Annotated in this window: 55 protein-coding genes and 1 tRNA gene (2 of these 56 running past the window's edge); 34 read left to right on the top strand and 22 right to left on the bottom strand. The window is 33.7% G+C overall.

Translation table 11 applies throughout. From position 1 onward, the window contains the following. Window positions 1-217: the final stretch of a bifunctional riboflavin kinase/FAD synthetase gene (locus N4A45_03615; protein ID MCT4664307.1), read on the top strand. The gene continues 710 nt to the left of window position 1, outside the view; 217 of the gene's 927 nt are visible here — the last part of the coding sequence; its start codon lies beyond the left edge, outside the window; its stop codon occupies window positions 215-217. A 30-nt stretch (window positions 218-247) separates the two neighbouring features. On the opposite strand, the gene N4A45_03610 is transcribed toward N4A45_03615, so the two are convergent. Together N4A45_03610 and N4A45_03605 are read right to left on the bottom strand one after the other, a co-directional pair. Then, a complete protein-coding gene (locus N4A45_03610) occupies window positions 248-2,128 on the bottom strand; it encodes a hypothetical protein (GenBank protein ID MCT4664306.1) in 1,881 nt (626 codons plus the stop codon). 14 nt (window positions 2,129-2,142) lie between these two features. Then, the gene (locus tag N4A45_03605; protein ID MCT4664305.1) at window positions 2,143-2,847 is read right to left on the bottom strand and encodes a DNA-binding response regulator; all 705 of its coding nucleotides are present in this window, start codon (window positions 2,845-2,847) and stop codon (window positions 2,143-2,145) included. A 983-nt stretch (window positions 2,848-3,830) separates the two neighbouring features. Between N4A45_03605 and N4A45_03600 the strand changes: the two genes are divergently transcribed. Continuing rightward, window positions 3,831-5,672, top strand: a complete 1,842-nt coding sequence (locus tag N4A45_03600; GenBank protein ID MCT4664304.1) for a hypothetical protein — start codon at window positions 3,831-3,833, stop codon at window positions 5,670-5,672. A gap of 265 nt (window positions 5,673-5,937) precedes the next feature. Here the strand turns inward: N4A45_03600 and N4A45_03595 are convergent, their stop codons facing one another. The 3 genes from N4A45_03595 to N4A45_03585 form a co-directional block, all read right to left on the bottom strand. Continuing rightward, entirely contained in the window at window positions 5,938-7,302 is a 1,365-nt protein-coding gene (locus tag N4A45_03595; protein ID MCT4664303.1) for a hypothetical protein, read from the bottom strand. A gap of 508 nt (window positions 7,303-7,810) precedes the next feature. Continuing rightward, the gene (locus N4A45_03590; GenBank protein MCT4664302.1) at window positions 7,811-8,491 is read right to left on the bottom strand and encodes a hypothetical protein; all 681 of its coding nucleotides are present in this window, start codon (window positions 8,489-8,491) and stop codon (window positions 7,811-7,813) included. Between the two features lie 6 nt (window positions 8,492-8,497). Further along, window positions 8,498-8,908: a hypothetical protein gene (locus tag N4A45_03585; protein ID MCT4664301.1), complete on the bottom strand. Its 411-nt coding sequence runs from the start codon at window positions 8,906-8,908 to the stop codon at window positions 8,498-8,500. Window positions 8,909-9,056: 148 nt separating this feature from the next. On the opposite strand from N4A45_03585, the gene N4A45_03580 reads away from it, so the two are divergent. From N4A45_03580 to paaJ, 11 genes are all read left to right on the top strand, one after another. Beyond that, window positions 9,057-9,950, top strand: a complete 894-nt coding sequence (locus N4A45_03580) for an MlaD family protein (protein ID MCT4664300.1) — start codon at window positions 9,057-9,059, stop codon at window positions 9,948-9,950. A gap of 41 nt (window positions 9,951-9,991) precedes the next feature. Beyond that, window positions 9,992-11,353 (top strand): (Fe-S)-binding protein, encoded by a 1,362-nt coding sequence (locus tag N4A45_03575; protein MCT4664299.1) that lies wholly within the window; start codon window positions 9,992-9,994, stop codon window positions 11,351-11,353. Next, window positions 11,350-12,144 (top strand): (Fe-S)-binding protein, encoded by a 795-nt coding sequence (locus tag N4A45_03570; GenBank protein MCT4664298.1) that lies wholly within the window; start codon window positions 11,350-11,352, stop codon window positions 12,142-12,144. Before N4A45_03575 ends, N4A45_03570 begins: the two co-directional genes overlap by 4 nt. A 9-nt stretch (window positions 12,145-12,153) precedes the next feature. Further along, window positions 12,154-12,639 (top strand): hypothetical protein, encoded by a 486-nt coding sequence (locus N4A45_03565; protein ID MCT4664297.1) that lies wholly within the window; start codon window positions 12,154-12,156, stop codon window positions 12,637-12,639. A 9-nt stretch (window positions 12,640-12,648) separates the two neighbouring features. After that, on the top strand, window positions 12,649-13,653 hold the full coding sequence (gene holA / locus N4A45_03560; protein MCT4664296.1) for a DNA polymerase III subunit delta: 1,005 nt from the start codon (window positions 12,649-12,651) through the stop codon (window positions 13,651-13,653). 11 nt (window positions 13,654-13,664) lie between these two features. Further along, the gene (locus tag N4A45_03555; GenBank protein MCT4664295.1) at window positions 13,665-14,525 is read left to right on the top strand and encodes an RluA family pseudouridine synthase; all 861 of its coding nucleotides are present in this window, start codon (window positions 13,665-13,667) and stop codon (window positions 14,523-14,525) included. A gap of 115 nt (window positions 14,526-14,640) precedes the next feature. Next, window positions 14,641-15,210 carry a hypothetical protein gene (locus N4A45_03550; protein ID MCT4664294.1) on the top strand — a complete coding sequence of 190 codons (570 nt, stop codon included), beginning with the start codon at window positions 14,641-14,643 and terminating at the stop codon, window positions 15,208-15,210. A 294-nt stretch (window positions 15,211-15,504) separates the two neighbouring features. After that, window positions 15,505-16,455, top strand: coding sequence for a 1,2-phenylacetyl-CoA epoxidase subunit A (gene paaA / locus N4A45_03545; protein ID MCT4664293.1), 951 nt, complete (start codon window positions 15,505-15,507; stop codon window positions 16,453-16,455). 41 nt (window positions 16,456-16,496) lie between these two features. Next, entirely contained in the window at window positions 16,497-16,787 is a 291-nt protein-coding gene (gene paaB / locus N4A45_03540) for a 1,2-phenylacetyl-CoA epoxidase subunit B (GenBank protein MCT4664292.1), read from the top strand. A 9-nt stretch (window positions 16,788-16,796) separates the two neighbouring features. Further along, a complete protein-coding gene (gene paaC, locus N4A45_03535) occupies window positions 16,797-17,558 on the top strand; it encodes a phenylacetate-CoA oxygenase subunit PaaC (protein MCT4664291.1) in 762 nt (253 codons plus the stop codon). Window positions 17,559-17,570: 12 nt separating this feature from the next. Further along, window positions 17,571-18,068 carry a phenylacetate-CoA oxygenase subunit PaaJ gene (gene paaJ / locus N4A45_03530; protein MCT4664290.1) on the top strand — a complete coding sequence of 166 codons (498 nt, stop codon included), beginning with the start codon at window positions 17,571-17,573 and terminating at the stop codon, window positions 18,066-18,068. Between the two features lie 120 nt (window positions 18,069-18,188). On the opposite strand, the gene N4A45_03525 is transcribed toward paaJ, so the two are convergent. Further along, window positions 18,189-18,893, bottom strand: coding sequence for a hypothetical protein (locus tag N4A45_03525; GenBank protein ID MCT4664289.1), 705 nt, complete (start codon window positions 18,891-18,893; stop codon window positions 18,189-18,191). A 155-nt stretch (window positions 18,894-19,048) separates the two neighbouring features. After that, window positions 19,049-20,494 carry an oligosaccharide flippase family protein gene (locus N4A45_03520; protein ID MCT4664288.1) on the bottom strand — a complete coding sequence of 482 codons (1,446 nt, stop codon included), beginning with the start codon at window positions 20,492-20,494 and terminating at the stop codon, window positions 19,049-19,051. Between the two features lie 273 nt (window positions 20,495-20,767). Between N4A45_03520 and N4A45_03515 the strand changes: the two genes are divergently transcribed. From N4A45_03515 to N4A45_03495, 5 genes are all read left to right on the top strand, one after another. Next, window positions 20,768-21,889 (top strand): glycosyltransferase family 4 protein, encoded by a 1,122-nt coding sequence (locus N4A45_03515; protein MCT4664287.1) that lies wholly within the window; start codon window positions 20,768-20,770, stop codon window positions 21,887-21,889. Continuing rightward, the gene (locus N4A45_03510; protein MCT4664286.1) at window positions 21,876-22,475 is read left to right on the top strand and encodes a ribonuclease HII; all 600 of its coding nucleotides are present in this window, start codon (window positions 21,876-21,878) and stop codon (window positions 22,473-22,475) included. The genes N4A45_03515 and N4A45_03510 overlap by 14 nt, the downstream gene beginning before the upstream one ends. Before the next feature lie 18 nt (window positions 22,476-22,493). Then, window positions 22,494-25,061, top strand: a complete 2,568-nt coding sequence (locus N4A45_03505) for a hypothetical protein (protein MCT4664285.1) — start codon at window positions 22,494-22,496, stop codon at window positions 25,059-25,061. 124 nt (window positions 25,062-25,185) lie between these two features. Next, the gene (locus N4A45_03500; GenBank protein ID MCT4664284.1) at window positions 25,186-25,881 is read left to right on the top strand and encodes a response regulator transcription factor; all 696 of its coding nucleotides are present in this window, start codon (window positions 25,186-25,188) and stop codon (window positions 25,879-25,881) included. 271 nt (window positions 25,882-26,152) lie between these two features. Next, entirely contained in the window at window positions 26,153-27,679 is a 1,527-nt protein-coding gene (locus tag N4A45_03495) for a sensor histidine kinase (protein MCT4664283.1), read from the top strand. A 37-nt stretch (window positions 27,680-27,716) separates the two neighbouring features. Here the strand turns inward: N4A45_03495 and N4A45_03490 are convergent, their stop codons facing one another. Beyond that, a complete protein-coding gene (locus tag N4A45_03490) occupies window positions 27,717-29,261 on the bottom strand; it encodes a fibronectin type III domain-containing protein (GenBank protein MCT4664282.1) in 1,545 nt (514 codons plus the stop codon). Between the two features lie 271 nt (window positions 29,262-29,532). Between N4A45_03490 and N4A45_03485 the strand changes: the two genes are divergently transcribed. Together N4A45_03485 and N4A45_03480 are read left to right on the top strand one after the other, a co-directional pair. Next, complete coding sequence (locus tag N4A45_03485) at window positions 29,533-30,330, top strand: mechanosensitive ion channel (GenBank protein MCT4664281.1); 798 nt, start codon at window positions 29,533-29,535, stop codon at window positions 30,328-30,330. A 249-nt stretch (window positions 30,331-30,579) separates the two neighbouring features. Further along, window positions 30,580-31,692, top strand: a complete 1,113-nt coding sequence (locus N4A45_03480) for an OmpA family protein (GenBank protein ID MCT4664280.1) — start codon at window positions 30,580-30,582, stop codon at window positions 31,690-31,692. A 90-nt stretch (window positions 31,693-31,782) separates the two neighbouring features. Here the strand turns inward: N4A45_03480 and purE are convergent, their stop codons facing one another. Together purE and N4A45_03470 are read right to left on the bottom strand one after the other, a co-directional pair. After that, window positions 31,783-32,283 (bottom strand): 5-(carboxyamino)imidazole ribonucleotide mutase, encoded by a 501-nt coding sequence (gene purE / locus N4A45_03475; protein MCT4664279.1) that lies wholly within the window; start codon window positions 32,281-32,283, stop codon window positions 31,783-31,785. A gap of 1 nt (window position 32,284) precedes the next feature. Next, window positions 32,285-33,433, bottom strand: a complete 1,149-nt coding sequence (locus N4A45_03470) for a 5-(carboxyamino)imidazole ribonucleotide synthase (protein MCT4664278.1) — start codon at window positions 33,431-33,433, stop codon at window positions 32,285-32,287. Between the two features lie 135 nt (window positions 33,434-33,568). On the opposite strand from N4A45_03470, the gene N4A45_03465 reads away from it, so the two are divergent. Then, on the top strand, window positions 33,569-35,146 hold the full coding sequence (locus N4A45_03465; GenBank protein MCT4664277.1) for a hypothetical protein: 1,578 nt from the start codon (window positions 33,569-33,571) through the stop codon (window positions 35,144-35,146). Window positions 35,147-35,149: 3 nt separating this feature from the next. Here N4A45_03465 and N4A45_03460 read toward each other — a convergent pair whose 3' ends face one another. Beyond that, on the bottom strand, window positions 35,150-35,854 hold the full coding sequence (locus N4A45_03460; protein MCT4664276.1) for a geranylgeranylglyceryl phosphate synthase family protein: 705 nt from the start codon (window positions 35,852-35,854) through the stop codon (window positions 35,150-35,152). Further along, window positions 35,851-36,492 carry a 4'-phosphopantetheinyl transferase superfamily protein gene (locus N4A45_03455; protein ID MCT4664275.1) on the bottom strand — a complete coding sequence of 214 codons (642 nt, stop codon included), beginning with the start codon at window positions 36,490-36,492 and terminating at the stop codon, window positions 35,851-35,853. The genes N4A45_03460 and N4A45_03455 overlap by 4 nt, the downstream gene beginning before the upstream one ends. A gap of 32 nt (window positions 36,493-36,524) precedes the next feature. Between N4A45_03455 and ahcY the strand changes: the two genes are divergently transcribed. Continuing rightward, the gene (ahcY, locus tag N4A45_03450; GenBank protein ID MCT4664274.1) at window positions 36,525-37,832 is read left to right on the top strand and encodes an adenosylhomocysteinase; all 1,308 of its coding nucleotides are present in this window, start codon (window positions 36,525-36,527) and stop codon (window positions 37,830-37,832) included. 71 nt (window positions 37,833-37,903) lie between these two features. Here the strand turns inward: ahcY and N4A45_03445 are convergent, their stop codons facing one another. The 3 genes from N4A45_03445 to N4A45_03435 all read right to left on the bottom strand — a co-directional run bounded on the left by N4A45_03445 (window position 37,904) and on the right by N4A45_03435 (window position 42,590). Beyond that, window positions 37,904-39,286 carry a hypothetical protein gene (locus tag N4A45_03445; protein MCT4664273.1) on the bottom strand — a complete coding sequence of 461 codons (1,383 nt, stop codon included), beginning with the start codon at window positions 39,284-39,286 and terminating at the stop codon, window positions 37,904-37,906. A 268-nt stretch (window positions 39,287-39,554) separates the two neighbouring features. After that, window positions 39,555-40,913 (bottom strand): DUF1501 domain-containing protein, encoded by a 1,359-nt coding sequence (locus tag N4A45_03440; GenBank protein MCT4664272.1) that lies wholly within the window; start codon window positions 40,911-40,913, stop codon window positions 39,555-39,557. 6 nt (window positions 40,914-40,919) lie between these two features. Beyond that, entirely contained in the window at window positions 40,920-42,590 is a 1,671-nt protein-coding gene (locus N4A45_03435; protein ID MCT4664271.1) for a DUF1800 domain-containing protein, read from the bottom strand. A gap of 247 nt (window positions 42,591-42,837) precedes the next feature. Between N4A45_03435 and N4A45_03430 the strand changes: the two genes are divergently transcribed. Further along, window positions 42,838-43,713 carry a hypothetical protein gene (locus N4A45_03430; protein MCT4664270.1) on the top strand — a complete coding sequence of 292 codons (876 nt, stop codon included), beginning with the start codon at window positions 42,838-42,840 and terminating at the stop codon, window positions 43,711-43,713. On the opposite strand, the gene N4A45_03425 is transcribed toward N4A45_03430, so the two are convergent. The 4 genes from N4A45_03425 to N4A45_03410 form a co-directional block, all read right to left on the bottom strand. After that, window positions 43,692-44,270, bottom strand: a complete 579-nt coding sequence (locus N4A45_03425; GenBank protein ID MCT4664269.1) for a DUF3109 family protein — start codon at window positions 44,268-44,270, stop codon at window positions 43,692-43,694. The two genes, N4A45_03430 and N4A45_03425, sit on opposite strands and share 22 nt — an antisense overlap. Further along, complete coding sequence (hemJ, locus tag N4A45_03420) at window positions 44,267-44,806, bottom strand: protoporphyrinogen oxidase HemJ (GenBank protein ID MCT4664268.1); 540 nt, start codon at window positions 44,804-44,806, stop codon at window positions 44,267-44,269. The genes N4A45_03425 and hemJ overlap by 4 nt, the downstream gene beginning before the upstream one ends. Window positions 44,807-44,923: 117 nt before the next feature. Then, entirely contained in the window at window positions 44,924-46,339 is a 1,416-nt protein-coding gene (pyk, locus tag N4A45_03415; GenBank protein MCT4664267.1) for a pyruvate kinase, read from the bottom strand. Between the two features lie 6 nt (window positions 46,340-46,345). Beyond that, entirely contained in the window at window positions 46,346-46,846 is a 501-nt protein-coding gene (locus N4A45_03410) for an IPExxxVDY family protein (GenBank protein MCT4664266.1), read from the bottom strand. A gap of 321 nt (window positions 46,847-47,167) precedes the next feature. On the opposite strand from N4A45_03410, the gene panC reads away from it, so the two are divergent. Together panC and N4A45_03400 are read left to right on the top strand one after the other, a co-directional pair. After that, window positions 47,168-48,019 (top strand): pantoate--beta-alanine ligase, encoded by an 852-nt coding sequence (gene panC / locus N4A45_03405; GenBank protein ID MCT4664265.1) that lies wholly within the window; start codon window positions 47,168-47,170, stop codon window positions 48,017-48,019. Window positions 48,020-48,023: 4 nt separating this feature from the next. Beyond that, the gene (locus tag N4A45_03400; GenBank protein MCT4664264.1) at window positions 48,024-48,374 is read left to right on the top strand and encodes an aspartate 1-decarboxylase; all 351 of its coding nucleotides are present in this window, start codon (window positions 48,024-48,026) and stop codon (window positions 48,372-48,374) included. Between the two features lie 83 nt (window positions 48,375-48,457). Here N4A45_03400 and N4A45_03395 read toward each other — a convergent pair whose 3' ends face one another. Together N4A45_03395 and N4A45_03390 are read right to left on the bottom strand one after the other, a co-directional pair. Beyond that, window positions 48,458-48,757, bottom strand: coding sequence for a rhodanese-like domain-containing protein (locus N4A45_03395; protein MCT4664263.1), 300 nt, complete (start codon window positions 48,755-48,757; stop codon window positions 48,458-48,460). A gap of 98 nt (window positions 48,758-48,855) precedes the next feature. Continuing rightward, window positions 48,856-49,653: a sulfite exporter TauE/SafE family protein gene (locus tag N4A45_03390; GenBank protein MCT4664262.1), complete on the bottom strand. Its 798-nt coding sequence runs from the start codon at window positions 49,651-49,653 to the stop codon at window positions 48,856-48,858. 187 nt (window positions 49,654-49,840) lie between these two features. Between N4A45_03390 and N4A45_03385 the strand changes: the two genes are divergently transcribed. The 9 genes from N4A45_03385 to N4A45_03345 all read left to right on the top strand — a co-directional run bounded on the left by N4A45_03385 (window position 49,841) and on the right by N4A45_03345 (window position 56,600). Next, window positions 49,841-50,935, top strand: a complete 1,095-nt coding sequence (locus tag N4A45_03385; GenBank protein ID MCT4664261.1) for a Nif3-like dinuclear metal center hexameric protein — start codon at window positions 49,841-49,843, stop codon at window positions 50,933-50,935. 6 nt (window positions 50,936-50,941) lie between these two features. After that, entirely contained in the window at window positions 50,942-51,697 is a 756-nt protein-coding gene (locus tag N4A45_03380) for a C4-type zinc ribbon domain-containing protein (GenBank protein ID MCT4664260.1), read from the top strand. Beyond that, window positions 51,684-53,111, top strand: a complete 1,428-nt coding sequence (locus N4A45_03375; protein ID MCT4664259.1) for a CDC27 family protein — start codon at window positions 51,684-51,686, stop codon at window positions 53,109-53,111. Before N4A45_03380 ends, N4A45_03375 begins: the two co-directional genes overlap by 14 nt. Before the next feature lie 204 nt (window positions 53,112-53,315). Beyond that, a complete protein-coding gene (locus N4A45_03370) occupies window positions 53,316-53,909 on the top strand; it encodes an LEA type 2 family protein (protein MCT4664258.1) in 594 nt (197 codons plus the stop codon). Between the two features lie 7 nt (window positions 53,910-53,916). Continuing rightward, entirely contained in the window at window positions 53,917-54,780 is an 864-nt protein-coding gene (locus N4A45_03365; GenBank protein ID MCT4664257.1) for a flavin reductase family protein, read from the top strand. A gap of 16 nt (window positions 54,781-54,796) precedes the next feature. Next, the gene (locus tag N4A45_03360; protein MCT4664256.1) at window positions 54,797-55,162 is read left to right on the top strand and encodes a DUF3127 domain-containing protein; all 366 of its coding nucleotides are present in this window, start codon (window positions 54,797-54,799) and stop codon (window positions 55,160-55,162) included. A 151-nt stretch (window positions 55,163-55,313) separates the two neighbouring features. Beyond that, a complete protein-coding gene (gene trmB / locus N4A45_03355; protein MCT4664255.1) occupies window positions 55,314-55,988 on the top strand; it encodes a tRNA (guanosine(46)-N7)-methyltransferase TrmB in 675 nt (224 codons plus the stop codon). Between the two features lie 5 nt (window positions 55,989-55,993). Further along, window positions 55,994-56,320: an MGMT family protein gene (locus tag N4A45_03350; protein MCT4664254.1), complete on the top strand. Its 327-nt coding sequence runs from the start codon at window positions 55,994-55,996 to the stop codon at window positions 56,318-56,320. Between the two features lie 198 nt (window positions 56,321-56,518). After that, window positions 56,519-56,600: transfer RNA gene (locus tag N4A45_03345), tRNA-Leu, on the top strand. Window positions 56,601-57,372: 772 nt separating this feature from the next. Here the strand turns inward: N4A45_03345 and N4A45_03340 are convergent. Further along, window positions 57,373-57,671, bottom strand: the 3' portion of a protein-coding gene (locus tag N4A45_03340) for a replication initiation protein (GenBank protein ID MCT4664253.1). The gene runs 238 nt beyond the window's last position; 299 of the gene's 537 nt are visible here — the last part of the coding sequence; its start codon lies off the right edge, out of view — the gene reads right to left on this strand; it ends in the stop codon at window positions 57,373-57,375.

The following is a 57,671-nucleotide window of genomic DNA, read 5'->3' as shown; positions in this document are numbered from 1 at the left end:
TGGGATGCTTAATATTGGTTTTAAGCCCACTTTAGATCAATCTCAAAAACAAAGTATAGAAGTTCATATTTTTGATTTTCAAGGAGATTTGTATGATCAATCTATAGAAGTTCTATTTTTAGAAAGAATAAGAGACGAGAAAAAATTCCCAACACTTGAGGCACTTAAAAAACAATTATCTTTAGATAAAGCATGGTGTCTTGAGCGAATTGATTAATGTTTATGGTAAATGAACACGAAAATAGGATTATTTCTGAATACAGATATTAAAGTTTTTGTTATTTTTAATCTGGTAATGAGCTCCTAAAGTATAAATAATTTGTGTTGCCAAAGCATCTTGATACTCCGCTAAGGTTTGCTCATAATTAAACAAACCGTTATCATGATAATTCAGTATCCAGGATTGGTTAGATTTTATTGAAAAGAATATAGAGATAAGGGCGTTATTGGTGCTTTGCTGAAAACTGTGCTTTATGGAGTTGATAATTAGTTCAATAATCAAAAGTCCTAAGTATTTCAAATCATCTTCTTGAATAGTTTGTTTATCAGTTATTTCTAAATGAATTTCGCCTTCATATGAAAGCCCATTTTTTAATAAAGAAATTACTTCCTCAATATAATCTTGAGTGGAATAGAGTTCGTTTTTAGAATAGATGAGTTTATGGATTTCTCCAATGGAAAGCATTTTGAGCTGAAAAGTTTGGGTGTCAAATTTCCCATCTTTTCCTAGTTTTTCCAATGAAGCTAAATTCGCAGCGAGTTGAATACTATTCATAATACGATGATTCGCTTCTTTGATCAATAAATCGGATTCTGCTTTTATTTCTTCACTTCTTTTTTGATGAAATTTTGCTTTCTGCTCTTCAATCCTTTTTTTCTTTCGAATACGTAAGCTATAAATAAAGATGGTCAAAATGAGTCCAAGAGAAATTAAACTGATCAGCCACTTAATGGTGGTGTTGGATTTGCTTATCTGTTTTTTTTCTTTCTCAAAAGAAGCAGATTGAAATTTATGTAAAGCAACGTATTTTCTAGAGGATTCATCGGTATTGGTGTCAAGTTCTAAACTAGATAAAGCATCCTCTATTTTTCCCATTTTTAAGTTGTTAAATACCCTTAATCTTTTTACTTTTGATTGAAGTTGTGAATGGTTTTCGATTCTGAAAAAATTTGATTCAAGCGTATCTAGATATTGATTTGATTGCTCAAAATCTTTTAATCTAGAATAGAGAAAAGCAATTTTGTATAGATGATTATGACTATATACAGAGTTTTTTTTTAGGTATATTCTTGAATGATTTAAGTGTGTTTTTAATTTTTCTGTAAGTGAATTTTTTTCATCTTTTGAAGCTTTTAAATTTTCGGTAATTAAATTTTTAAAGTCTTGTAAATTTTCGTGTTGATAGTTTATGTTTGAGTTTCTCGATTGGAGAAGTGCACTATCTTGAATAATTTCTTCAATACCCACCAAGGCCTTTTTAAAGCACCTTTGCGCTTCTTCCTTTTCATCAATTAGATCTTTTGCTAAACCTATGTTATTTAGCATGCTAACCCTTCTAAGGGGTTCTTGAGTTCGATCATAAATATTTTTATAAATTTGTATGGCTTTCTTAAACTGAAAAGTCTCATAATAGAGACTACTCAAGCTATCATTATAATCATCAGGAAGAATGAGGTGTTTATAGTTGTTGAAATCTATAATCACATCGATTACTTTCTCCGATGCACCGATACTTCTATAATATCTCGCTTTAAAGTTGAAATATAAATGAACCATAGCAGATTTTTCTGTTCTTCTACTGAACGCTTCTTCTATGGAGGAAAAAAGATCTTCTATCTCTTGATTTTTTCCAGTGGTATATTTAAACAAGAATAACACCTTAGCAAAATCTGCGTAGGCGTTATCAAAGCTTGAAACGTCCTTAATGGTGAGCTTTAAAGAGTCTATTTTTTTTAAATGATGTAAAGATTCCTTGTTTCTAAAGTCAAGAAACATGTCTTTAACAACTTGTCTATAAGTGCTTTTAAAATATTGATCCTGGTCTGGATAGTTCTGCCCAAAAGCATATTGATTATAGGATGCACTAATCAAAACAACAAAAATATACGTGCGAATATATTTTATCATCTGTTCTATATTTTTTATTTGAATCTTAATCTCATTTCAGGTCGATATTTTTCTGAAATGGGTATCTGGTGATTTTCTATTTCAAAATAACGATAATTATAATGAAAAATATGATCAGGATTTATCAAGAAACGAACATGTGTGCGAATAAAGCTTTTAAAATCATGTGATTCGCAGTAGTCATTTAATTTTCCTCTTACCATAATTTCCTTTCCATTTGTCAAAAAGAAATTTACATAGTTTCCATCACTTTGTAGAAATAAAATATCCTTGATGCTTAAATGATAGTACTTTTTACCATCGTTAATTTTTACTTTTGAATATTCTATTTCTGTTGCTTCATTTATTTTAGTAGTGGCAATATTGATATTTACTAAAAGTGTAGTATCATCATAAGGTTTCTTGATATAGCATATTGGATCCAGAGCAAGGACTTCTTTGATAGTTTGGTTGTCACAAAGCCCTGTGAGAAAAATAAAAGGGATATTAGGATAATCATCTTTTAACCTCTTACCAATATCAATTCCGGTGAGTGTTCCCTTGAGCATGATATCGATAATGACAAGATCTATTTGCTCAAAGTCACCTTGAGAAAAAAATTGTTCGCCTGAAGGGAATGTTTGGTGTACGTTGTAGCCATTATTGCTTAATATTTTTTTTAGTCCAGTAGCTAAGAAGAAATCATCTTCTATGATGGCTAAAGAGATTTGTGTATCCATTTTGATCGGGTGCGTTTATTGCAAAAATACATTATATTTTTTACACTGTTGCAACAAGTGTTTTTAATGATAAATTAACTTTTATGATTATTTGATTATCAAACAAATTGTGTAAAAGCATAAAGAACACTCTCGTTCTCGAGAGTGTTCTTTAAATAAACCCACAATTAAAATTTATGAACAAACGAAAGAATTAAATACGACCATTTATAGTGGTAATTTACTAATCACAATAATTAGTGAATCCAAAAGTTATTTAAAGCATTTGATTGTTCAGGTGCGGCAAATTTATCTTTGTAGGTTTTTTTACACTTGTTAAGAACATGATGTCACAGGTTCTGTTCCTCTTGAAGAATAGGATTTTCCGTTGTACTTCTGGAGTCAAAAAATCTTACTATCGCTTGGAGTCTTCAGTAGGTGAGATATATGGAGCTGCTATTCAATTTCACTCGAGCTTACATGAAAAAAAAGATATTAAGATTGTAGTAACGGACCGTACAAATAATTTTCTTTTTAACATTTTTGGTGCATTTAACATTAGATAAAACAAATATGATAATTATTAAATTTTGGACTTATGAAGATTTGGTTTATGTGATAATTGTGTTTTTTTTTGTGATGCTTGCGAGTTTTACCTTTTGGTATTATGTCCTTTTATACTATTAAACCATTTTTGGTGATAATGGCTCATCAGTATTACTTGTTGGAATGTTGGATTAAATACTTCAATTTTTTTTAAATAATAATGGATTTGTAGGCAAAATTGTCTTGTACGAGTTTTGCATTGCAAATAGAATGTTTAGGGATTGAGTAGAAAGACAGGATAAGTGGTATTTAGTACTTGATCGGGTAGTGTGGTACGAATGGTTTTTTTAAAATTTTCTACTCTTTCACAAAAACATCGGTGATTCTCACAAAATAAATGAAGAGATTGTGATAAAGGGTCTAAAACATTAGATTTATATAAAAATAAATTTTTTAAAATGAAACATCTGCTATTATTCGCACTAACTGGTGTACTTGCCTCAAATTTAAGTGCACAAATCGGTATAGGTACAACCAATCCTCATCCTTCCTCTATTCTGGATATTACTTCAGATAGTAAGGGGCTTTTGACACCAAGAATGACCACTGCTCAAAGAGATGCTATAAATGGAGGTTCGCCTTCTGAAGGTTTATTAGTTTACAATACAGATGCGAATTGTCTTCAGGTTTTTGCAGCTTCGCAATGGAAAGATTTATGTTCTGGTGGTGGAGGAACTTCCCCCGGTTCTGGGTCCAATGGAGGTTTAAGTATTTCTTCAATCACAGGAAGCGTGGGTGGGCAATACCCAGGCTTTGCCAATACATCAGTTTATAGAAATATTACATCAGAGCGTATCAACCTCATCAGTAGATCTGCGCAACGCACGAATATTATACATTTGGGCGAAAACAGAAAAAAATTCTATGTAAATTCTGGTGTAATTTATAGTATTTTACCGCAATATCGGAGTATCCTTACACCTTACCCGAGTTCAACTCTCAATGCCGATGAAACTGCCTTAGGAACCGTAGAGTTGAAAGCAATAAGTGAACAGGTGCCAAATAAAACATGGAAAGAATTTACTTTTATTCCTAATGGAGTAAGTCATATAGCCGAAACTTTTATGTTGGCAGAAGATGGATCGCTCTATGGTATGAGTCTTTACCAAGGTGGAGCTTTAACTCAACCCGCCTGGGGTATGACATTGAATTTGATAGATCCCAATAACCCCAATAAGGTGCTTAATCTGGATACTGCTTTATATTCAGGGAGTAAACGATATCAAATGACCCAGATGTACGCAAATGGGAATAATGTCAATATCAAATTCGATAATATCTTTTTAACAAAAAAACAAAACAATTTAGATTTTTCACTATATACATATTCCTATTCTGAGAACAAATTTTATTCTGCTGGGAGAAAAAGATCAAGTTCTTCACCTTATGTAAGTAAAGTTACGAGTAGTGAGTTGCATCAATCTGTAGCACCGGCAACGCTAAAGGAATCTTTTACTCTAAGAGAAGCCGATGTTCTTAATGATGTATTAGAAATGTTTAATACAAAACTAAAACGAGCAGCAGATGATGAGGTGACGTTTTGGGTAGAAAAGGATACCCCACGTGCTTTTATGATTACCGAAGATGGATTTGCAAATGTTGTTCAAGGAAATATAATCAGGCGTATTGAATTCCCTACAGGTGTCAGTGCGAAAAGTTATGTAGGAGAATATGTTCATGCACCTATTCTAGCGAGTGATGGAAAACTTTATGATTCAGGATTGAATTCAGCATCGTATGCACCCATTGTTTATACTTTGCGATACGAAACTCATAATGGAAAGAATTATTCTATTTATGAAAATCTGAATTTAAAAAATAAATTATATGCACCGAATGCTACTGATTTAAATAATTTGAATATTCGAAGTGCTCATGGAGGATTTGGGCAATCGGTATTTCTTACTCAGGATAGTGTCTTGTATTTTCATAGTAATTTACAATATTATATGACCAATACTGATTATACAGATGATGTAGTGAATTTATCTAATCTTTATTCTTTGAACCCAATAAAAAGGGTTATCTCTAAAATAAGCGGTAGAGGTGCTTTAGTTTGTGATAATCAGGAAGTTTCTTTTGTAGTTAATGCATACAATAATGGTGGGTCTTATGAATGGTGGACAAGAGCTGCGGGTATTATAAATTCTAATGTTCTAAGATATGATGATAAAGGGAATCCATATCGGTCTAATGCTAATTTTTTACCTGTACTGTGGTATAATTATAAGTCTATGTAACGTATTCTATCAAATCGATACTTTTTTACAAAAAAGCACTCTTTTCTGAGTGCTTTTTTTTGTATTAATACCATTTTTGGTATTAATTTATTCATAATTATCATACCAATTCATTGCTAAAGCTCAATTATGAATGCATTGATACAAGTGATTTTAGTAATTGGTATAATGCAAAGATGTGAATAAAAAAAAGCCACCAAAAATTTGTTTTGGTGGCTAACTAACATTCAAAATATACAACAACTTATATAATTACTCACTGATATTATGGACAAGTTGTATTTGATGAATTATACACAGCAGTCGATAAATTTAGAGCGCCATAAGTAGGTATTCCATCATCATTGGTTTCTAAGGTGTTTATAAAACCATTGGCTCCTACATTATTTATATCATAGGCGAAATTAGGATTCCCTTGTGCTCCTGCTAAGCCAGCCTCATAAGCATCCGAACAACCATCACCATCAGAATCGGTGTCTAAGTGATTTGGAATTCCGTCGTTGTCGAAGTCTTGAGGCGTACTCGTGGAGGTAGCTGCTTCAAATATCCAACCCATACTGTTTGCTTGTGCAGCATCCCATAGATGAAGTTTTGTTTGAGTGTATAAACTATCAAAACTAACTTTAAGTGAGTGATTACTCGAACTGTTTGCCATATTCAATAAGACTTCTTTTAAAGAATTTCCTGAATTAGAATAAGCTGTTGAGAAACTCGCCTGACTCCCGATGTCTGAGGGTTGATAATCAGCTGGATTTGTAGAATAATCTTGATCAAAATCTTTTACATTACCGATTTTATTAGAGTTATTGGGGTCTATATAGAATATGGCAGCGTCTCGACCAGGAGTTGGGATATTCGATAATGTAGCATTTTCAAATGAGTAGGCATCTTTTGTAGCACTATGGCTAGATAAACTATTTATTTCTGAAATATTCAACTCATCAAATTTCCATGGTGTTGGGGAGTATTGTGTTGTAAATAATAAAACAGCATAAGCCCTTGGACCATTTTTAAGAGCATTCCCACTATAATCTTTAATTTGTCCTAATAAAGTGAATGATGCAGGTACAGAGGCATTGGCATCATCTTGATACAAGTCCACAATATCCAAGGCATATTGCCCTGAAGCATCTGAGATTCTTAAACCTCTATATCCCGTATAGCTATTGAGACTATCTAAAGATGCTCCCCCATAAGGATTTCCGTTCCCAGTGGGAATAGTCGTAGCTTGATTCAAAACAATAGTTTGATATTCTTCTGCGTCTAAAATACCATCGTTATCATCATCAATGTCCACATTATTAGGAATTCCATCTCCATCTCTATCTTCTAAGGGACCAAGATTTGTTGATTGAGAACACCCTGGAATATTAGTCCAAGCAGTTCCATTATAAAACGATAGTCTTCCATCAGTGCAGCAGTCCGTACAGAATACAACAAGTCCTTCCACAGCCCCATTGATAGCACCTCTTTGGGTTTCAGTCATTCTTGGTGGTAAGAACCCTTTATTAGTGGAGGTAACATCTAAAATCGCCGATGCATCTGGATTTGACGTACCAATCCCCACTTGTGCTAAGGACAAAAACGGAATTATGAAAAAGATTCCTCTTATGCAATTTTTATAGTGCATTTTACTATTTTTTTTAATTAATAATGCAAAAATGCGGGTATTGAATCAACCAAAATTGTACTTAATACTATTTGTGATTTTGTGGCTTTATTTTGTGATTTTCACGAATAACAAAGGTTTTATTTAAAATTAATGAATTTGATATCAATTTATTAGGTTGTGTTTATTCTGTTTAAGAAAGGATGTATCATTAAATGCTAAAATTCGAAAAAGTCATTTTTTATAGTGTATTTTTCCCAAATGCTTTACTAACACCAACTAATGGCTTTCATTAGCCTATATTTGTCTCTGTGTGGTAGTAATGTATAACTCATTATATATTACTCTTTAAAACTCATTATATTTTGATTAGGGTGCGAGCTAATTAAAATAAAATAGGATGAGGAGTAGGCGGTTCTTCTGGAGCCGCTTTTTTTATGAGTATCATACACTGTGGTATGTATTTACATAAAAAAAACCAGTTTCTATTATCTAAAAACTGGTCTTGTCTATTTTTTTGTTTCTTCCTTTACTCAACTTTTTTAATGCTTCTTTCAGCAACCTTATGGTCTTGGATAGGACGAATAAAGTAATGATTAATCTTTGTATGATATTCTTTTTCTAATTTTAAATTCTTTTGAACAAAAGAAGTGTTTAGAGAGAGAATTTCAAAATTTAGGTTTTGGTGAATAATGAGACTATCTATCAAAGGTTTATTGGTAAAACTAAATCCCGAACCAAAATTTGTGGTAGATTTTACAAATTGATACCCTGGTTTTCCTTTTAAAATATTGAAAAAATCATCATAGTTTTCAGGATCTAAATACTCATAGGCAAAATCAACCTTTATAGGATTGGCAGGAAGTAAATATCCATTTGTATGCCAAGTCATCTCATCTATATGAGAAAGGTGATAAGGAATTATTTCACTGGAACCCTTTGCTGTCAAATTGTGCTTTAAGTTCTCTTGAGCGAGAATCAGTCTTTTATTGACCTTTGTTTCAGTCTCAGATTCATCAAGAATAAGATTGGTATTCAACTCATAGATACTCGTTTTCCTCTTTGTAGATCTAGAGAACCAAGGCATCGGTTGTTTTGTGTCTGCATGTACATAACTCAAAACTTTATTATCAAAATCAAGCGTACTTTCTTCTTTAGTACAACTCACCATGAGGCTTAATCCGAATACTGCTAAAATAAAATATCTCATGGGGTTTTATGGTTTACTGTTAGGAACAAATGTTCTAATATTAGACTCCACTACACCTTCTGGATAAAAGGTTTCGATTTTCCAATTATATTGAGCAAAATTAGTAGGTTGCCAAGTTTTTATTTCAATTTCAAAAACATCGTGTTCTCCAGTAGATTCTAGATAAACTGGCAGCGCAACTCTAAATAAATCTGGTGCTTTTAAGCCTGCGGTGTTTTCATCCAAATTACTTTTCCACATCGTAAGCCTTTGGTTTTGCTCTCTAGGCCCTTTCCATTTGAATTTTAGGATATTTTTCGGGTCTTCATGAAGTGCATTTTCATCAATTAATTGAGCAGGACGATTATCCAGTTCTTTGGTACATGATCCAAGGACAAAGGAAAAAATTATTGCAAAAAGAAATAAGATTTTTTTCATAGAACCAAATATATAAAAAAAATGATTATTGCCATACCATTTGAAGCATCTACTGACTAGAAAATCAAATTGAAGAATTGTTTTTTTAGTTATCTGAGAGCCCTAAAGTTTTGTTACCTTTGTGGGTTAATCAACCAAAAATATAATTTTGAAAGCTAAAAAAGAATCACTTATTGGAACTACGGTTATCATAAGCTTGATTGTGTTGTATTTCGGGATCAATTTTGTGAAAGGAAACAATGCTTTTTCTCTTGGATACAATACCTATGTGGAATATGATCAAGCAAATGACCTACAGGACGGTGCACCCGTAATGATTAATGGAATCAAAGTGGGGCAAGTAAAAAATATTGAAATCCTAAAAAATAAGAAATCGTCGATTTTAGTAGAGCTTTTGCTCACTACAGATCACCCAATCCCTAATGACACCAAGGCAGTTTTGAAGTCTAGTGGTCTTATGGGAGGAATGATGATTGACCTAGAATTAGGAGCTTCACAAGAACTCATAAAAGAAGATCAAAAATTTATTGGAACTGTAGAAGCAAGTGCCTTGGCGGGTGTAACAAATGCCATTGGCCCTATGACAGGGAAAATAGATGTTTTGATGACGCAAGTAGATCAAACACTAGCTGAGTTTAAAACACTAGCCCAGAACCTCAATAAATTTATGGCAGAGGCTAATCTGAATCAAAAACTCAACAATGTAGATGCTCTAATGCTTTCTCTTAAAAAAACGAGCCAAATAGCTCAGTCCACTTTACAAGAGATAGAACAAACAACAAGCTCAGCAAATCAAGCTATTCAAGATATTGAAATGAAGAAACTCAGCCAAAAACTTCAAAACACGCTTGATGAATCAAACAAAATGATTGCAAAGCTCAATTCAGACCAAGGAACTTTGCATAAACTCACAACAGACGAAACCCTTTACAACAACCTAAGTAAATCCACCGAATCTCTCGATAAACTCTTGAAAGACCTAAAAGAGCACCCAAAGAGATATGTTCATTTTTCTGTTTTCGGAAGAAAGGACAAAAAATAAAACAGTAAACAGAAACAACAAACAGATTTTTATAAAAAACTATGGGAATCATCTCTAATATTTTATTTGCCATTCTTTTGGCAGGAGCTATATTTTTCTTTACGAAGAATATAAAAAGGATTAGAAGAAATATCTTCTTAGGAAAAAAAATAGACCGCTCTGACCGTTCTGCCGAAAGGTGGAAACTGATGGCAAAAGTTGCCTTAGGACAAAGTAAAATGACGGTAAGACCTATTGCAGGACTTCTACATATAATTGTCTATGCAGGTTTTGTGATTATCAATATAGAAGTACTCGAAATAATCATCGATGGTCTTTTTGGAACCCACCGTGTTTTATCATTTATGGGAGGGTTCTATGATTTCCTAATCGGATCATTTGAAATTTTGGCTTTCCTTGTTCTTCTGGCATGTGTGGTATTCTTTGTGAGAAGAAATATTGTAAAAATTAGAAGATTTAATCTTAGTGAAATGAAAGGTTGGCCAAAGAATGATGCGAACCTAATCTTAATGATCGAAATTGCTTTGATGTCGGCATTCCTTTTTATGAATGCTTCAGACTATATTCTTCAAACAAGAGGAGCAGACCATTTTGTTCAAGCAGGATCATTTCCCATCAGCTCTATGCTGGTTCCTCTTATTGACGGATTGTCAAATGGAGCATTAATGTTCATCGAAAGATTTACTTGGTGGTTCCATATTATCGGAATTCTCTTTTTTCTAAATTATATTATCTATTCAAAGCATTTACATATTGCCTTAGCTTTCCCAAATGTATTTTATGCAAAACTTGAAGAAAAAGGGAAATTAGACAATTTGGAAGCGGTTACTAACGAGGTAAAAATGATGATGGATCCTAATGCCGATCCTTTTGCAGCACCAGATCCAGGAGCCGAAGAAGACACACCAGAAAGATTTGGAGCAAAAGATGCTACTGATCTTACTTGGGTTCAGCTAATGAACGCATATTCTTGTACAGAATGTGGGCGTTGTACCTCAGAGTGTCCTGCGAATCAAACAGGAAAGAAGCTTTCGCCAAGGAAAATCATGATGGATACTCGTGATAGAATTGAAGAAATAGGAAATTTCCAAGATAAAAACGGAGCAGATAAAGAAGACGGAAAATCTTTGATTGACGATTATATTTCCAGAGAAGAAATTTGGGCTTGTACCTCGTGTAATGCTTGTACAGAAGCTTGTCCAATAAATATTGATCCATTATCTATTATTGTAGATCTAAGAAGATATTTAGTGATGGAAGAATCGGCAGCACCTACAGAACTCAATATGATTTTTAATAATATTGAAAATAACGGAGCCCCATGGCAATTCTCTCCAGCAGATAGACTGAACTGGGCAGAAGAACTCAAAGAAGAAGAAAACAACAAAGAAGCAAACGCATGAGCAATCAATATACACAAGTAGCCACCATGGAACAAATGATGGCAGAAGGAAAAGCTCCAGAAGTACTCTTTTGGGTAGGATGTGCTGGTAGTTTTGATGATAGAGCAAAGAAAATAACCAAAGCATTTGTAAAAATCCTCAATAAAGCAGGAGTAAGCTTTGCTGTTTTAGGAACCGAAGAAAACTGTACAGGAGATCCTGCAAAACGAGCTGGAAACGAATTTTTATTTCAAATGCAAGCCATGATGAATATCGAAATTCTAAATGCTTATGAAATAAAAAAGATTGTAACTACTTGTCCGCATTGCTATAACACAATTAAAAATGAATATCCACAACTCGGTGGAGAATATGAAGTAATTCATCATACCGAGCTTATTCAGAGTTTGATAGATGCTGGGAAAATTACTATAGAAAACGGAACGTTTAAGAACAAGAAAATCACCTTCCATGACCCTTGTTACCTCGGTAGAGCCAATGAGGTTTATGAAGCACCAAGAGAAATTCTTACGAAACTTACCAATGAACTTCATGAGATGAAACGTTGTAAATCTCGTGGATTGTGTTGTGGAGCAGGAGGTGCTCAAATGTTTAAAGAGCCCGAAAAAGGAGATAAAGACATCAATGTAGAACGTACAGAAGATGCTTTGGAAGTAAAACCCGATATTATTGCCACAGGTTGTCCTTTTTGTAATACCATGATGACCGATGGAGTAAAAGCAAAAAACAAAGAAGCGGATATTGCCGTTTATGATATTGCAGAACTCGTTGCTAACGCTCAAGACTTATAATTTTAAGATATGTTTGTTCCTTTTGAATCTCTTTCAAACAATAATAAAGTATGGATATACCTTTCCGATAAAGCCTTTACGGAAAGTCAGCTACCTTTACTCAACAAAAAACTAGAAACACTTTGTGAAAATTGGCAAGTACACGGGAGTCCACTTCAAGCCTCTTATCAGCTTGTGGCGGATCAAATGATTGTTCTTTTTTCTGATGAAGTAGAGAATCAAGCTTCAGGGTGTTCTATTGATTCCTCTGTGCGTGCATTAAGAGAAATTTCAGAAACCTTTGGTGTAGAGCTTTTTGATCGTTGGCAAATAGCTGTTGAGGTGCAAGGGATTTTTGAAACCATGCATATCAATGATCTCAAAAAACGTTTTAAAACTGGTGAAATTACCGCAGAAGATTTCATTTATAAAACAACTCTTGGTTCAAAAAAGGAATTCTTGGAAGCAGCCAAAGAACCTATTTCTGAAAGTGCTTACTATACCATGCTGAAATAATTCAAAATAGTGAAAAAGGCCGAAGAAATCATTCGTAGTATAAAAAAAAGGGATTTTTCACCCGTGTATTTTCTTTCGGGAGAAGAACCTTTTTTTACAGATTACATTGCCGATTTAATAGATGACACTTTATTGGATGAAGGACAGAAAGACTTTGATTCTCAAGTGTTTTATGGAAAAGATTCCAATGTATTGGATATTATTTCCTCGGCCAAACAATATCCTATTTTGGCAGAGAACAGAATGGTTATCGTTCGAGAAGCTCAATTATTAAAAGGAATAGAAAAATTTAAAGACTATTTCCAAAAAATTGCTCCAAAAACGGTTTTGGTAATCTGCTACCGCCAAAAGAAAATAGATAAACGCTCGGCACTGTATAAAAGTTTCCCAAAAGAAATCGCTTTTTTGGAAGCCAAGCCACTTTATGAAAATGAAGCCTTCAAATGGGTGGAGAATTTTGTAACCGATAGTAAACGAAAAATAGCTCCAGGAAGCATTCGTTTATTATTGGAAAAAACGGGTACGAATTTAAGTTTGATCTATAATGAGTTGGTTAAATTGTTTATCACCATTCCCGAAGGAGAAGCACTCACAGAAGATATCATCGCCGAAAAAATAGGTGTTTTAAAAGAGTTTACCATTTTTGAATTACAAAAAGCAATTTCTACAAGAAATGCCTTACGTTGCCAGATGATTGTAAAGCATTTTGCTCAAAATCCCAAAAAGCACCCACTTGTTGTTACGCTTTCCTCTTTGTATAATTATATTACCAAACTCATTATCATTCACGGAATGAATACCCAAAATGAAAGAGAAATAGCAAAAGCCATTGGGGTTCATCCTTTTTTTGTAGGAGAATACTTAACGGCTGCAAAATATCTTGATTTAAGAAAAAGTGTGCAAATTCTTTCCTTTTTGAGAGAAGCAGATGTACGTTCCAAGGGGTATGATAATGTGAGCTTATCAGATGAGCAGCTCCTAAAAGAATTGGTGTTTAAGATGATCCATATCTAATCATCTTCCCAATGTCTAGTGATATTCAAAAATTTCAAATTCCTCATATAGAGAAAACCATCCGATTGTCTGAATTGGATATTACCCTCATTCCTCAAGTGGTTTCCAAAAGTCAATGGAAAAAATTGATTAAGAAAAATCAAGTGCAAGTGAATGGAAACATCGCAAGAACGGCTACTTTAATAAATCCCAACGATTGGGTAGAAATAGAATGGAAAAATTCAAAACTAGCGAAGATTTTTCCCCTTGAAATATCGGTAATTTACGAAGACGAATATTTAGCAGTCGTGCAGAAACCAGCAGGATTTCCTGTTTCTGGAAATTATTATAAAACAATAGAAAATGCTTTACCATGCAACCTGAAAAGGAGTAGAATTATGGCATTTCAAGATTCATTTCAGCCTTGCCACCGATTAGATAAGTTAACAGCTGGTCTTCTCATTATTTCAAAAACTAAAAAGGTGAGAGATTATTTCTCAAAATCTTTTGAAAATAAGACAATTGAAAAAAAATATCTGGCAGTTGTACAAGGTAATTTTACTAAACAGGAAGGATTTTGGGAAAGGGCAATTGAAAATAAAGCAAGCAAAAGTGGTTTTAAGGTTTTAAAAAGTGCCGAGTCCAGAAAATGGGGACCTTTGCATTTATTGGAATTAACACCTTTTACAGGCAGAACACACCAACTCCGTATTCACTGTGCAGAAAATGAAACCCCTATAGCGGGTGATAAGCTCTATAATGCCAAGAAAACCCCGCAAGATAAAGGGCTTTTTCTCTTTGCTAATAATATAACCTTTCAGCATCCTATTTGGAATGAAAAAATAAGTCTGAGCATCCCAAAACCAAAAAAGTTTGATTGGATATTTAGATAATTAACAATCATTAACAATAAAACACGGGTTCTTTTACCTGAATTTACAATAAAAAGATTTCTTAGCCCAAAATATATTTACTATCTTTGGTAACTAGACCTTTAAATCATTAATTATGAAAAAACTTCTACTATCTATTTTTGCAATGATTTCTTTTATTTCATTCGGACAAGAGTGGAGTGAATGTAAAAACCTTGAGACAACTTTTCAACCAGTTGTAGCAGGTTCAAACGCTGGTGAATATACAGTGAAAATTGACGTAAAAAACAATAAGACAGAAATGCTAAGCGTTTGTAATTATTGGTTAAAGGCAGAATCTGATGCAGACGTTGAATTTGTTATTGCAAACGAAGTTTGTGTTCCTATTAACGCTGGAGATACAAAAACATTTACCGCAAAAATAAAAGTAAAAAATACGGCTTTGGAATTTGTTACGATAAGCTTAAAGCTTAAAGACGGAATGAATACAGAGAATCCTGCATATTGTACTTTTTCAAAAACATTAGGTGTAGGAGATAAATTAAACATATCTGAATTAGAAGCTCAAGCAGAGTTATTACATACTAAATATTATGACTTAATGGGTAGAGAAGTAAAAGAGCCAATTGGTAAAGGGTTCTTTATCGTAAAGAAAGAGTATGAAGGTGGAAAATCATCAGTAGAGAAAATTTACTCTTCTCACTAATTACCTTCAAAAAAATAAATAAAAGCCATCAGCTTGACTAAGCTGATGGCTTTTTTGATTTACAATATGATAATTATCAAATAATATTTGCACAAAAGACCTTAATTTTAGGGCAATAAACATAGAAAGATTAAATTTTGTGAATCTTTAGTCATTATATTAGTAAACAAAGCTTTATCTATTTTACTATCACAAGTATTTATTATTTCTAGTAACTTTATACCGAGCCGGTTTTAACTTTCCTTTTTTTTATCCACAAATCAATTGATTTATAGGAAAAAAGAAAGAAAAACCATTAGAAAACCTGAAAAATCAATTCAAATGAGTGAAACAGAATTATTAGAAAAGTTTCAACAAAGAATAGACCGTGAGGAGAAGATAGAACCAAAAGACTGGATGCCTGAAGCGTATAGAAAAACATTGGTTCGCCAAATGTCTCAACATGCACATTCTGAAGTAGTAGGAATGCTACCAGAAGGGAATTGGATTACCCGTGCACCTTCGTTGAAAAGAAAATTGGCACTTCTTGCAAAAATTCAAGATGAAGCTGGACATGGACTTTATTTGTATAGTGCAGTGGAAACACTTGGAACCTCAAGACAAGAAACCGTAGATGCACTATTGGAAGGAAAAGCAAAGTACTCAAGTATTTTTAATTACCCAACATTGACTTGGGCAGATATTGGAGCCGTAGGTTGGTTAGTAGATGGTGCAGCTATTCAAAACCAAGTGTCTCTTTGTAGAACGTCCTATGGACCCTATGCTAGAGCTATGGTGAGAATTTGTAAAGAAGAATCTTTTCACCAAAGACAAGGATATGATATCATTGCTACTTTAGCACAAGGGACTCCTGAGCAAAAAGCTATGGCACAAGATGCCTTAAACCGTTGGTGGTGGCCTTCTTTAATGATGTTTGGACCCTCTGATAAAGATTCTCCAAATACAGCTCAGTCTATGAAATGGAGAATTAAACGTCAAACAAATGACGAACTACGTGAAGAGTTTATCACTAAAACAATTCCACAAGCAGAATTCCTAGGTCTTACCGTTCCTGATGAAAATCTTAAATGGAATGAAGAAGAAAATCAATATGATCATAGCCCAATAGATTGGGAAGAATTCTACCAAGTTATCAAAGGAAACGGACTGTGTAACAGAGATAGAATCCGTGCCAGAAGAAAAGCCGAAACAGAAGGAGAATGGGTAAGAAAAGCAGCATTAGCCTATGCGGAAAAGCATAATTAATAATCCTAGCTAAATTACCAATCACAAAAAAAGAAAAAATCATGTCAAATAATACAGAATGGCCTCTTTGGGAGGTTTTTATCAGAAGTAAAAACGGACTTCACCACAAACATGCTGGAAGTATCTTAGCTGCCGATGAAAAAATGGCAATAGAAAATGCCAGAGACGTTTACACACGTCGTCAAGAAGGGGTTTCACTTTGGGTTGTAAAATCAGAAAATATTGTTGCTTCGTCACCAGATGAAAAAGGACCACTTTTTGATCCTGCCAACGACAAAGTTTATCGCCATCCTACGTTTTACCACATTCCAGATGGAGTAGAAAATATTTAGAAAAAAACTATGGCAGAAAAAAATAATTTATTCGAATACTTGGTGAGACAAGCTGATAATCAATTGATTATTGGGCATAAAATGAGTGAGTGGTGCGGTAAAGGACCTGTTCTAGAGGAAGATATTGCATTGATCAATACTTCTTTGGACTTTTTAGGGCAAGCTCGTTCATTATACCAAGAAGCCGTAAAGGTAGAAGGTAAAGGAAAAACCGAAGATGATCTTCCTTTTCTCAGAACAGAAAGAGAATTTAGAAACTGCTTAATCTCAGAGCAGCCAAATGGACACTTTGGAGACACAATTGCTCGTCAATTTCTCTTTGATGCATTCTACTATTTCTATTATCAAGCATTAGAAAACAGTACAAATGAATTTCTTTCAGCTTTTGCTACAAAGTCTTTAAAAGAAGTTACTTATCATTTGAGATTCTCTTCAGGATGGATGAAAAGACTTGGAGATGGAACGGAAGAAAGTCATGAAAAAGTGCAAAATGCCCTAAATGATATTTGGATTTTTTCGGGAGAGCTTTTTGAAACTGATGAAATAGAAGAAACACTTCAAAAAGAAGGAATTGTTCCAAATATGGAACCAATAAAAGATCAATGGATGGCTTTTGTAAAAGAACAAATTGCTGAAGCTACACTTGAACTTCCGTCAGAAGCTTATGATATTATGAAAGGTGGAAGAAATGGAGTTCATACAGAGTATCTTGGACATGTTTTGTCTGAGTTGCAATATATGCAAAGAACTATTCCAAACGCAAACTGGTAATCTACACAAACCATGATTTCTATTCCAGATTATCAAAATACCATTATGGAACTACTGGAAGCCGTGAGGGATCCAGAAGTTCCTGTTTTATCTATTGTGGATTTAGGAATTGTTCGAGCAGTAGAAAAAAACAATAAGGGTGCATTTATCATTACGATTACACCTACTTATTCTGGTTGTCCCGCAATGGATTTTATTGAGCGTGATATTCGTGCTGTAATGAAAGAAGCAGATTTGCAGTTAGCGGAAATAAAAACCGTTCTTCATCCTGCTTGGACTACAGATTGGCTTAGTGAAAAAGGAAGAGTTGCACTAAAAGAATATGGAATTGCTCCTCCTGTTGGATCTCCAAATAAAGGATTCCTTCTCAAAGAGCACAAAACTATAGAGTGTCCGCATTGTCATTCACAAAGTACAGAAATGATCAGTCAATTTGGCTCTACAGCTTGCAAAGCCTTATATAAATGTGATGATTGCTTAGAACCTTTTGATTATTTCAAATGTATTTAGAGTAAATGATATAATCGGTATGAGACACTTGTGTCTTGTTTATAAGCTAAAACAAAACCCTCAGAAATCGATATTCGACTTTTGAGGGTTTTGTTTTAAAATTCCATTTCTATTTGGTATCTAACGTTGTTCTACCACCAAATATTCCCATTCTTTTTGAGTTTCCTTAATATTCCAGCCTTCTTTTTCCAAAGCAGTTTCGAGTGTCGAAAAATTTTGTGTCCAAGGTAATTCTAGAGAGTGTTTAGAAACACTATCAGTAGCATGAAAAAATAGTGTTCTGGTATAAGAGCTTAGTAATTTCGATATTTCTTTTGGACTACAATGCTTGATAGTGATTACATTGCTTGATCCTGAACTAGAACATTTTGTCTTGGAGTCAGAAACCTGAGGTGATTTGTGAGTAAGAAAATAGGTTTTTTTAGAACGTTTTTCTCTATAAACTTTTGAATCTATTTTATCCAGAACATATTTTCTTAGTTCTTTGATATGCTCTTTAGATTCTAGGCTAATTTCATAATTGAAGTATTCAAGATCTTTCTTGTTTTTCACCTCTATCAACGCCATGGGATGTGTGAATAACTGACTTACGAGAGCCTGTTTAGTGCATCCGTAGCAGTCAAAAATTTCATTCTTTACTGTATTAGTGCTAAAATAATTTTTACATTCTACTTCACCTTTTTTATTAACCCTTTGAGAGAGTTTTGCCCATTTTACAGTTCCTATTCCTTCCAATTTTGTCTCTTTATAGGGAATTTCAATGGTTTCGGTACAAGAAATACTGAGGAAGGCTAAAAGAATGGGGAATACAATTTTTAATTTCATCTAATACGATTTATAGTGATCATTTACGCTTATAGTATTATACCGATACATTGCTGAAAACTAATTGATGAATAAAATGAGGTCAATGAGTGTTGAACTAGTAATCAGTATAATTATTTTTGAAACGAATATATACAATATTTCAAAACAGTCTGTTAGCTCGATCGATCTTTTACAATATCCAACATGTTTTTAAATGGAATCGCTTTTGTGGCATAAGCCAAAAAGAGAGAAACACCAAGGAAAATGGAGAGATTTAGTAACCATAAAGAGCTCAATGAGGTAGATAAAAACCCAAAAGCCAAAACCACTAAAACGAAGGTGATGATACGGAAATAATAGGCTAGAGACACTTCAATCTTAAAATGTTTAAGTGAAAAAATGATTTGTACAACAGAAACAAAAATTTGCGTGATTAAACTGGCAATTGCAGAGCCCAAGGCTTGCCATTTTGGAATACAAATAAGATTAAGAACAATGTTGATCACCAAAGCAGAGAGCGAAAGAATATTGAGTAATTTAACATTTCCATTTGCGGTAAGCAAAGTCCCAAAAATATAAGTGGTGGAAATAAACACAAAACAAAACATCAGAACAGCAAGAATATGCGAAGAATGTTCATGTAAATCCTCATATTTCCATTGCATAATCTCATTTCCGAAAAACAAAGCAGCAGTTGCTACTAGAATGGAGATAGGAAACAATACCTGAAAAGAAATTTTCACTAAGGAATGAATACTTTCGTTCTTTGCCAAAAGCTTTGAAAACATTGGTAACAAAAGAGTGGCAAAAAGATAAGCAACCATATTTCCTGCCTCAAAAAAACGATATGCTTGTGCATAATAACCCGATTGAAGCGTGCCATCGGGAAGCATTTTTTCTAGCATGATGGTATCACTTTTATAGTAAAAAGTCATTAGTAAAACTAATAATGCAAAAGGATAACTCTTTTTGAGAATAGCAAGAGTGATTAGCTTATTCCAACGTGGAAGAACAAAAGCAGATTTTTTCCAAACCCAAAACAAAGCAAACAAAAAAGAAGTACCAAAAGCCAAAGTTTGGGCATAAATAAACCACATAATATCTAAAGGTTTCGGAAAAGCTTCACCCCATAATAAATACGCTGCAAAGAAAATAAGAAGGAGTTTATCCAAAACAGAAATAACACTGTCTAGCCAAAAAATTTGCAAACCAGCAATATTAGATCGCAAATAAAGAATCAATGCCATAAGAGATTGATTAATACCCAACCAAAGTAGCATTTTTAATTCCAGCTCTTGGTAACCCCAAAGTAAACCTAGCCCTAGTGTGAACATCAGATAAACGAGCACCAACATCAATTTAACCCCAATTAAATGGCTAAAATATTTTCCCATAAGTGAATGGTGACGAGAAATATGCTGAGTGTTATAGCTATTAATTCCTAGATCGAGAATTATTTGAAGTAAATAAGAAAAATTAAACACCGCAAAGTAAGTTCCATAAGATTCTGTTCCCACTGCATTGATCATTTCCGCATCAATTCCAAGAATATAGAATGGCTTGATCAAAAAATTGAGAAAAAGCAGAAAACCAAGGTTAATCAAAAACTTCCTTTGCATACGTTTGGTGCTAAATTTTTATCTTATACCGATTACGTGCTAAATTACTCACTGATACAACTACTTGTTCAATACTCACTACTTCATTTCATTCATAATAGAGCTTTCGCAATGTATCGGCATAATACCGGAGGGTAAATTAACACCATAAATGGTCTTATTTTCTTTTTCAAAATCTAAAAGATTTTGAAATCAGAAATACAAGTATCAATGAAACGACAAAAAAACATAATTCGTATGAATCAAGCAATATATTTGATTTAATTTTGTAAAATGAATATTGGTGTCAACGTAAGATTATTGCTGAAAAATAGGATAGAAGGTATCGGAAGATTTACCTTTGAGAGTCTTCAAGAGCTGGTGAAAATCAGACAAGAAGATCATTTTTTCTTTTTCTTTGACAGGGCTTATGATCCAGAATTTATCTTTGCAGAAAATATTACTCCTGTAGTATTTGGTCCACCAGCAGTTCATCCTGTTCTTTGGGATATTTGGTTTCAATTTCAACTCCCAAGAGTCTTGAAGAAATATGAAATAGACCTCTTCTTTTCTCCAGAGTCCTATGTCTGTCATTTTACCACTACTAAGCAAATTAGTGTGCAACATGATGTTAATTTTCTTAGGAATAGATCTCTTTTAAAAGGGTGGAATGGTTATTATTTGAGAAGAAATTTCCCAAAGTTTGCGCATCGATCAGATTTGGTCCTTACCGTTTCAGAATTTTCGGCAAAAGAGATTCAAGAAGTTTATGGATTAGAGAAAGACAAAATCCAAGTTTGTTATAATGGTGTTTCAAAGAATTTTAAACAATTAGCCCAAATATCCAAAAGAGAAATACAGAGAAAATATACAGATTCTCAACCATTTTTTTTGTTTGTAGGAGCCATAAGCAAACGGAAAAATATCAGTAAAACCGTTTTAGCGTTTGATGAATTTAAAACAGAAACAGGCTCTTCCATGAAATTCTTGATTGTGGGAAAACCCATGTTTTCTGATCGAGAATTAGAGACGTTATTCAACTCAGTTTCGCATAAAAAAGACCTTCTTTTTTTGGGCAGACAAACAGATGAAGTATTGATAGAATTGCTCAATGGAGCTGAAGCATTGGTGAACCTTTCTACCTATGAAGGATTTGGACTTCCTCTTGTGGAAGCGATGGCTTGTGGGTGTCCAGTTTTAGCAGCAAATAATAGTTGTATGCCCGAAATTGTGAAGGATGCAGGTTTGTTAGTTGATCCAGAAAATAAAGAAGCAATAAAAAAGGCATATTCAGACATTTTAGATTCTAAGAGACAAGAAGATTTAGTAGAAAAAGGCTTGGCTAGAGCCCAATTTTTTACTTGGGAAAAAGTAGCCCTAAATATTAGTAAAGCCATAGATTATGTTGCAAAATAAATACAAAGAAGAAGGCATAGAGGTAGGATGTGATGAAGCAGGTAGAGGTTGTTTGGCAGGTCCAGTGGTGGCCGCAGCAGTCATTATACCCGAAAATAAAATAATTACTGAGCTTAATGACTCAAAAAAAATGAGTCATAAAAAAAGAATGGAAGCTCGGGAAAAAATGATAGAGCAAGGTTATTTTTATGGAGTAGGAATTGTTTCTGAAACTGAAATTGATGAAATTAATATTCTGCAAGCTTCTTTTTTGGCAATGCATCGTGCACTCGATGAATTGAAAGAAAACTTTGATAGAATTTTAGTAGATGGAAATCGTTTTAATACCTACAAAGATATTGAGCATCATTGTATCGTGAAGGGAGATGCAAAATTTATGAGTATAGCTGCCGCTTCTATTTTTGCAAAAACAGAGCGAGATTTACTTATGGAAAAATACCATTTAAGCCATCCTGAATACGATTGGAAGGCTAACAAAGGTTATCCAACAAAAAAACATCGTGAAGCCATAGAAAAATTCGGAGCTTCGCCATACCATCGGAAAACTTTTAAACTACTTAGCAAGCAAACCAAATTGCCTTTTTAAAACGAAGATATATTGATAATGAAAGCCCTAAAATCACTCATCATACTACTCACTGTTATTCTAAGTGTATTTTCTTGTAAAGAAGAAGTTCAATATAAAAAAACAGAGAATATTCAGGTAATTCCACAAAATGCCGCATTAATTGTGGAAGGAAGAAATCTTAAAAAAACCAAAAAGGCTTTTGAGGAAATGGAATTCTCGAAACTATTGACCAATTCTAATAAATTCAATAGTTTTTTTGAATCCATTGATCAACTCAACAATCAACTTGATAACAAAGGTTATTCGCTTTGGGGAGCTTATGATTATTCTTTTTCAATGCACCCAACAGGCGCTAAGAAATTTGGACAACTTTTCATTTTAGACAACGAAAATGAGGAATTATGGCAAGGAGTTCAAAGTAGTTTGGATACAGAAGAAAAAAACAAAATTACTTATGATAATCAAGAGATTATCAGCCTTAAAAAATGGAATTTATACCTTACTCAGATAGAAAAATATTTTATTTTGAGTAACGAAGAAATTTTACTTAAAGATGCCATTAGACAATATTCAGCAGAAAATGATCTCACAAAAGATCTTCAGTTCCAAAAAGCATTTCAATCGGCAGATCGATCAGAGGTTGTAAATATCTACCTGCAAACCGAAGAAGGTTTGAAAATATTGAATATGACTTATGGAAAAACCTTTGAAATTTTTTCAGGCTTAGAAGAATGGGTGGCTTTAGACCTGCAAATGGATTCTAAAACCATGCTATGGAGTGGAATTTCAACTGTTTCTCCCAAAAACGATTTCTTTTTCCAGTTTCAAAACCAAGGAAAAACAGAGGCTCAAGTTGCCAATTATTTACCCTCAAATACTCAGTATTACGTAAGTTATCTTTTTCCAGAGTTTAATAATTACCTTCCTAAAAGACTCAATGTTTTGGAAAGAAATCTACAATTTGAAAGTTATAGAAGTTATAGAAAAAAACACAAGGTAAAAGAAAAACAACTTGCTAAATCTATTGATAATGAGTTTTCTATAGCGTATTGTGGAAACACAATTGAAGATCAAAATAAGGTAGGACTCATCAAATTAAAAGATGCCGAATTTGCCCCAGATTTTTTAAATGCATCTGAGGATATTTATAGAGAAGTAAACATTTCTAGCTTTAAAAACCCTGAGTTATTATACTATTTTTTTGGAAGTTTTTTCAAAAGTTTCAAAAGTCCAAAAGCCATTGTTTTGGATGAGTTTCTTATTGTTTCTGACGAAATAGCAAATCTTAAAGCAGTAGTAAATGACTACAAAGCAGATAATGTTTTGAGCAAGCAAGAAGCTTATAATCAGATAGCAGAAGAATTAAATACCAATACCAATGTTCAGGTTTATATTTCTGATGAAGCCCTAAAGCTTTTCCCGATGCAAATGGCTAATGATAAAAATAAAACTCAACAGAAAGAGGTCGGACAAAGTATTCAGAACCTAGGTAAGGTAATGATGCAAATTAGTGCAGAAGATGATTATCTACAAATTAATTTAGCCAATAAGAATCCTAAGGTTGAACTGCCAAAAGAGGAAACAAAATTAGCCTGGAGTTTAAGCTTGGAAGCTAAGCCAAGAATGGCTCCACAGATTGTAAAAAATCATCAAACAAAAGAAAGAGAAATAGCTATTCAAGACAAAAACAATATTCTTTATTTGATTTCACAAACAGGTAAAATTCTTTGGAAAAAGGAATTACCAAAACCCATTTTAGGAAATATTAATCAGATAGATATTTATAAAAATGGCAGACTTCAATTACTTTTCAATACAGAAGACAACCTGTATTTACTGGATAGAAACGGAAAGAAAGTGAAAGGTTATCCTGTGAATTTACCTTCTCAGGCACAGGCAGGTCATGGATTATTTGATTATGATAGAAATAAAAATTATCGAATTCTTGTTCCTTGTGAAAAAAATCTTGCGATGTATGATGCCCAAGGAAAACCTGTGAAAGGGTGGAAAGCTTGGAAGCAAAATACAGCAAGTACAGGAATGCCACAACATTTGAGAGAAAAGGGTAAAGATTATCTCCTTATTCCACGTAGTGGAAACAAAGTAAGTGTTCTAAACCGTGTGGGAAAAACAAGGATTAAAGTGAATGAAACCATTCAAATACCCGATGGGAGTATGTTTACGCTTTCAGACAGAGCCAATGTTCTTTTTGAAATCTTAGGAAAAGAAGCTTTTTATGATATCCGATACAACGGAAGTGTAAAACCAAGAGCCCATGGAATGAGTAATATTTTCTATCACAATAAGCATGGCAAGAATATTTATTTATCCAATAAAAAACTCTTTATAGGGAAAGAGGTTTATGAGTTTGAAAATGAACTACTTCAGTCTTCATTGGCGGTTAATTCTAAAAATAATTTTTTCGCTGTTAATAATCCTGCCTTAGATGAAATTTACCTCATAGACACCGAGGGAAGTTTGAAAGATGGTTTTCCGGTATTTGGAAATACTGCACCTGGAATAATTAGTTCTAAAAACCATTTATTATTGATTTCGGGAGCAAGCGATGGAACACTTTATGGGTACCGAGTACGGGTGGAATAGAGGAAGAAATTAGGTGCGAAATAGTTTTATTATTGCTTTTTGATTAAATATTATAGTTTTTATATTACAACAATATTTTTATGTAATATTGTAATCCCTACTAATGCAAATATAAATATCGTACATGAAGCTCAGTTGCATTTTAATTGTAGAAGATGATGTAATTATTGCCAAAGCTTTTGCTCATTATCTGATACAAAAAGGTTATGAGAACATTAAAATAGCAAGGACATTCAGTCAAGCGATTGCATGTATTAATGAATTCTCTATTGACATTGCATTACTGGATATTAATTTAAATGAGAAAAATTCGGGAATCGATTTAGCAAAAATTTTGGTTAAACAAGAGAATATTCCATTTGTTTTTATTTCCTCTCATTTTGATGATGAAACTATAGAGCGTGCAAGGGCAACACATCCGAATGGTTTTTTAACAAAACCAATAAATAAAGATACATTATATACTACACTAGAAATGATATCATTAAATAGTAGAGATGCTGATGATGTTCTAATTATTAAAGATGGATATAGTACTATAAGGTTGGATATTCGTAAAATTCTCTTTATTGAGGCTGATCATGTTTATGTAAATATTTATTTAGAAAACAAGAATGCGCCAATTTTGGTTCGAAATTCTCTTCAGAATCTTGAGCAACTAATCCACTCTAGTGATTTTATCAAAATCCATAGAAAATACTTAATCCATACAAAAAAGGTTGAAAAATATAATTCGTCCAAAGTATTTATAAATGGTACTGAATTACCAATTGGTACTACACGAAAAAAGAATGCTTTAAAACTTTTAGGTAGTCTATGAAGTGTTTATATCAATTATATATGATAAGATTTTACTGTGAATTATTCCAATATTGCCATCGAAAGATAATTTCTAATTTTTTAAAATGAGCAATTGCAAATTATTAATTGTTTCTTCTTTATTTTGGTGTTTTTTCATCTGTTTGATTCCTGTTCAAATAGGTTTTTCTAAAGACCTAAAACCTTCATTTGGAAGAGATTTTTTTACGCATAGAAATCTTCAAGAAATAGATAGTTTTATTCTATTTTCAAATTACGATAGCACGGCATTGATGTATCAAAAAGCAGTTATTCTAGATGCCAATAATTACAATGAGAAAGCATTAGATATACTGTTGAATATTTTAGAAGACCAATACGAACTCTCAGATTCCATTCGAATTTCTTCATTAATAACCTCTTCTTTATTATATGAAAAACTCTCAATGTTTGATAAGAGCCTTGAAATGTTAGATGCTTCAAAAGCGGAGATAGAGAAAACAAAATTTTATTCATTAAACCCTTTTTATTACTTGAGAAAATCTTCTCTATATAGAGTGCAAAATGATACAGTTTTAGCTGAAAAGGCATTACAAAATGCAATTTATTGGGGGAAGATTTATAAAGATTATAACAATCTTGGTCAATGCTATATGGTAAAATCTTTTCTTGAGTTTAAGAAAAATCCTTTCAAATCTAAAAGTTCAATAATGATGTCTCTAGAAAATATAAAGCACTCTAAGGATAAAAGGGGGCTTACTGTGATGCTTGCCCATTTAAGTAATTGGCATAAGAAATATGGAAAAATAGATTCAGCGTATTACTATATAAATTCAGCAATTGATACTTTCTTTTTCTATGGTGGAACAGATGAGTTTACATTTTTATTCCTTGCACGTTCAAGAATATTAGAAGCTCAAAAAAAAGCAGAATTAGCATTGAAAGATTATAAACAGTACTATGAATATACCATTAATAATATTAAGAGAAGAAACAAAGTGGAAATTGTCCAAATCACTGAACAATATGAAAATGATAAGATAAAATTAGCTTTATCAAATAAAGAAAAAGCTCTTGAAGTTAATAAGAGGTATAATGTCTTAGCATTCATTAGCTCTACCATTTTTTTTCTATTAGCTCTAACAGCGTTTCTATTACTTAAACGTGGAAATAGGTTATATAAAGTCAAAAACGAGATTAATAGGAAGTTAAAAAAGGCAATCAAACGCGAAAAAATACTACTTAAGGAATTACACCACAGAGTTAAAAATAATTTACAGCTTATTGTTGGACTTATGGAGCTCCAATATGAAGAAAATTCAGAGATTAAATCAATTAAAAATCAAATTTTCAGCATATCTGCAGGACATGATTTAATTTATCAATCGTCCTCAGAAGAAATGGTTAATGTTTATGAGTATATGTCTCATTTAGTAAAATATATGATTTCTAGTTACCACTTTCAATTAAGTCCTAAAATAGACATTGAAATTGAAGAATCTTTTGAGCTTTCTTTGGATAAAATGGTTACTATTGGACTTCTTTATAATGAATTAATAACGAATTCTATTAAACATGCACAAATCCCTAATAAAACTTTAATTATGACATTAAAAATGCAGTATGAAGAAAATAATCAATTAGTGATGAGTTATATTGATAATGGTCCTGGTCTAAACAAAAAAAGTAGGGGCTTTGGGAGCGTTGTTATAAATTCTACCTTAGAGCAGTTAGAGGCAAATATTCAAATTATAAGCTCAAATAATGGTTTGTCATTAACGATTAGTGCACCATTAAATAAATCAGGATCTAAAAATTGAAAAGATATTTTTAGATCCTGAAATTCACTTAAGAAAATTAATAAGCTAGGTGGCTTTTTCCAATATATCTTTCATTTCCAGCATGATCTTTTACCCATAATTTATACCAAGCAACATAGTCATCATTGTCAGGAAGACCGGTAACAGGGAAGTAATGAGTTCCATATGCTGTGAAAGACCACGAATAAGTTTGTGAAATGGGTGTCGTTCCTATTTTTATTTGCGAGCCACTTCCATAAGTGTAATTCCCACTATTTACATCATTAATAGCATTAGCAGGTGCACAACCAGAGCAACCAGCTTTTGGATAACTATATATTTCATAACGAAACTCTTTGACACCAGATCCTCCATGATCCGTCAAGCCATTCCAAGAAATATTTCTAATATGATCACTTGCGTCAGCAGCGGGTTCTGTTATATAATAATTGGAAACACTTGGAGCGATATTGTCCAAGGTTCTGGCATTTCTTCTGTTACTCCATGATGATTTACTTCCATCTGCTGCTACAGACCTAATCCAAGAATAATAAATGATGTAGCTGCTTAATGAAGGAATATATCGATAAGTGGAATTTCCTCCATTTACGATGTAGGTTGGAGAGGTTGTAGAGCTAGGAGCCGAAGATGAGGAGCTCCTATAGACTTCATAGCTTGAAGCTTGGTTAACAGTGCTCCAATTTACTCTAAATTGATTTGCCGAAACATTCGTGATGGCATTCTGGTAAGGTGTTCTTATATTGGTTCTTACAGGTTGCATTCCGCTCCATTCTGATTTATCTCCAGAACTGTTTTCAGATCTTATCCATATATAGTAATTAGTATATCCCGTTAAGCCTGTTATGTTTCGATAAGTAGAAGAATTTGGTATGGATGCAATAGTGGCAGTGGTGCTTAAAGTAGGGGCAGTGTTCGATGTGCTAAAATAGATCTCAAAACTAGAAACATTACTAGTGTTAGCTATTGTCCAGTTTGCACGAGCTGAGCTTGCTGTGATGTGACTTACTGCTTGTTGAGTAGGTGGGATGATGTTCTTTGTTCTATGATTTATAATATTACTAGCATTAGATAAGTTAAGGAAGGGGTCAATAGAACGAATATGGAATTCATAGGAAGTATTTGGATTCAATCCAGTAGAAACGTATGTAATTGTAGGAGCATCAACAGAGTCAATAATTGTCCCATCTTGAGAGATAAAGTATTTTTCAGTAGAAGTATTATCAAATGCTGGTGACCATGCTAGTGAAATAGAAGTTGATGTAGAATCCGTTACTCTTAAATCTAATATAGCATTTGGAGCGATATTATCAGAGCAGAAGGATTGCCAGTCGGTTCCATTATGATAATTAATGCATCTATCAGATAAGTCGTAAATAGTTAAACCTTCTGCGGGATTAGAGATATCACTATGATGACGGATTCTAGGTAGTAAAAACCCTTTATTTGTTGAATGTACGTCTAATACACTGGAAGAATGCGGAGTGGTTGTTCCTATTCCTATTTGACTGAATGCTTCAACGGAAACAAAAATAGTTAACAGGGACAAAAGGAAACAAGAGAGCGATTTTTGCGAAGTAGTCATAATTAGTTTCTTTTTAGCAAAAAAAATACTTTAAGCTCTTGTACTTATTACCGAAAATACCCTTTGTTCTGAAAAGCACTTTATATGTTCTGAATAAAGATGCTCATTGAATAGCATAAATAACTCCACTCAAAGCCTTTTTTGTACCAATTAAACTTTGTTATATACTAATCGTCTAAAAGTTATAGCGATATCAAGTAGGTTTAGGAATAATTTACTACTTTCGTGAAAACAAAAAATAAAATTAAAAACACAAAAAATTATGGATTACATGGATAAAATTACTTCAATGCTAGTGGAGTATGCCCCAAAAGCTTTAGGAGCTATATTAACGATTATTATAGGATTTTGGATTTCTAGCCTTATTGCCAAATTAGTTGGAAAAGTGTTGGAAAAAAGAAAAGCCGAGCCTTCGTTAATTCCTTTTCTAAAATCCTTGACAGCTATTACCATTAAAGTTTTGGTGTTATTGAGTGCTGCCGCTATGTTTGGACTAGAAACCACATCTTTTGTTGCAGTATTAGGAGCTGTAGGTTTCGCTGTTGGTATGGCACTTCAAGGAAACTTGAGTCACTTGGCATCAGGAATCTTGATTCTCATCTTTAAGCCTTACCGTGAAGGAGATTTTATTGTAGCTCAAGGATACTCAGGGACCGTAAAAAGAATTGAAATATTCAATACTGTTTTAACCACACTTGATAACAGAATTATTATTATTCCTAACGGAAATGTTACAGGTGGTCCTATCGAAAATCTTACGGCAAATGATATCAGAAAAGTTCCTATGACCTTCGGGATTGGATACACAGATGATATTGATAAAGCTCGTCAAGTGATTCAAAAAGTGTGTGATTCTTGCCCAGAAATATTAAAGGACAAACCAGTAGATATTTTGGTAACAGAACTAGCTGATAGCTCGGTGAATTTTTCTGTAAGACCATGGACAAAAACAGAAGATTACTGGACGGTTTATGCTTTTATGCACGAAGCAATCAAAAAAGAATTCGATAAAGAAAATATCGGGATCCCATTTCCGCAAATGGATGTACACGTACACAATAATGCATAATATATAGGAATATATTATCAAAATTAAATACGCTAAGACCTGATCATTAAGTTGATTAGGTCTTTTTTTGTTGACACTACATTGTATAACAAAGGATGTTTTCAATACTTGTAATAATATAACATAGTGATTTATATTCTTAACATAAGAATGAAAGCATTCATCGAACTTAAAATGAAAATAACCTAATAAAATTGTGTAAGAAAAAAAGTTTTATTTTATTTGCATCATAAAACAAAAAATAAAATCATGAAAAGAATATTATTAGGTATTGCTGCTCTTAGTATGACCAACATGGCATTGGCACAAGATTTACCATCTAACCCAGAGCCAGGAAAATGCTATGTGCGTTGTATTACTCCTGATGTTTACAAAAACGTTGAGGAAAAGGTAATGACAAAGGCAGCTTATAAAAAATTAGTTGTTCACCCAGCAAAGTACAAAACTGTAACAGAAAAGGTTGTTGTAAAGGATGGGTATAAAAAATTACAGATTGTTCCTGCAACATTCAAGTATGTAGAGAAGGAATATACGGCAAAAGATGCTTCAAATAAACTGAAATATCATAAAGCCACTTTTAAGAATAATGTAGTTACTGTAGAAACAGCTCCAGCATATTCTAAGTGGGAAATGGGAGAAAAAATTCCAAATTGTACTTCAGCTGATCCTAATGACTGTAGAACATGGTGTTATAAAAGCTATCCAGCAGAAAATAAAGAGGTGGCTACAAAAGACCTTGATAAAGATGCTCACACAACATCTACGCCAGTAGATAAGATTGTAAAAACTTACAAAGTAAAAGTTGTAGATCAACCAACTACTACAAAAACTATCGATGTACCTGCTGTTTACAAAACAATCAAGAAAACTGTTTTGGAAAAAGATGCATGGACAGAAACTATAGAGGTACCTGCTGAATATACGACTATAAAGAAAGAAGTTTTGGTGACAAAAGGTGGTCTTACTAAATGGGAAGAAGTTGACTGTAAACTTACACAGTATAACCTTCTACCAATTAACTATGATTTAAACTCTGCTAAACTTCTTCCAGAAGCTAAAAAGAAAATTGATGAACTTCTATTGCCAATCTTAAACGATAAGAAAAACGTATCAGTAGAAATTGCTTCACATACAGATTCAAGAGCTTCGGATTCTTACAACCAAGATCTTTCTGAGAGAAGAGCACGTTCTGTAGTAAACTACTTAATCCAAAAAGGAATTAACCCTTCAAGATTAGTAGCTAACGGATACGGAGAAAAGCAATTGAAAAACAGATGTTCAAATGGTGTTTCTTGTACTGAAAGAGAGCACAGAGAAAACCGTAGAACTGAGTTTAGAATCATTTCTCAAGGAAAAAAATAATCGGTAAAACGATTAGATTAAGTGTAAAAAAAACCGCTTTAGACTAGTAATTAGTTTAAAGCGGTTTTTTTATGTTCGAAATACTGTTAGCTAGCCATTAAGTTCTTTAGCTAACTCTTCATTCTGCAGGTCTATTTTGCTTTTGAGAGCTTCTTTGTAGGTGATAATATTTTGCATAATAGCCTCATTCCCTGTTGCTATAATTTGAGCAGCTAGAATTCCAGCATTCTTAGCTCCATCAAGAGCAACAGTAGCTACGGGAACACCACCTGGCATTTGAAGAATGGAAAGAACAGAATCCCATCCATCAATAGAATTTCTTGATTTTACAGGAACTCCAATAACAGGAAGAGGAGAAAGAGATGCAACCATTCCGGGTAAGTGAGCGGCACCACCTGCACCCGCAATAATAGTCTTCAAACCTCTTTCGTGGGCAGATGAAGCATATTCAAACATCCACTCGGGCGTTCTATGTGCAGATACAATTTTTATTTCTACAGCCACTCCTAATTCTTTTAAAATATCAATGGCTTCTTGCATTACAGGGAGATCAGATTTACTTCCCATAATAATTCCTACTTGTGGTTTCATGCTATTTTGTTTTTACTTTTAGTAATTCTTTTGAGCTACGGGCAATTTTTTTAGCTTCTTCTAATTTATTAGCTAAAACAGTGATATGTCCCATTTTTCTATAAGGTTTTGTTTCTTCTTTTCCATAGATATGAACATTCACTCCAGGCATTTTAAGCGTTTCATCAAGACCCTCGTAAAAGACTTTCCCTTGATGCCCTTTTTCCCCTAAAAGATTAACCATCACTGATGGTTTAATAATACTTGTGTCACCCAGAGGAAGATTAAGAATTGCTCTTAAATGCTGTTCGTATTGAGAAATTTTGTTTCCTTCTATTGTTTGATGCCCTGAGTTGTGTGGTCTTGGCGCTACTTCATTTACCAAAATATCTCCGCTTTTTGTTACAAACATTTCTACAGCTAAAATCCCTACTAAACCTAGTTTTTTGATTACTGAAGTAGCAATTTCTTCTGCTCTTTTTTGGATAGAAGAGTCAATTTCGGCAGGAGAAAAAAGAAACTCTACCAAATTTGCTTCTTCAGAAAATTCCATATCCACTACAGGAAAACTCTTAATTTCTCCCTGTTCGTTTTGTGCAACTATTACAGAGATTTCTGTTTCAAAATCTACCATTTCTTCCAAAATACTTGAAGCATCAAAAGCATTTTTGAGATCTTTTTCTGAACGTAAAACGGTTACTCCTTGTCCATCATACCCCCCTTTTCTAAGTTTTTGAACCCAAGATTTTCCGTCGTATTGCTCAAGTAAATCTTCCTTGTTCTTTAGGAATTTAAAAGGAGCGGTAGGAATTCCATTTTCGGCATAAAATTGTTTTTGGAGTCCTTTGTCTTGAATAAGGGCTATTAAATCTGGCTGTGGAAATACTTTTACACCTTCGCTTTCTAGTTTTTTAAGAGCTTCTACATTTACATGTTCAATCTCTATAGTAACAATTTTCTTGTCTTTTCCGAACTGATAGACTTGATCAAAATCTTGAAGATCTCCAACCATAAAATGCGATGAAACTCTAGAGCAAGGAGCCTCAGGACTTGGGTCTATAAAATATAAATGAATATCTAGATCTAGTGATGCTTGAAAGAGCATTCTTCCTAATTGACCACCACCTAAAACACCTATTTTATAGTCTTGAGAATAAAAATCTTGGGACATAAATTGTTTTTTTGCAAAGATAGGGATTTATCGAAAAAGAAAATCTACTTAATCAATGTGCGATTTTTCTTTTTAAAGCAAGAAGGAAATAGAGGAAATTATGTTCAAATACCTATTTTTGTACAAATACTTGTAATGGAAAAAATAAAATTGAAAAATAATTACAAAAAATTTGGATTGATACTGCTCTTAAGTATCATTTTAGTGTGTTTATTAGACGCATTAGTACCTTTTCGATATGAAGATGGGGATGATGTTTTGATGTCTCTTATATCATCGGGGGTATATCATGGTCATCCAGATAGTCATTTGGTATTTGTTCACATCGGTATTGGGAGTTTTTTGAAGTTACTTCATCAATCATTCCCTTCGGTGGAATGGTATTCTGTATTGTTATACTCCTTGCAGTTAATTGCGTTTTCATGGTTGATTACTTTGATTATTTCGCGGGAAAACTCATTGAAACATAAGCTCTTTTCAGTATTGTTGATTATACCATTTTTTTTGGTATTCTTTATATGGTTACAGTTTTCTCAAGTTGCTGGTGTTTTAGCAATTACCGCAGTGGTTTCCCTATTGTATTTCAAAAAAATTCGGTGGGATGCTTTACTATTACTCATTTTAAGCACGATGCTTAGATATGAAGTTTCTTTATTTATTCTGTTACTAAGTACTCCATTTGTGGTTCTAGGTGATAAAGCTCTTTTTGATATCAGAAAGAAGGGTATATTGGAAATGTTTGTGCTGATAATGATAACAGCAATGGTTATTTTTGTTGATAAGCAAAGCCATGCAAGCCAAGAATGGAGCGATTTTTATACGTATAACAAACTTCGAGGTTCGCTGCATGATAATTATAATATTTATCAGGTGCACAACAAAAATGAGCCAGAAATGATTCTATTTCGTTCATTTTTAATAGATGAAAAAATAATCACTTTAGAGTATTTACAGGAATTTGAAGAAGAAATAGAGAACCTTAGTTTTTTTAAAAAAATTAGCTCGATAAAACAGTTACTTACCAACAAAAGTGTAGCCATTTTTATGGTGATATTCTTGGTATTGATTGTTCTATACTTGATAGTAAATCCAAAAAGAAATAAAAAGATACTTGTTTTTCTTTCTATGGTCGTAGGGATGTTTATAATACTTGGCTTGTTTAAAACAATAAAATTTAGAGTTTTTGCTTTGCCTATTTTAATGCTTGTAGTTTTTATTGGTTTTTTAAATGATCATCAGAAGCATCTAAAAAAAGGATACTTGATTAAAGGCGTGTTTATCTTGATGATGGGAATTTTCTCCTATAAATTTGCGAAAGCAATAAAATGGACCGCTGATAATTTTCTTATTAGAAATCGGAACCTTGCATTTCAAAAAGAATATTTGGAAAAAAATCCAAGTAAAAAACTTATACTTTTTGGAAACCATTCTCAAAGTGCATTTACACATCCTTTATTTTTATCTAGAGATTATCCTAAAAATAAAATTATTTTTTCTGGTTGGATGGCTCAAAATCCTTTAAACAATGAGAAGTTTGATTCTTTTGACTATTTTATAGAAGGAAATGGTTTGTTTATCCTTAAAGATGTAGCAAGTGGTGTAGCAAAGAATATCGAAAAGCATATCGAAAAACATTACCAAACAAAAGTGCAACATTATTATGCACTAGAAAATGAACATTATTGTATACTAGCGTTTAAGAAAGTAGAGTAGATTTTACCTTTGAGATAAGGTTTTGATCAATTCAGGGTTTTCTTCTATGGCGTTACCGATCACTACAATATCCGCTCCTGATGCCCAAAGAGATTGAACTTCGTTTAGAGAAGAAACGCCTCCTCCAACGATGATGGGTAATGAGACTGCTCCGCTGATTTTTGATAAAGTTTCGGCCGAAATAATCTGCTCAATTCCAGACCCTCCATCAATGAATAAAGTGCTGAAGCCAAGGAGTTCTGAAGCCATTGCCGTAGCAATAGCAATGTCATATTTAGCAGTAGGAATCGGTTGTGTTTGACTCATATAGGCTACAGAAGTCAAAGCAGAATCGGCTATGAGAATATAGGCAGTTGAAATAGCTTGAAGTCCCATTTTCTTTATAATGGGGGCTGAGACAACTTGCTGACCAATCAGATATTCTGGGTTTCTTCCAGATACTAAGCTCATAAAAAGAAGAGCATCAAAATCTGGATGAATTTGAGAATTACTTCCAGGATAAAGAATGCAAGGAATAGAAGATTTTGAGCGGATATATTGAAGTATTTTTTCTATATTATTCTCCATCATTAGGCTTCCGCCAACAAAGAAGTAATCGACATGGTGTTCTACACCTAAGTCAATAATATAAAAAATCTCCTCCAATGGAAGTTTTCCAGGATCTAGCAAAATAGCCAGCTCATTTTTATTTTTTTTGAATTCTATCATTCAGATTTTATTGCAAGACAAAAGTAAAATAAATCTTCCTTTAAAAAGAATAATTTAAAACGCTCTTTGTGTTCGTGAATCAAACATTCTGCTTTATTTGATAACAGATCAAGAGTTTCATAGCCTTTAAAGGAGAATTTATTGGAATCCGAAGCTTTGTAACTTGCTTCTTTTGCAGTCCATATTCTCATAAAATATTTTTCTCTAATATCAGGTTCGATTAGCGTTTCTTCTAAGCAAAATTCTGAAGGAAAAAGAATCTTACTTTTCACATACTCTACTGAATTTGTGGTTTTTTCAATGTCTATTCCTATTTTATCCTTTGGAGAATAAGCTAAGGCAATTTTACCTTTAGAATGAGAGATAGACATGGATGGAATACCTTGGCAGTAGGGTTCTTTTGTGTCAGAAATAGCAATTTTATCTTTGATTCCTAAATAGTCGTGATGAAACCAACGAACTGCCACAAATTCATCTAAATTTTTTCTTTTTTTCCACTTGCTTAATTCATCTTTGTACTTATCTAGAACCCATGTAAAATCACACTGTTCTATACAGTCCTGTGTGTTAAAAACATAAATAAAAATGTCTTTGATTAAAAATGTCTCAACCGATATATTCTTTTTGTAACTTTGCACCTCAACTATTTAGGATATAAACAATTCATTTTATGAAAACGGAAACTCAAAGATACAAAGTAAAAGATATATCTCTTGCCGAATGGGGAAGAAGAGAAATAGAATTGGCAGAAGCAGAAATGCCAGGGCTTATGTCATTACGTGAGGAATATAAAACAGAGCAACCGCTTAAAGGAGCTCGTATTGCTGGTTGTCTTCACATGACTATTCAAACCGCCGTTCTTATCGAAACACTTGTAGCTCTTGGAGCTGATGTAACTTGGTCTTCTTGTAATATTTTCTCTACTCAAGATCATGCCGCAGCCGCTATTGCCGCAGCCGGTATTCCAGTTTATGCTTGGAAAGGAATGAACGAAGAAGAGTTTGATTGGTGTATTGAACAAACACTTCATGCTTTTGAAGATGGGAAACCATTGAATATGATTCTTGATGATGGAGGAGATCTTACTAATATGGTTCTTGATCGTTTTCCAGAGCTTGTAAAAGATATCAAGGGACTTTCTGAAGAAACAACGACTGGAGTTCATCGTCTTTACGAAAGAATGAACAATGGAACATTGCCAATCCCAGCAATCAATATTAACGACAGTGTAACAAAATCTAAGTTTGACAATAAATATGGATGTAGAGAATCAGCAGTAGATGCTATTCGTAGAGCTACAGATATTATGTTGGCAGGGAAAAGAGTAGCTGTTTGTGGTTACGGAGATGTTGGAAAAGGAACTGCCGCTTCTTTCCGTGGTGCTGGAGCCATTGTAACGGTTACAGAAATAGATCCAATTTGTGCATTGCAAGCTGCTATGGACGGTTTTGAAGTGAAAAAATTGGATAATGTAGTAGGTAAAATGGATATTGTAATTACCACTACAGGAAACTTCAATATTGTAGAAGGAAAGCACTTCGAGGCAATGAAAGATAAAGCCATTGTTTGTAATATCGGGCATTTCGATAATGAAATCGATATGGCTTGGTTGAATAACAATCATGGAGCTTCAAAAATTGAAATCAAACCACAAGTAGATAAATATACGCTTGACGGAAAAGACATCATCGTTTTGGCAGAAGGAAGATTGGTGAACTTAGGATGTGCAACAGGACACCCAAGTTTTGTAATGAGTAACTCGTTTACAAACCAAACTTTGGCTCAAATAGAATTATGGAACTATACAGATCGTTATGAAAACAAAGTGTATATGCTTCCTAAGCACTTAGATGAAAAAGTGGCAAGACTACACCTTGCAAAAATAGGAGTAGAACTTGAAGAGCTCACTACGGAGCAAGCAAAATACATAGGGGTAACAGTAGAAGGACCATATAAGCCAGAATACTACCGTTACTAATTTAATGGTAAAATTTTACTTTTTATCCGAATCAACTTATTTTTAGTTGGTTCGGATTTTTTTTGTTCTGACTATTCTACAAGTATTTTTTTCTCTTCACCTATCATTTTATTGTTGAGGGTAATGGCAGTATGATCATCACCATTTATTGTTATAGCAATTTTGTGAACACCTTTGGAAAGTTTTCCAAGATAAAACCAGTCTGAATACATTCTACCGGCTTTCTTGCCGTCAATATATACATGAATGTGCCCTTGATTTGCTTGGTAGGTTTCCCCAACTTTTTCGGGTGTGAATTTCCAATTTTTCATAATTACATGAAGATTGTAGCCCATATCCATAGGCTCTTTCAAGACTTCCATTAAGGAAATAGTAGGGATGTTTTTAGAGTGTGAAACATCTACCATCTTTGAACAATGTGCAGAGGCAGAAGTATTCATCTTGGCTTTGTTTAAAGCCCAATGATATTGTTTGTCTGCAACGGTTTTATAGATAAAAAGAAAACTGGTTATCAGAATCAAATAAGACAATCCTGCTATAGCAATTTTCTTCATTTTGTTCCAATGTGTTTTGATGAGTCGAGGATAAGCCCCTTGAGTACCTGTTAGTATAAAAAGGATAAGCATGGCATGGAGGGAAGTATGTCCGATAATTTCAATTTTACCAAATGACAATGAAGTTAGGATAAAAACCAAACTAATAAGTACAGCAAGAAATCTAGGTACGATGCCTAAAAGCATCACAAAACCTAAACCTAGCTCAACAAAAGCTGCACCTTTGATAAAGAAGTCATGAGAGAATCCAAGAGCCAAAACAGGGTATTGTTCTAATAACTGACTAGACCATGTGGGGAAGAATAGCTTTTCTAAAGCCAACCATATCAAGGAAAAACCTAAAGAAATATAGAGCGATGGAATGGCTATATTACGTAATTTGGTGTTTTGAGATTTTCGGGTAGCCAAGTAAATTCCAATTCCCACAAAGTGAACATAATCTAGCATATAGAAAAACCCAAATTGGAAGACGGCATAAGAATATAAGGCAATTAGTAACACTCCAGAAATTCTTGTAGTAGTAGGAATAATGACTAAGAGTGATAGAAAAAATTGAAACCAGATTACCCATTGTGAAGGTGCTTTGAGTTCTGGTGTGAGAACAGTATCATTTGCCCAAGCCATAAAAAGAACCACAAAGGTGGCAATGGTGATGGTGTAATGTCCATATTTTTTGCTTTGGTCTAGCCATTTATCTAATTTAATATGCCACCTAGATTCTTGTATTTTTCTATCGAGTAGTAAAAATAACAGAATAACAAGAATGCTAAAGGCACTCAGAATCCAAAAAGTGAAATCGGTTATTTCTTGTATAGATTTTGATTTTTCTAGAAAATCAAAACTTGAGAACCATTTTACATGGGCAAATAGATGTGATGGTTGTAAAAAGAAAAAGAACAATAAAATGATTTTTGTCCAATTGCTAAAGCGAAGGAAAGAATAGAAAATAGAATGCATTTGAAACGAGAATAAAAGTTTTGAGGAGCCTAAAAGATTTTTTTTTGAGGAACATCTTGCAGAAAAACGGTTACTTAAATCAGTTTTTAAAGGGTGTAGAATTCTTTTGGAAGAATCTTCAAATGTTTTTTTTGGGAAGTTTTTAAACAAGGTGATAGGACATCACCTTGTTAAAAACAGTCGAGTTAGTAGAGGTAAGGTTGGTTATTAATTACTTCAGAAAATCTAGTTGATTTTCACTCTTTTTAAAGTTTGCAAGATTAGGGAGTATTTTGCCTAGGTTAGCATTGGAAATATCATACCACTCAAGAAGTTTTTCATAGAGTTGATCTGTACTTAATGTGGGAATCAAAACACCACCACCTACATCTAAAGAACTTCCTAAATGTAAAGATGGGTAATCTCCAAAGACTTGTCCACCTTTGATAGCGTCTCCCATAATTATTGAATTTCCTCCCCATGCATGATCTGTTCCGTTTCCATTGGAAGTAAGAGATCTTCCAAAATCTGATGCCGTAAATGTGATGGCATTTTTAGAGAGACCTTTTTCATCCAAAGCTTCATAGAATTCATATAGAGCATTGTCTAAAACTGAAAGCATTTTTTCTTGAGAATTCAATAATTCATCATGATGATCCCATCCGTGGTAAAGCACATAAAATGTTTGCCTTTTCATTCCCAATTTTTTTGCACTTGCCATAGTTTTGGCAACCATTTTGAGTTCTTGGGATAATTGAGAATCTGAAAATGGAGTACTGATCTTGGTATCCTTTGTGGCTTTTTTAAAATCGTCATGATTTCCTTGTGCGTCTTTTAGAATATCCATATAGGTTTGCTTAAAGCTATCTGAATATTGCCTATCGAGCATATTGTTAAAGCTTTCGTAAAGAGTCTTATCTAGAATATTCCTTTTCTCGTTGATATTGAGTCCCACACTTCCATTTTGAGTAATGGCATATTCTGTGGCTTCTAGCCCTTGTTGGAAATAGTTAGAGCCAGATAATGAAATATTCATAGGTATTTCATGGTTCTTATTGTATTTCTGAACCATATCAGCAATTCTACCACCAATTCCATAATTCAATCTTTCATTAGGAACCGAGGTAAGCCAATGTCTTAGTTGATCTGCATGAGACATCAATCCAAGAGGCAAATGAACTGAATTGTTGAAATATTCTTGTTTGCTAATAGGTTTTACTAGCGTTCCAATATTGGCTACAAACGAAAGTTTTTGTTGGTTAAATAAACTTTTTGTTCTACTCATTGCAGGGTGTAAACCAAAGCTTTGAGCATGCTGATCAGTAAAGTTAATCCTATGTAAGCTGTTCTCTTTTAAAGCTAAATTAGATCGGCTTTTTTTGTATTTTTTAAAGCTTTTATCATTGATGGGAACCAGCATATTAAAGCTATCATTTCCACCACTAAGCATAATACAAACCAAGGCTTTATAGTCTTCATTTTCTCCTAAAACACCGAGGTCTGAAGCTAAACTGGTATAAGGACTTAGAAAAGTAGCGGCACCCGCCAAACTACTTAATCTTAAAAATTCTCTTCTATCTAGTTTTTTCATAATTTTTTAACTTATAATGGTGAAATCAGGGCTGATAGTTATCATAAACAAAGCAGTTTCTACTACCCAATCAGGGCGGTTTGTATAAGGTGAAATAGCTTTCAGAATGTCTTTTTTTGTTTGAGGATTTAGATTTCCCCCAGTCAACATCAAGTCTAAATGATCTATGAGTTCAGATGGATTCTTTTTTGCGAGTGCTTCTTCTTTTTTAAGATCCAGCTTTACTTCATCTTTTTTATTGATTTTTTCGTAGTCCAATTCTGGAACATCAATTCTTGTGCTGGATGCTTGGGTGGAAACTAAAAGGTAGTTTTTTCCGAAGAAAAAATTATACATGGCATTGACATAACCAATAGAAGTAGCTGCGTTCATCATCTGGAATTCAGGAGCCACTTTACCTGATTTTTCAATGTCTCCATGAGGTGCATAATCACTCAAAAAGAAATTAAATACACTAGGAGCAGAGAGCGGGTGTTGGTTAAAGTTTTCTTCAATAAGTAAACCTGTAGCCCACAGTAAATCAGATTCATTATGAGCCTTAAAGCCTCTTAGAATTTGCGTTGCTCTAAACATAGGTTCTTTCATCTTAATACCTTTTTCGGCTTCAGGGTGTAGAAGAATGGCTTTGATGACTGCTTTTAAGTCTCCTGTCACTCCATTTCCATTATCCATAAATGTTTTGGAAATCGCACTTATATAGTCCTTTGAAGGATTTGAGCTTGTGAGTGACTGTATAAGCCTTTTTGAGATATAAACAGCCGTATTTTGTTCATTTACCAAAATATTCACTGTCTCCTTAATATCTTGAAGGGTATCTTGATTCGCGGGTAGTGGATGTTTCTTTAAGATCGTTTTAGCCCCTCTATCATGATGTTGTTCAAAGGCTTTCATGGGTTTACTCATGTTGATATTTGTAGGACCTTTGTTTTCATTGACTCCCCAATATACCTCAGTACCAGAATAATCTTTCCAAGGCCACCAATACTCGGCAGGGCCTAAACCTGTAAACACACGTGCAACCTCCTTAATGTCTTTATTGTCATAAGTAGCAATAGGTTTCCCTTGTGCATTCTTTTTACGACTTCCATCGATATTTAGTTCATATAATCCAATACTAAAAAGTTGCATGATTTCTCTTGCATAATTTTCATCTGGATGAATGTTTTTAGCTTTATCTGCTTTAGGATTGTTGAGGTGAGATAAATAGATTCCCATACTTGGGTGCAAGGAAACTTTATACAGAAGATCTTCATAATTCCCAAAGGCATTCTCGTACAGCATATCATAGTAATTGGATAAACCAAACGCATTCAATTCCAAAACGGATTTATCAGAGATGACCAAGATCTCGGATAATGCCATGGCAATACGATGTCTTAAATATTCTTCAGTTTTTAAGTTTGTATCCCACCATGCCATACGCCAGTATAGCCAATATACTTGAAGTTGAACATTATCTACTATGGTATCTCTTCCCCAAGCTTTTATATGTTTTCTTTTAAAATACTCCCAAATAGTTCCCACTTTTTTCTCGCAAGAATCATTCATGGGCATAGACATTTGTTGCTCAAGCCAAGCTTCTTTACCCATATCAGAAACTTGATCTATCAACTCAGGAGGGAATCCGCAAGTACTTTGCATTAAAAACTTAACGGTATCTTTTTTCGCTAATTTCATATAAGATGATTTGAAAATTTTGAATCAAACCCTAAGAACGAAGGTTCAGATTTTTCACTTTTCAAAAGTATCTTTTCTTATAGATTGTTTATTTGATGTATGTCAAAAACGTTTTAATCGTGATATTAACGATTCGTTGGGGCAAAAGGATGGGTTTCATTAAAAGAGCTTGTATTCATTTTTTGTTTTATATTATTAATGGACTTTTGACGTTAGATTTTTAATTGATTTATAAAGAAATTAAAATATGAAACATCTAGTATATATCCTGTTATTTTCTACGCTGTATTTTTCATGCAAAGAAAATAAGGAAAGCAAAAAGGAGCCGACTGATTATTCAAATATTGATTTACCGAAGTATCTTGGAGCTAATTCTGATTTCCGATTACTGAACTCTTTAAAGGGGTTAGGTTTTATAAGAGAAACAGATTCTCTTTCAAAAATAGCGCAAGATAGCGCGTATTTTCAAAAAGAAAAAGTCATTGTAGAGATTGATAAAAAGACCAGTATGCGAGCGGTTCAACAGAGATTGTATCGTTTGTATAAGGCCGATTTCGCTCTTTATCTGTTTGCTTTTAAAGATAAAAATGATCAAGTGAGATATAGCAGTTATAAAATGGGTGAAACTTTCTGTCAGTCATTAATCTTGAATGATTCTGTTTTTAGGGAGAAACTAAGTAATCAACAAAATGTTCCTATTATTTTTTCTAGGTTTTTTAACAGCATAATATGTGGAATGAGGGATTATGATAATTTAATTTTTATTCAAGATTCCATAATCATCAATAAAGAACACTTTGGAAAAAATGCTACAGAATATTTAAGGAAAACAAATGATTCCTTTAATAACAAAACGGTTTTGTGTTGGTTTGTAAATGATCAAACTTCCTATGAACAATTTCTTCGACAAAAACTGAATATTTGGTCGATCTATTATCAAAGAAGGCGGGTGCTTGCATTAGAAAAATTCAAGATGCCTTATGATTCTCTTTCTCAAGAATTGAAAAGAGAAATAAGAAAGACGATTCCGATGAATGTGCCTGTTTATGTTTTTAGCCGAGATGAGAGACAGGATTTTTTAAACTATTTTCATTTAAATAATCAGGTTTTACTTCCCAAATAATTTTCGGCAATCAGCTCCAATCCTTCATACCATTCGGTTCCATATTTTTGGATTAAGGGTTTTTTAAGAAATTTATAGATGGGAACTTGAAGTTCTTTACCAAGGCTACAGGCATCCGAACAAATTTCCCAACGGTGATAACGGAGTGATTCAAAAGTAGGGAGCGGAACGATTCGAATGGGGTAAAGCGCACAAGATTCTGGTTTTGGAAAGTTAATTTTTCCATCAGCTTCTGCTTGCTCTATAGCACAACGCAAGCTTCCGTCTTCTTGGTAACTCACATAAAGGCATTCTTTTCCTTCATTTAATGGGGTTTCTAGTCCGCCGTCCCATCCTTTTACAGAAAAACCTTGTTGCTCTACCTTTTGGGTAAAATCAGCAGAAAGGTAGGATTTTATGGGTTCCCAATGATCTCCAATTTTTTGAGCCTCTTCTTTTGTAAGTGGAGCACCACCATCTCCTTCAATACAGCAAGCACCTTTGCAAGCCGAGAGATTACAAACAAATTCCTCCTCAAATAGTTCTTCTGAAACCAAAGTGTTCTGATGTATAATCATGATTTTTTTGCTCTAATTTTTTTATACCATTTAATCCCCAACATCAACAACCCGCTTAGGGCAAAAATCCCCACCACGCCATAAATCCAGCTGAGGCTATTCTTTAGCACAACTAAGAATACGATAGCGAAAAGCAATAATGTGGCAACTTCATTAAAAATCCTCAACCAAGTACTGCTCCATTGTAGGTCGTTTTGTTGTAATTTTTTGTAGATATGATGACAGTAGAGGTGGTAAAATACAAGTAATATCAAGAACAATAATTTAAAATGCATCCAACCTTGACTAAGATATCCAGGAATGAGAATCAAGAGGCTGGTTCCCAGAATGAGGGTAAGGATCATGGACGGCCAAGTAATAATGGTCCACAGTCTTTTTTCCATCAATTGATATTGGGGAAAAAGAATATTTCGTTCCGTTTCAGACTTTTCTCGTGCTTCGTGGTGGTAAATAAATAGCCGAACGATATAAAACAATCCTGCAAACCAAGTTACAACAAATATGATATGTAGTGCTTTAAGGTATAAAAACATCAGAAATAAAGTTTTTGATCATACAAAAATATGAATACCACACAAGTGAAAGCCTGTTGATATTCATATTTTTTTGAATTATTGCCAGAAAACTATTTTTGGCAACTGATAATGAGTAGATTAATCTACCACGCTCAATTTAAGCATATTCGTCATACCTTTTTCTAAAGCAGGCATACTCGCTACATTAATGATATAATCGCCATTTTTAATGACTTCCTCATCTTTAAGTATTTGATGTACGTCTTTTACGGTAGAGTCGGTATCTTTTGTGTGATCATAAAAATACCCTTTAGTTCCCCAGAGTAAACTTAATGTGTTAAGGATGCTTTTGTTGTGGGTGAAAACACAAATTTCGGCAACGGGTCTATGGCTCGAAATTTTAAAAGCGTTAAAACCTGAATGCGTCATACAAACCAAGGATTTTGCTTCTACTTGATCTGCCAATTTACAAGCTTGATAACAAATAGAGTTTGAGATATACCTTTTATTTTGATCTACAGGAGGGAATTCATGTTTTGTCACTTCTCCAGAAGCCTCTACTTCTTCAATGATTTTTACCATAGCTTCCACTACTTTTAGTGGATAACGCCCTACTGAGGTTTCTCCAGAAAGCATTACCGCATCTGTTCCATCATACACGGCTGTTGCTACATCATTTACTTCTGCTCTTGTAGGCGATGCATTCTCAATCATAGATTCCATCATTTGTGTTGCCACAATCACGGGGGTAGAATAACGCATTCCCATTCTGATGATTTTTTTCTGCAATGCAGGAACTTGCTCCATAGGAACCTCTACACCTAAATCACCACGAGCAATCATCACTGCACCACTTATTTTCACGATTTCTTCTAGATCGTCTATCGCTTCGGGTTTCTCTATTTTTGCAACCACTCGTGCCGTAGAGTCATTACTTCTAATGATGCTTTGGAGCGAAATGATATCCGCTGAATTACGAACAAATGAAAGCCCAATCCATTCAAACTCTTCTTGCATGGCTACATAAAGATCTTTTAAATCTTTTTGTGTGAGGCTAGGAGTAGAAAGTTTGGTGTTGGGTAGATTCACTCCTTTTTTAGATTTCACAGGTCCACCGTGAATTACTTCTGCGGTTACTTCGTTAATGTTATTAGTGGCGATAGCTTCCATAATGATTTTTCCATCATCCATTAAAATTCGATCCCCTACTTTTACATCTTTTGCAAAATCTTTATAACTAATAAAGAGTCTTTCGTTGTTCCCCGTAATTTCTTCGGTTTGAATAATAAGCTGATCACCTTTCTTTACCGTTGTCCCTTCTTCCATAAGTCCTAAACGGATTTTAGGACCTTGAAGGTCTGCAAGAATTGCCACGTTGGTGTTCAATTCTTCGTTAAGTTGACGAACACGTTTTCCTATTTCACGAGCTTGTTGGTGCGAACTATGAGAAAAATTGATTCGAGCAACATTTACTCCTTTTTTAATCATCTGTCTTAAAGTATCCAGTTCCATAGAAGCCGGACCTATTGTGGCAACAATTTTTGTTTTTTTCATAGTTTTTTAGTGTATTAATAGGTTTTCGATATCCTTTAGTTGATTTGGGCTTTTTTCAAAAACGGCATCAATAAAGGGAAGTTCATCTAGTGTATTGATAATTTCTTGGGTTCTTATTCCTGTAAATGGAGGGTAAATAAGTAAAAAGAAAGCCACTCCATCAAGTTCAGGTACAAGGTATAGATAATCTGACTCTACATCATCTTTTAGATCCTTAAAAAGCGGTTCGTTTTCTTGATCATATTCCACATATAATTCATTTTCAATAATGTTTTGAATTAAATACCAAGTAGGAAAATCATCGGTTTGCCGATAAGAAAAAGAAGGAAATAAGGCTTCTTTTTTCCTTTTTTTGAAATAGAAATCTAAATCTTCATCCATTCTTCCCAGTTGTAGTTCAAGCACTTTGTTAATAAAATAACATAGCTTGCTCGATTCTACAGAAGTTCTGATAGCCAGAAGTTTAAAATCGTAATTTAATTCCCAGTCTAAAACCAAAGTACTCATAAGACAAAGGTAGAGATATTGTTTTAAGTGAGTGTTAAAATTGCGTTGATATTTTAGGAAGGATATTGGGTCTAAATGAAATTAAAAACAAGTGATAAAAGAAAAATTTGTCTCGACTCATCAGAATCAAAGCGATAGGGCAGAAGTGTTGCTGAACTCTTATATAGACTACTTGCTACAATTACTCACTAACTTCACTGTGTTCATAACTGATCTTTAGCAATGTATCGGTATTATACCTATGAGTAATTACACCATAAATGGTATTATGTCGAACTCACGTTATTTAGTAAATTCGCAGTCTATTAAAACAATTTGTATATGATCGTTTTTCATACCAAACAAGAACTCAATAGTTTTATTTCGAAACAAAAGGAAGCAGCAAAGTCTATAGGTTTTGTCCCTACAATGGGTGCTTTGCACCAAGGTCATTATTCTTTAGTACACCGAGCCTACGAGGAAAATGATATTGTAGTAGTGAGTATTTTTGTAAATCCTACACAGTTTGATGATCCATCTGACCTAGAAAAGTATCCAAGAACTTTAGCCGAAGATCAAGAATTATTGAAAGATTTGGCAGATAAATTGGTGATTTATGCACCTGCTGTTTTAGATGTATATCCAGAAGAGCCTGTGGTAGAAAAAATAGATTACGGTGTACTTACTCAAAGCTTAGAAGGAGAATTTAGACCAGGTCATTTTGATGGCATGGTTGATGTTGTAAGGAAATTATTATTGATTGTAAAACCACATATTGCCTATTTTGGTGAAAAAGACTATCAACAGCTGGCGATTATACGTTATTTTGTGAGAAAGGAAGAAATTCCAGTGAGTATTGTGGGTTGTCCTATTGTGAGAGAAGAAGATGGATTAGCAATGAGCTCAAGAAATAGAAGATTGTCTTTAGAACATCGAAAAGAAGCCTTACATTTGTCCCAAACTTTGAAATCTATTCAAAAAACAGATAAAACTACTGATTTACAGCAGGTATTGAAAGATAAAATTGCGGTACTTAATCAACTCCCTAATACACGTGTAGAATATTTGAGAGCGATAGATGCCCAAACACTTGAAAACTGTACCCATTGGAATCAGGCAGCAGAAATCATTTGCTGTATTGCTGTTTATGTAGGCGCTGTTCGATTGATAGACAATATGAAAGTGAAACCCTAAGGAAATGACAATTACTGTAGTAAAATCAAAAATTCATAGAGTAAAGGTAACCAATGCAGACCTCAACTATATTGGAAGTATCACCATAGATGAAGCCTTGCTCGAAGCTGCTAATTTAGTAGTAGGAGAAAAAATCCAGATTGTAAATGTAAACAATGGAGAACGACTTGAGACTTATGCCATCGCAGGGAAAAGAAATTCTGGTGAAATATGCCTAAATGGTGCTGCTGCCAGAAGGGTACAAAAAGGAGACGTACTCATTCTTATTGCCTACGGACAAATGAGCATGGAAGAAGCTAAAAACTTTAGCCCAAGTATTGTTTTTCCAAACGAAGAAACGAACTTATTGGATTAAACACTGTGTTTGATCAATCATTCTCATAAAAAAAGGCTGTTCGAAATGATTTCGAACAGCCTTTTTTGGAGTGTTTATGAGCATTACCAAGCAAGCATTCCACCAGCTAGGTTTATCAGTTTACCGGTAAATCCCATTTGATTCATCATATAACAAGCTTGCATACTTCTGTTTCCAGAGCGGCAATACATATAGTAATTTTTAGATTTATCAAGTTCGTTGATTTTGGTTTGAAAATCTGAGGCAAAAAAGTCGATTGCCAAATGCCCTTCAATGTTTTTTTCTGCAATTTCAGGAGCCGTTCTTACATCAATAAGTACCGCATTTTCATCGGCTTGGTAAGCACTCCAAAATGGATCTTTTGTTAAGTTTTCGATATTCATAATCTGAGTTGTTTCTGTGTTAATTTACCCAACAATCATTTTAATTTTAAATGATCCTTAAAACATTTTATGATTTGATAGGGATGATTTGGTTTAAATTAAAGTAGTTCTTTAGCTAAAATATACACTGCCATGATAAGAACAAAGTATCCGAAACCTTTTTTGAGATTTCCTGCAGAGATAAATTTGCTTAAATAAGTACCCAAAAGGATTCCTACAACGGCAATAGAAGAGAAAATCAGAAGCATATTCCAGTCCATTTTATCTCCATTGGTTTGCACTTCCCCAATGAATCCAAAAAGAGATTTAGCAGTAATAATCATCAAAGAAGTTCCCACAGCTTTTTTCATCGGAAGTTTAGCCAATAGGACTAAGGCAGGAATAATTAAAAATCCTCCACCTGCACCCACGATTCCCGTTACGATACCCACCACAAATCCTTCTACTAAAATCAAAGGATAATTGTAAGTAGGAGCAGAGTCCTCGTTTTTACCATCGTCTTTACGTCCTTTTATCATCGAAAAGGCAGCTAAAACCATAATAACGGCAAAAAACACCATTAAGAAGACATCTTTTGTAAAGACAAAATCACCTACACTAAAAAAAGTATCAGGTAAAAGAGGAATTAGGTAGGCACGAGTAAGGTACACTGCAATAAACGAAGGAATGGCAAAAATAACCCCTGTTTTTACATCCACTAAGCCTTGACGGTATTTTCCGATTGCACCAAAAAGTGCCGAAATACCCACAACAAATAGAGAGTAACCTGTAGCCATTGTAGGCTCTACTCCCATCATATAAGTCATAACTGGAACCGTGAGAATAGATCCTCCACCACCAATAATTCCTAGAGACAGCCCTATGGCAAGTGCTGCAATCCATACCAAAATTTGCATCATTTTCTTATGTTTCTTTAGTTTGCGGCAAAGATAATAGGGGCATCCAAGCCATACAGTAACCAATCTTACAGTGAAAAATATGGCAAGATAGTTTTTTAAAAATAAAATTTGAATAGTCGTTTTAAATTTTGATCACTTTTCTTTTTTTACCTTTGATCATCTTTCCAAATAAAACCCAAAAGGAATGAAAATAAAAGAACTTACCCATTTACTGGAGCAATGGGCACCACCGAGCTACCAAGAATCTTATGACAATGCCCGTTTGATTGTTGGGAATCCTCAAGCAGAAATTACAGGAGTGATTATTTCTTTAGACTGTGTAGAAGATGTTGTGGAAGAAGCTATTCAAAAAGGCTGCAATCTTGTGGTCTCTCATCATCCTATTGTGTTTAAAGGATTAAAAAGTCTTACCGGTAAAAACTATGTAGAACGTACGGTTCTCAAAGCAATAAAAAATGATATTGCACTTTATGCTATTCATACCAATCTGGATGCTGTGATGACTGGAGTAAATGCCAAGTTTGCCCAAAAGCTAGGACTAGAGAATTATCAAATTTTAGCTCCTAAATCGTCTTTGCTCAAGAAAATGGAAGTTTTTGTGCCTAAAACCCATGCAAAAGAGGTTCAAAATGCCCTTTTTGAAGCAGGAGCAGGGAATATTGGTAATTATGATCAATGCTCTTTTAATACCCAAGGACAAGGAACTTTTCGGGCGAAAGACCAAGCCAAACCTTTTGTGGGAAATATAGATGAAAGACACGAAGAGCATGAGGTGAAGATTGAAGTAATTTTTGAAAAACACCAAGAATATTCGTTAGTACAAGCATTGAAGCAAACACATCCTTACGAAGAAGTTGCATATTATATCTTGAGTTTAGAAAATAGTCATACTCAAGTGGGGAGTGGAATGGTAGGAATGTTGCCAGAACCGATGCCTTGGCAAACATTCTTTAATCATATTAAAACCACTTTTGGAGTAGAGGCTATCAAACACACTAAACCCATTAAGCAAGAGGTACAGAAAATTGCACTTTGTGGAGGTTCAGGCTCTTTTTTATTGGCGAAAGCCAAAGGGATACAGGCAGATGTTTTTGTTACAGGAGACTTTAAATACCATGAGTTTTTTGATGCTGAAGACCAAATAATGATTGCCGATATCGGACACTATGAAAGTGAGCATTTAACAATTGAATTAATAGACGAATTTATTCGCGAAAAAAATTGTACTTTTGCCATTTACAGATCTGAGCAAAATACAAATCCGATCTCATTTTTTTAGTAAAATATGGCAAAGAAATCACAATCAAACTATACCGTAGAAGAAAAGCTTGCAGCACTTCATAAATTGCAAACTATTGATTCGCAGTTGGATGAAATTAGAATATTAAGAGGAGCACTTCCAGAAGAAGTTCGTAACCTTGAAGACGAAATCGAAGGACTTGCTACACGAGTAGAGAATTTTAAGACGGAGATTCGTAATGTTGAAATGTCTATCATGGACAGACAAGACAAGATAAACACTTCTAAATCTGCCATTGAAAAATATACCAACCAGCAGAAGAACGTTAGAAATAACCGTGAATACGAAGCGCTTAGTAAAGAAATTGAATTCCAAGAATTGGAGATTCAACTAGCAGAAAAGCATATCAAAGAATTTAAAGCTTCTATTGATCGTATTAAAGATACCATTACCAATTCTGAAGGAGCTGCTGGCGAAAGAGAATTGGATCTAAAACAAAAGAAATCTGAACTAGAGACAATTGTTTTAGAAACAGAAAAAGACGAGAAAAAGCTTAATAGAGAGCTTGCAAAAGCTGAAAAAGTAATTGATGACAGATTACTTAAAGCTTATAAAAGACTAAGAGATAATCTCACAAATCGCATGGCAGTTGTAAAGGTAGAGCGTGATGCTTGTGGAGGATGTTATAGTAAAATTCCCCCTCAGCGTCAACTAGACATTGCTACTCACAAAAAAATTATTGTATGTGAGCACTGTGGACGTGTTTTGATAGATGAGGCAATTTCTGATGATCAAAAATAAAAAACATATTGATGTTTGGAAAAAAGAGGATGTATGGTATCCTCTTTTTTTTTCTCTAATGATTTTAATATTATTTATTGTTAGCTTTCAAAGCGTTAATGCTCAAAATTATACAGGTAAAATTCAAAAAGTAGAAAGACCAAGAGGACCATTTGAACATACTTTGGATAGTGTGTATTGGACCAATAAATTTGAGCTTATCCAGTGGATTTTTAATGAATCTTCTAAATCTGAAAAACAGATTAATAAAATTGAAAATCGCATTGAAACACTAGAAAATACTCCTTTTTCTAACCATCAAGCATTGTATAGACAAACCCTAGCAGAGCATCATGCTTTTTTGGGAATTATTCATACTGAACAAAGCCAAGATTTTGCCTCTATCAAATCCTTGTATAGAGCTTATAAAAAGATGGAAGCCAATAGAAAACAGTATCCTAATTACCTTCCTTCCCAGTTTGGATACCATAATATTAATCTTACTTTGAGTTTTTTGCCAAAATCATTACAAAGTATTTTAAAAATATTTGGCTTTAAGCCTAATGAAAAACAAGCGATAGAAGCACTCAAAAATATTTATGAGCATCAACAAATAGATGCACAAACAAAGTTTGAATATGAAATGCTTCACCTGTATTCAAAAAATAAATTTGGACTGCCTCCCATAACCGAAAAATTGAATTACCCCGTATATCATTTACTCAAAGGGCAGGTTCTTTTGAGTAATAGAAAACCTTTGAAAGCTTTGGAGTATTTAAAAAAATGCGAAAACATGAAACTAAGCCATTTACTGATGGGGAAAAGTTATTTTGTTTTGGGAAATTATACTGAGGCTAAAAAATATTTGCAAAAATTTATCGAAATTTCTGAGTCTCCATCAAATAAAACGATGGCATATTATCTGCTTTATCAAATTTCTATTGTAGAGAATCAAGACAAGAATCAAACGTTTTATAAAGAAAAAACTTTAACAAAAAGACCTTATCAAAATGGAAAAGACCGATGGGCTCGAAATGAAATTTCTTACCCTTTGGATAAAACAACCATTATTCTTAGGAATTGGTTTGATCAAGGAAATGCGAATCGAATTATTTTGGAATACTCATCAGAGGAGATGGATATTACAGACGAGCGACAATTCTATTACTACCTAAGGTCATTCGTCGAAAAAAATGATTTGGCAACAGCCGAAAAAATCTTAAAAAATTGGGCATCAAAATTTCCCGATAATCCTAGGAATTGGTATTATAAACCCAAAGGAATCTTGATTTTAGCGCAAGCTTTGTATAAAAAAGAGCCGAAAAAATCTTTGAAATTATTGGAAGAATTAGAAAACTATAACCACTATTCTTATCAAAAAGATATTGAAGGAAGTGCAAAATACCTAAAATGGCAAATAGAAAATTCCAAATAGAACATTTCTAGCGTAAATTTACCATTCGGGATTATATCGACACATTGCTAAAAATCAATTGTAAGCATAGGGAAATTAGACGATTCTTTTTGTCTGATGCCGATACATTACGAAAGTTTAATGATGAACCCAATGAAATAAGTGTACAATTAGTAAGTAATCGGTATAATTGCCTTAATTTTGGAAAAATAAAAGAAATATATTATGCTTAGAAAAATAACCCTATTCGGTTGGCTAGTAGCCATCTTATTCTCATTTAATTCTTGTGAGGAACTTAAATCTATTGCAAACCTTGCTACAAATTGTTCTTATAAAGTAGACAATGTAAAAGGATATAAGATTGCAGGTTTAGACGTAGGAAATAAAAGATCTGTTAAGGATTTTGGTATTATGGACGGAATTAAGCTTACGTCATTATTGGTAACCAAAGAATTGCCTATAGAAATGGTCGTAAATGTAGGAGTTGATAATAAAGGTAGTGCTTCCACAATAAGTGGTTTAGACTGGATTGCACTTATAGATGGAAAAGAAATGATAAATGGAGTGATTGATCAGCCAGTACATATTCCTGCTAACGGACACGGACAGATTCCATTGACCGTAAAGGCCGATTTATTTAAGGTATTTTCTGGAGAAAGTGGAACTAAAATTTTAGAAACTGCCCTAACACTTCTTGGAGTGCCAGCGAATAATGGACAAAGTGCTCAATCATCAAAATTGAGTTTCAAACTAAGACCTTCGTATAATATTGGAGGAATGGTACAACAACATCCTACATATATCACGATCAATCCGTAATTTCATTATGAAAATAAACGCCAAAGAAGTCTCGACAAAAGAACTACACGGACTCCTTCTTGGAGGTGTGGGTCCTCGTCCTATTGCCTTAGCTAGTACCGTAGATGCTGATGGAACGCCCAATTTAAGTCCATTTAGTTTTTTCAATGTATTTAGTGCCAATCCGCCAATATTGATATTTTCTCCTGCCCGAAGAGTAAGAGATAATACCATAAAACACACCTTAGAAAATGTGTTAGAACACCCAGAAGTGGTAATCAATATTGTAAATCATGCTGTTGTAGAACAAATGTCGCTCTCTAGTACCGAGTATGGAAAAGGCGTAAACGAATTTGAAAAAGCAGGATTTACGGCTATCGAATCTGAAACGGTACAACCTCTTAGAGTAGCAGAATCGCCTATGCAAATAGAATGTAAGGTGATAGAAGTGAAAGAACTGGGTCAAAATGCAGGAGCAGGAAATCTGATTATCTGTGAAGTAACCACTATTCATGTGGATGACCGAGTACTGGATGAAAATGGAAAAATTGATCCATTTAAAATCGATCTTGTAGCTAGAATGGGAGGAAATTGGTATTGTAGAGCCAATGATGAAGCCCTTTTTGAAATTGAAAAACCCATTGCTTCCAAAGGAATAGGGATCGATCAATTACCAAAAGAAATAAAAGAATCTGGATTTTTAACAGGAAATGATCTTGCTCGTCTTGCTAATGTTGAGGCGATTCCTTCCCAAGAAGAACTTGCTCAATGGGAAAAAAATTCGGAAATTAGCGGTTCGCTTTCAACAGAAGAAGCGCATTTGCTTGCCAAAGAGCTCCTTGCAGGAAACAATGTGCAAGATGCTTGGTACACGCTACTTAAAAATTTGTAACTAAAAACAACGAAATATGGAACCATTAAAAGTAATTGGTAAACTTAAAAGAATTAATAATGTACAACAGATTACTGATACATTTAAAAAGAGAGAATTTGTAATCGTAACAGATGAGCAATATCCACAAACTATTGGAATAGAGCTTGTACAGGATAAAGTAACCTTGATTGACGAATTTAAGGAAGGAGAAATCATTGAAGTATTTTTCAACCTAAGAGGTCGTGAGTGGCAAAAAGATTCAAATTCGGAAATTAAAGTATTTAATACGCTTACTGCTTGGAGAATCCAAAAAGTGCAAACAGGTGCTCCAGCAGCTGCACCATCAAGTGCACCACAAGGAGAGGCTAGTAATGATGTAGATGACGATTTACCGTTTTAATAACTAACTTTTCATGAGTTATGAGTGGTAAACATTTGCTATTCAAGGCTTATTGAGATTTTTATTGGTATTCTAGATATCAAAAAACACATTTAAACCACTTAAAAATCAACATTTATTTTTAAGTGGTTTTTTTTGAGGAAACTTGAAAATGGGAAAAAACAAACTAAAAAAATTTGCAGAAATGGAAACATTTCCGCATGTAGTACAGCCAAGTAGAGAAGAGCTCACCGAAGGGAGATTTGATTTTAAAGGAAATTGGCTGAAGAAAATGTTTAAAAACGATCATCCGATTGTTCTTGAATTAGGTTGTGGGCGGGGCGAGTATTCTGTTGCTTTGGCAGAACGCTTTCCAGAAAAAAACTTTATCGGAATTGATATCAAAGGTTCTAGAATGTGGCAAGGTGCTACTCAAGCCATTGATAAAAAACTAGATAATGTGGCATTTCTTAGAATAAAAATTGAAGATATTGCCTATTGTTTTGGAAGTGGAGAGGTGAGCGAGATTTGGATTACCTTTCCTGATCCTCAGATTAAGTTTAGAAGACGTTCCAAACGACTTACACATCCTGATTTTTTGAAGAAATACCACCAATTTCTCCAAAAAGATGGACGCATACATCTAAAAACTGATTCTGCGTTTTTACATGGATTTACTATGGGAGTGATAGAGCTTGAAAATCATGAAGTGATTGATGCATCACATGATGTTTACAAAATGAGAAAAGATAATGAGCTTTTGATGAATATCAAAACCTATTATGAAGAGCTTTTTCACAGTAAAGGTTTTCCTATTACTTATGTACAATTTAGGTTGAATTATTGAGTAGAATGGAAAAAACCTTCCCCGAAAAAGTTTATGAAATTGTGAAGCAAATACCCCAAGGAAGAGCTACTTCTTATGGTGCTATTGCCCGATGTTTGGGAGCTCCAAGATCTTCTAGAATGGTGGGTTTTGCTATGAATCAGGCACATAATAAACCCGAAATTCCTGCCCACCGAGTGGTCAATAGAAATGGTTTGCTCACTGGAAAACACCATTTTTCTACCCCCGATGAAATGCAAAAAAAGCTTGAAAACGAAGGAATCACAGTAGTGGAGGATCAAATACAGGATTTTAAAACGGTTTTTTGGGATCCAAATGTGGAAATCTCTTAAAACAAACATTCTCTGTTTCAAAAAGATAATTTTTCTTCTCAAAAAAAACACTTTGGAGTCATTATTTTTTCTATAAAACTATCCTCCATTTTCAAAAAAGCCTTTATATTTGCACCACTCTCAAAGTATGCCTTGGTGGCGGAATTGGTAGACGCGCTGGATTCAAAATCCATTTGAGTCCGTTTGAAATAATCACTTGCCGAAGTGGTGGAATTGGTAGACACGAAGGATTCAAAATCCTTTGCTTTCGGGCGTGCGGGTTCGAGTCCCGCCTTCGGTACTCACTTTTAATTAACCTCATTTTCTCTTAGAATTTGAGGTTATTTTTTTGGAAGTGACAAACAATTATGACAAACAGTGACAAACTTCCTCAATTTTCTGACAAACAAATTATGATAAAGAACGAATGTTTGTTACAAAGATACAAAACATTATTTTTTGAAATTGTCAATATTGCGTTCTAAATCGGTTAATAATTTTTTCTGCAAAAAGCTCTTTCGCTGACTTTCTATAACGGGATGTTCAAAGCCTTTCTCTCTATAAACTTTTGAGAATATTGTGTTTTTTACAATTAGGGTATCAAACTCATTTTTAAACTCCTCTTTTTGTTCAATACCTAGTTTGGTATATCTTTCATCAGAAAGTTCATTTAAATACCTTGAAAAAGCCTTTTTACGTTGATTTAACTCCTCTACTTTCTTCTGATTATCGCTTTTCTGTTTGTTCTTTTGTTTGTCATTTTCTATTTGCTCTTTGAAATATCAATTTTCTAATGCCTTTAAGATATATCAAGCCTGATTTTTTACATTAGATTGATTAAAGTAGTTTTCACAATACTTTAAACTTTCTTCGATGTATTGGGGTTCGTATTTCTTTAAAAGGTTGGTTTCAATCATTTCTGTAGTAATGTTATATTTTTTCAATTTATCAACCCATTTAGGCAATACCTTTTCGCTATCATCCAATTGTAATAATTGTTTTGCTTGTGATACCTTTGGTTTATTGCTCAAGTTGGTTGATATATAAAATCTGATTTTTTCTACAGTTTTCTTTCAAGGTTTCTTTATTTCATCAAACGTAAAAGCAATATCTGTATGCTTAAATAAGTCTTTTTGAGCTTGCTCAATAATTCTCTTTTTAAAATTATAATAACGATCATATTTTTGCTCTACACCCAAAATCTCTTTTAACTCCTCTACATAGAAAGTTCTTTCTCTTATTCCTTCAAAAGATTTAAGAAGTTCATACATACGAATAGAATTTGCACTACTGATATTAAGAACGTTTTTCATATCGTACATTAGAAAACGGTTCTTTAGTCTTAATAAATAAGGCTTTAAATCGGGATGAA

Source organism: Flavobacteriales bacterium (assembly GCA_025210805.1).
Taxonomy (GTDB): Bacteria; Bacteroidota; Bacteroidia; order Flavobacteriales; family CAJXXR01; genus JAOAQX01.
The sequence above is the reverse complement of the archived record's forward strand: the minus strand, read 5'-3'. Positions and strand labels throughout refer to the sequence as shown.

What these genes read in the sequence shown, in the direction of transcription:
- N4A45_03550 (MCT4664294.1), top strand. Translation starts at nt 14,641, where the DNA reads ATGAAAAAACTTCTACTATCTATTTTTGCAATGATTTCTTTTATTTCA.
- N4A45_03440 (MCT4664272.1), bottom strand. Translation starts at nt 40,913, where the DNA reads ATGAAAAAACTAGATAGAAGAGAATTTTTAAGATTAAGTAGTTTGGCG.
- N4A45_03370 (MCT4664258.1), top strand. Translation starts at nt 53,316, where the DNA reads ATGCTTAGAAAAATAACCCTATTCGGTTGGCTAGTAGCCATCTTATTC.
- N4A45_03410 (MCT4664266.1), bottom strand. Translation starts at nt 46,846, where the DNA reads ATGAGTACTTTGGTTTTAGACTGGGAATTAAATTACGATTTTAAACTT.
- N4A45_03610 (MCT4664306.1), bottom strand. Translation starts at nt 2,128, where the DNA reads ATGATAAAATATATTCGCACGTATATTTTTGTTGTTTTGATTAGTGCA.
- N4A45_03505 (MCT4664285.1), top strand. Translation starts at nt 22,494, where the DNA reads ATGAAAGCCCTAAAATCACTCATCATACTACTCACTGTTATTCTAAGT.
- N4A45_03565 (MCT4664297.1), top strand. Translation starts at nt 12,154, where the DNA reads ATGTTTGTTCCTTTTGAATCTCTTTCAAACAATAATAAAGTATGGATA.
- paaC (MCT4664291.1), top strand. Translation starts at nt 16,797, where the DNA reads ATGGCAGAAAAAAATAATTTATTCGAATACTTGGTGAGACAAGCTGAT.
- N4A45_03365 (MCT4664257.1), top strand. Translation starts at nt 53,917, where the DNA reads ATGAAAATAAACGCCAAAGAAGTCTCGACAAAAGAACTACACGGACTC.
- N4A45_03575 (MCT4664299.1), top strand. Translation starts at nt 9,992, where the DNA reads ATGGGAATCATCTCTAATATTTTATTTGCCATTCTTTTGGCAGGAGCT.
- N4A45_03500 (MCT4664284.1), top strand. Translation starts at nt 25,186, where the DNA reads ATGAAGCTCAGTTGCATTTTAATTGTAGAAGATGATGTAATTATTGCC.
- N4A45_03460 (MCT4664276.1), bottom strand. Translation starts at nt 35,854, where the DNA reads ATGATAGAATTCAAAAAAAATAAAAATGAGCTGGCTATTTTGCTAGAT.
- paaB (MCT4664292.1), top strand. Translation starts at nt 16,497, where the DNA reads ATGTCAAATAATACAGAATGGCCTCTTTGGGAGGTTTTTATCAGAAGT.
- N4A45_03510 (MCT4664286.1), top strand. Translation starts at nt 21,876, where the DNA reads ATGTTGCAAAATAAATACAAAGAAGAAGGCATAGAGGTAGGATGTGAT.
- N4A45_03605 (MCT4664305.1), bottom strand. Translation starts at nt 2,847, where the DNA reads ATGGATACACAAATCTCTTTAGCCATCATAGAAGATGATTTCTTCTTA.
- paaJ (MCT4664290.1), top strand. Translation starts at nt 17,571, where the DNA reads ATGATTTCTATTCCAGATTATCAAAATACCATTATGGAACTACTGGAA.
- N4A45_03350 (MCT4664254.1), top strand. Translation starts at nt 55,994, where the DNA reads ATGGAAAAAACCTTCCCCGAAAAAGTTTATGAAATTGTGAAGCAAATA.
- N4A45_03360 (MCT4664256.1), top strand. Translation starts at nt 54,797, where the DNA reads ATGGAACCATTAAAAGTAATTGGTAAACTTAAAAGAATTAATAATGTA.
- N4A45_03490 (MCT4664282.1), bottom strand. Translation starts at nt 29,261, where the DNA reads ATGACTACTTCGCAAAAATCGCTCTCTTGTTTCCTTTTGTCCCTGTTA.
- N4A45_03380 (MCT4664260.1), top strand. Translation starts at nt 50,942, where the DNA reads ATGGCAAAGAAATCACAATCAAACTATACCGTAGAAGAAAAGCTTGCA.
- N4A45_03425 (MCT4664269.1), bottom strand. Translation starts at nt 44,270, where the DNA reads ATGATTATACATCAGAACACTTTGGTTTCAGAAGAACTATTTGAGGAG.
- N4A45_03465 (MCT4664277.1), top strand. Translation starts at nt 33,569, where the DNA reads ATGGAAAAAATAAAATTGAAAAATAATTACAAAAAATTTGGATTGATA.
- N4A45_03520 (MCT4664288.1), bottom strand. Translation starts at nt 20,494, where the DNA reads ATGCAAAGGAAGTTTTTGATTAACCTTGGTTTTCTGCTTTTTCTCAAT.
- panC (MCT4664265.1), top strand. Translation starts at nt 47,168, where the DNA reads ATGATCGTTTTTCATACCAAACAAGAACTCAATAGTTTTATTTCGAAA.
- purE (MCT4664279.1), bottom strand. Translation starts at nt 32,283, where the DNA reads ATGAAACCACAAGTAGGAATTATTATGGGAAGTAAATCTGATCTCCCT.
- N4A45_03395 (MCT4664263.1), bottom strand. Translation starts at nt 48,757, where the DNA reads ATGAATATCGAAAACTTAACAAAAGATCCATTTTGGAGTGCTTACCAA.
- N4A45_03600 (MCT4664304.1), top strand. Translation starts at nt 3,831, where the DNA reads ATGAAACATCTGCTATTATTCGCACTAACTGGTGTACTTGCCTCAAAT.
- N4A45_03585 (MCT4664301.1), bottom strand. Translation starts at nt 8,908, where the DNA reads ATGAAAAAAATCTTATTTCTTTTTGCAATAATTTTTTCCTTTGTCCTT.
- N4A45_03555 (MCT4664295.1), top strand. Translation starts at nt 13,665, where the DNA reads ATGTCTAGTGATATTCAAAAATTTCAAATTCCTCATATAGAGAAAACC.
- pyk (MCT4664267.1), bottom strand. Translation starts at nt 46,339, where the DNA reads ATGAAAAAAACAAAAATTGTTGCCACAATAGGTCCGGCTTCTATGGAA.
- N4A45_03525 (MCT4664289.1), bottom strand. Translation starts at nt 18,893, where the DNA reads ATGAAATTAAAAATTGTATTCCCCATTCTTTTAGCCTTCCTCAGTATT.
- N4A45_03430 (MCT4664270.1), top strand. Translation starts at nt 42,838, where the DNA reads ATGAAACATCTAGTATATATCCTGTTATTTTCTACGCTGTATTTTTCA.
- N4A45_03375 (MCT4664259.1), top strand. Translation starts at nt 51,684, where the DNA reads ATGATCAAAAATAAAAAACATATTGATGTTTGGAAAAAAGAGGATGTA.
- N4A45_03385 (MCT4664261.1), top strand. Translation starts at nt 49,841, where the DNA reads ATGAAAATAAAAGAACTTACCCATTTACTGGAGCAATGGGCACCACCG.
- N4A45_03435 (MCT4664271.1), bottom strand. Translation starts at nt 42,590, where the DNA reads ATGAAATTAGCGAAAAAAGATACCGTTAAGTTTTTAATGCAAAGTACT.
- N4A45_03470 (MCT4664278.1), bottom strand. Translation starts at nt 33,433, where the DNA reads ATGTCCCAAGATTTTTATTCTCAAGACTATAAAATAGGTGTTTTAGGT.
- N4A45_03570 (MCT4664298.1), top strand. Translation starts at nt 11,350, where the DNA reads ATGAGCAATCAATATACACAAGTAGCCACCATGGAACAAATGATGGCA.
- N4A45_03480 (MCT4664280.1), top strand. Translation starts at nt 30,580, where the DNA reads ATGAAAAGAATATTATTAGGTATTGCTGCTCTTAGTATGACCAACATG.
- N4A45_03495 (MCT4664283.1), top strand. Translation starts at nt 26,153, where the DNA reads ATGTATCAAAAAGCAGTTATTCTAGATGCCAATAATTACAATGAGAAA.
- N4A45_03515 (MCT4664287.1), top strand. Translation starts at nt 20,768, where the DNA reads ATGAATATTGGTGTCAACGTAAGATTATTGCTGAAAAATAGGATAGAA.
- N4A45_03390 (MCT4664262.1), bottom strand. Translation starts at nt 49,653, where the DNA reads ATGCAAATTTTGGTATGGATTGCAGCACTTGCCATAGGGCTGTCTCTA.
- N4A45_03590 (MCT4664302.1), bottom strand. Translation starts at nt 8,491, where the DNA reads ATGAGATATTTTATTTTAGCAGTATTCGGATTAAGCCTCATGGTGAGT.
- N4A45_03400 (MCT4664264.1), top strand. Translation starts at nt 48,024, where the DNA reads ATGACAATTACTGTAGTAAAATCAAAAATTCATAGAGTAAAGGTAACC.
- ahcY (MCT4664274.1), top strand. Translation starts at nt 36,525, where the DNA reads ATGAAAACGGAAACTCAAAGATACAAAGTAAAAGATATATCTCTTGCC.
- N4A45_03595 (MCT4664303.1), bottom strand. Translation starts at nt 7,302, where the DNA reads ATGCACTATAAAAATTGCATAAGAGGAATCTTTTTCATAATTCCGTTT.
- N4A45_03485 (MCT4664281.1), top strand. Translation starts at nt 29,533, where the DNA reads ATGGATAAAATTACTTCAATGCTAGTGGAGTATGCCCCAAAAGCTTTA.
- trmB (MCT4664255.1), top strand. Translation starts at nt 55,314, where the DNA reads ATGGGAAAAAACAAACTAAAAAAATTTGCAGAAATGGAAACATTTCCG.